Annotated in this window: 64 protein-coding genes, 1 riboswitch and 1 other annotated feature (1 of these 66 cut by a window edge); of the genes, 60 read left to right on the top strand and 4 right to left on the bottom strand. The window is 36.7% G+C overall.

Annotation, left to right across the window (positions count from 1 at the left end; translation table 11 throughout):
- The 3 genes in view from EPJ90_RS06325 to EPJ90_RS06315 are tightly spaced (each overlapping or abutting the next) and all read left to right on the top strand, a layout consistent with a single transcriptional unit that may run on beyond the window.
- On the top strand, positions 1-373 hold the end of the coding sequence (locus EPJ90_RS06325; protein WP_200542826.1) for an ABC transporter ATP-binding protein. It extends 1,163 nt beyond the left edge of the window; 373 of the gene's 1,536 nt are visible here — the last part of the coding sequence; its start codon lies off the left edge, out of view; its stop codon occupies positions 371-373.
- Positions 360-1,466 (top strand): ABC transporter permease, encoded by a 1,107-nt coding sequence (locus EPJ90_RS06320; RefSeq protein WP_125164393.1) that lies wholly within the window; start codon positions 360-362, stop codon positions 1,464-1,466. The genes EPJ90_RS06325 and EPJ90_RS06320 overlap by 14 nt, the downstream gene beginning before the upstream one ends.
- Positions 1,466-2,419 carry an ABC transporter permease gene (locus tag EPJ90_RS06315; RefSeq protein ID WP_125164394.1) on the top strand — a complete coding sequence of 318 codons (954 nt, stop codon included), beginning with the start codon at positions 1,466-1,468 and terminating at the stop codon, positions 2,417-2,419. Before EPJ90_RS06320 ends, EPJ90_RS06315 begins: the two co-directional genes overlap by 1 nt.
- Positions 2,420-2,521: 102 nt before the next feature.
- Here the strand turns inward: EPJ90_RS06315 and EPJ90_RS06310 are convergent, their stop codons facing one another.
- The gene (locus tag EPJ90_RS06310; RefSeq protein ID WP_161636356.1) at positions 2,522-3,970 is read right to left on the bottom strand and encodes a nicotinate phosphoribosyltransferase; all 1,449 of its coding nucleotides are present in this window, start codon (positions 3,968-3,970) and stop codon (positions 2,522-2,524) included.
- 77 nt (positions 3,971-4,047) lie between these two features.
- On the opposite strand from EPJ90_RS06310, the gene EPJ90_RS06305 reads away from it, so the two are divergent.
- The 13 genes from EPJ90_RS06305 to deoC all read left to right on the top strand — a co-directional run bounded on the left by EPJ90_RS06305 (position 4,048) and on the right by deoC (position 15,168).
- Entirely contained in the window at positions 4,048-5,274 is a 1,227-nt protein-coding gene (locus EPJ90_RS06305) for a M16 family metallopeptidase (protein ID WP_161636357.1), read from the top strand.
- Positions 5,261-6,517 carry an EF-P 5-aminopentanol modification-associated protein YfmH gene (yfmH, locus tag EPJ90_RS06300; protein ID WP_161636358.1) on the top strand — a complete coding sequence of 419 codons (1,257 nt, stop codon included), beginning with the start codon at positions 5,261-5,263 and terminating at the stop codon, positions 6,515-6,517. Before EPJ90_RS06305 ends, yfmH begins: the two co-directional genes overlap by 14 nt.
- 121 nt (positions 6,518-6,638) lie before the next feature.
- Positions 6,639-6,944 carry a single-stranded DNA-binding protein gene (locus EPJ90_RS06295; protein ID WP_125164397.1) on the top strand — a complete coding sequence of 102 codons (306 nt, stop codon included), beginning with the start codon at positions 6,639-6,641 and terminating at the stop codon, positions 6,942-6,944.
- Positions 6,945-6,975: 31 nt separating this feature from the next.
- Positions 6,976-7,845: a thymidylate synthase gene (gene thyA, locus EPJ90_RS06290; RefSeq protein ID WP_200542825.1), complete on the top strand. Its 870-nt coding sequence runs from the start codon at positions 6,976-6,978 to the stop codon at positions 7,843-7,845.
- Positions 7,845-8,297, top strand: a complete 453-nt coding sequence (locus tag EPJ90_RS06285) for a dihydrofolate reductase (RefSeq protein ID WP_125164399.1) — start codon at positions 7,845-7,847, stop codon at positions 8,295-8,297. Before thyA ends, EPJ90_RS06285 begins: the two co-directional genes overlap by 1 nt.
- 2 nt (positions 8,298-8,299) lie before the next feature.
- The gene (locus EPJ90_RS06280; RefSeq protein WP_161636360.1) at positions 8,300-9,598 is read left to right on the top strand and encodes a pyrimidine-nucleoside phosphorylase; all 1,299 of its coding nucleotides are present in this window, start codon (positions 8,300-8,302) and stop codon (positions 9,596-9,598) included.
- 22 nt (positions 9,599-9,620) lie between these two features.
- Positions 9,621-10,346, top strand: a complete 726-nt coding sequence (locus EPJ90_RS06275; RefSeq protein WP_161636361.1) for a segregation and condensation protein A — start codon at positions 9,621-9,623, stop codon at positions 10,344-10,346.
- The gene (scpB, locus tag EPJ90_RS06270; protein WP_125164401.1) at positions 10,346-10,882 is read left to right on the top strand and encodes an SMC-Scp complex subunit ScpB; all 537 of its coding nucleotides are present in this window, start codon (positions 10,346-10,348) and stop codon (positions 10,880-10,882) included. Before EPJ90_RS06275 ends, scpB begins: the two co-directional genes overlap by 1 nt.
- Positions 10,866-11,606, top strand: a complete 741-nt coding sequence (locus tag EPJ90_RS06265; RefSeq protein ID WP_161636362.1) for a pseudouridine synthase — start codon at positions 10,866-10,868, stop codon at positions 11,604-11,606. The genes scpB and EPJ90_RS06265 overlap by 17 nt, the downstream gene beginning before the upstream one ends.
- Positions 11,606-12,307, top strand: a complete 702-nt coding sequence (locus EPJ90_RS06260) for an RsmE family RNA methyltransferase (RefSeq protein ID WP_161636363.1) — start codon at positions 11,606-11,608, stop codon at positions 12,305-12,307. Before EPJ90_RS06265 ends, EPJ90_RS06260 begins: the two co-directional genes overlap by 1 nt.
- Entirely contained in the window at positions 12,304-13,050 is a 747-nt protein-coding gene (locus EPJ90_RS06255; protein ID WP_161636364.1) for a hypothetical protein, read from the top strand. Before EPJ90_RS06260 ends, EPJ90_RS06255 begins: the two co-directional genes overlap by 4 nt.
- A gap of 2 nt (positions 13,051-13,052) precedes the next feature.
- Positions 13,053-14,519, top strand: a complete 1,467-nt coding sequence (locus EPJ90_RS06250; protein WP_200542824.1) for a UDP-N-acetylmuramoyl-L-alanyl-D-glutamate--2,6-diaminopimelate ligase — start codon at positions 13,053-13,055, stop codon at positions 14,517-14,519.
- Positions 14,506-15,168: a deoxyribose-phosphate aldolase gene (deoC, locus tag EPJ90_RS06245; RefSeq protein ID WP_200542823.1), complete on the top strand. Its 663-nt coding sequence runs from the start codon at positions 14,506-14,508 to the stop codon at positions 15,166-15,168. Before EPJ90_RS06250 ends, deoC begins: the two co-directional genes overlap by 14 nt.
- A 61-nt stretch (positions 15,169-15,229) precedes the next feature.
- Here deoC and EPJ90_RS06240 read toward each other — a convergent pair whose 3' ends face one another.
- Positions 15,230-16,012, bottom strand: a complete 783-nt coding sequence (locus tag EPJ90_RS06240; protein WP_200542822.1) for an ABC transporter permease — start codon at positions 16,010-16,012, stop codon at positions 15,230-15,232.
- Positions 16,005-16,640, bottom strand: a complete 636-nt coding sequence (locus EPJ90_RS06235; RefSeq protein ID WP_200542821.1) for an ABC transporter ATP-binding protein — start codon at positions 16,638-16,640, stop codon at positions 16,005-16,007. Before EPJ90_RS06235 ends, EPJ90_RS06240 begins: the two co-directional genes overlap by 8 nt.
- 164 nt (positions 16,641-16,804) lie before the next feature.
- On the opposite strand from EPJ90_RS06235, the gene EPJ90_RS06230 reads away from it, so the two are divergent.
- The 38 genes from EPJ90_RS06230 to EPJ90_RS06045 all read left to right on the top strand — a co-directional run bounded on the left by EPJ90_RS06230 (position 16,805) and on the right by EPJ90_RS06045 (position 49,231).
- Positions 16,805-18,235 carry a DEAD/DEAH box helicase gene (locus EPJ90_RS06230; protein WP_200542820.1) on the top strand — a complete coding sequence of 477 codons (1,431 nt, stop codon included), beginning with the start codon at positions 16,805-16,807 and terminating at the stop codon, positions 18,233-18,235.
- Between the two features lie 185 nt (positions 18,236-18,420).
- Entirely contained in the window at positions 18,421-18,606 is a 186-nt protein-coding gene (gene rpsU, locus EPJ90_RS06225) for a 30S ribosomal protein S21 (RefSeq protein WP_003773874.1), read from the top strand.
- Between the two features lie 83 nt (positions 18,607-18,689).
- Positions 18,690-19,673, top strand: coding sequence for a PhoH family protein (locus tag EPJ90_RS06220; RefSeq protein ID WP_161636369.1), 984 nt, complete (start codon positions 18,690-18,692; stop codon positions 19,671-19,673).
- Positions 19,642-20,316 (top strand): response regulator transcription factor, encoded by a 675-nt coding sequence (locus EPJ90_RS06215; protein ID WP_161636370.1) that lies wholly within the window; start codon positions 19,642-19,644, stop codon positions 20,314-20,316. The genes EPJ90_RS06220 and EPJ90_RS06215 overlap by 32 nt, the downstream gene beginning before the upstream one ends.
- Positions 20,297-21,508 (top strand): sensor histidine kinase, encoded by a 1,212-nt coding sequence (locus tag EPJ90_RS06210; RefSeq protein ID WP_125164411.1) that lies wholly within the window; start codon positions 20,297-20,299, stop codon positions 21,506-21,508. Before EPJ90_RS06215 ends, EPJ90_RS06210 begins: the two co-directional genes overlap by 20 nt.
- Before the next feature lie 73 nt (positions 21,509-21,581).
- Positions 21,582-22,484, top strand: coding sequence for a substrate-binding domain-containing protein (locus EPJ90_RS06205; protein WP_200542819.1), 903 nt, complete (start codon positions 21,582-21,584; stop codon positions 22,482-22,484).
- Positions 22,481-23,434: a phosphate ABC transporter permease subunit PstC gene (pstC, locus tag EPJ90_RS06200; RefSeq protein ID WP_244660391.1), complete on the top strand. Its 954-nt coding sequence runs from the start codon at positions 22,481-22,483 to the stop codon at positions 23,432-23,434. Before EPJ90_RS06205 ends, pstC begins: the two co-directional genes overlap by 4 nt.
- Entirely contained in the window at positions 23,431-24,654 is a 1,224-nt protein-coding gene (gene pstA, locus EPJ90_RS06195; RefSeq protein ID WP_200542817.1) for a phosphate ABC transporter permease PstA, read from the top strand. The genes pstC and pstA overlap by 4 nt, the downstream gene beginning before the upstream one ends.
- Before the next feature lie 2 nt (positions 24,655-24,656).
- A complete protein-coding gene (pstB, locus tag EPJ90_RS06190; RefSeq protein ID WP_125164415.1) occupies positions 24,657-25,409 on the top strand; it encodes a phosphate ABC transporter ATP-binding protein PstB in 753 nt (250 codons plus the stop codon).
- 8 nt (positions 25,410-25,417) lie between these two features.
- Complete coding sequence (phoU, locus tag EPJ90_RS06185; protein ID WP_161636374.1) at positions 25,418-26,050, top strand: phosphate signaling complex protein PhoU; 633 nt, start codon at positions 25,418-25,420, stop codon at positions 26,048-26,050.
- 64 nt (positions 26,051-26,114) lie between these two features.
- Positions 26,115-26,558 (top strand): rRNA maturation RNase YbeY, encoded by a 444-nt coding sequence (ybeY, locus tag EPJ90_RS06180; protein ID WP_125164417.1) that lies wholly within the window; start codon positions 26,115-26,117, stop codon positions 26,556-26,558.
- Entirely contained in the window at positions 26,533-26,901 is a 369-nt protein-coding gene (locus EPJ90_RS06175) for a diacylglycerol kinase family protein (RefSeq protein ID WP_125164418.1), read from the top strand. The genes ybeY and EPJ90_RS06175 overlap by 26 nt, the downstream gene beginning before the upstream one ends.
- Positions 26,898-27,299: a cytidine deaminase gene (cdd, locus tag EPJ90_RS06170; RefSeq protein WP_125164419.1), complete on the top strand. Its 402-nt coding sequence runs from the start codon at positions 26,898-26,900 to the stop codon at positions 27,297-27,299. The genes EPJ90_RS06175 and cdd overlap by 4 nt, the downstream gene beginning before the upstream one ends.
- Positions 27,289-28,185 (top strand): GTPase Era, encoded by an 897-nt coding sequence (era, locus tag EPJ90_RS06165; RefSeq protein WP_161636375.1) that lies wholly within the window; start codon positions 27,289-27,291, stop codon positions 28,183-28,185. The genes cdd and era overlap by 11 nt, the downstream gene beginning before the upstream one ends.
- Entirely contained in the window at positions 28,175-28,873 is a 699-nt protein-coding gene (recO, locus tag EPJ90_RS06160) for a DNA repair protein RecO (protein WP_125164420.1), read from the top strand. The genes era and recO overlap by 11 nt, the downstream gene beginning before the upstream one ends.
- 29 nt (positions 28,874-28,902) lie before the next feature.
- Positions 28,903-30,276 (top strand): glycine--tRNA ligase, encoded by a 1,374-nt coding sequence (locus EPJ90_RS06155; RefSeq protein WP_161636376.1) that lies wholly within the window; start codon positions 28,903-28,905, stop codon positions 30,274-30,276.
- An 18-nt stretch (positions 30,277-30,294) separates the two neighbouring features.
- On the top strand, positions 30,295-32,058 hold the full coding sequence (gene dnaG, locus EPJ90_RS06150; protein ID WP_161636377.1) for a DNA primase: 1,764 nt from the start codon (positions 30,295-30,297) through the stop codon (positions 32,056-32,058).
- Positions 32,058-33,440: an RNA polymerase sigma factor RpoD gene (gene rpoD / locus EPJ90_RS06145; protein WP_125164423.1), complete on the top strand. Its 1,383-nt coding sequence runs from the start codon at positions 32,058-32,060 to the stop codon at positions 33,438-33,440. Before dnaG ends, rpoD begins: the two co-directional genes overlap by 1 nt.
- A 1-nt stretch (position 33,441) precedes the next feature.
- Positions 33,442-34,095, top strand: coding sequence for a tRNA (adenine(22)-N(1))-methyltransferase (locus EPJ90_RS06140; RefSeq protein ID WP_161636379.1), 654 nt, complete (start codon positions 33,442-33,444; stop codon positions 34,093-34,095).
- Position 34,096: 1 nt separating this feature from the next.
- Positions 34,097-35,437: a DEAD/DEAH box helicase gene (locus tag EPJ90_RS06135; RefSeq protein WP_200542816.1), complete on the top strand. Its 1,341-nt coding sequence runs from the start codon at positions 34,097-34,099 to the stop codon at positions 35,435-35,437.
- 20 nt (positions 35,438-35,457) lie between these two features.
- A complete protein-coding gene (locus EPJ90_RS06130; RefSeq protein WP_161636381.1) occupies positions 35,458-37,494 on the top strand; it encodes a peptidoglycan D,D-transpeptidase FtsI family protein in 2,037 nt (678 codons plus the stop codon).
- Between the two features lie 60 nt (positions 37,495-37,554).
- Positions 37,555-37,704 (top strand): 50S ribosomal protein L33, encoded by a 150-nt coding sequence (gene rpmG / locus EPJ90_RS06125; RefSeq protein WP_125164426.1) that lies wholly within the window; start codon positions 37,555-37,557, stop codon positions 37,702-37,704.
- Between the two features lie 33 nt (positions 37,705-37,737).
- Entirely contained in the window at positions 37,738-38,367 is a 630-nt protein-coding gene (locus EPJ90_RS06120) for an MBL fold metallo-hydrolase (RefSeq protein ID WP_161636382.1), read from the top strand.
- A 36-nt stretch (positions 38,368-38,403) separates the two neighbouring features.
- Entirely contained in the window at positions 38,404-39,309 is a 906-nt protein-coding gene (locus EPJ90_RS06115; RefSeq protein ID WP_161636383.1) for an ATPase, T2SS/T4P/T4SS family, read from the top strand.
- Positions 39,233-40,213: a hypothetical protein gene (locus EPJ90_RS06110; protein ID WP_161636384.1), complete on the top strand. Its 981-nt coding sequence runs from the start codon at positions 39,233-39,235 to the stop codon at positions 40,211-40,213. Before EPJ90_RS06115 ends, EPJ90_RS06110 begins: the two co-directional genes overlap by 77 nt.
- Complete coding sequence (gene comGC / locus EPJ90_RS06105; RefSeq protein WP_125164428.1) at positions 40,210-40,497, top strand: competence type IV pilus major pilin ComGC; 288 nt, start codon at positions 40,210-40,212, stop codon at positions 40,495-40,497. The genes EPJ90_RS06110 and comGC overlap by 4 nt, the downstream gene beginning before the upstream one ends.
- Before the next feature lie 31 nt (positions 40,498-40,528).
- A complete protein-coding gene (locus EPJ90_RS06100) occupies positions 40,529-40,765 on the top strand; it encodes a competence protein ComGD (RefSeq protein WP_125164429.1) in 237 nt (78 codons plus the stop codon).
- Between the two features lie 74 nt (positions 40,766-40,839).
- Positions 40,840-41,211 carry a ComGF family competence protein gene (locus tag EPJ90_RS06095; protein ID WP_161636385.1) on the top strand — a complete coding sequence of 124 codons (372 nt, stop codon included), beginning with the start codon at positions 40,840-40,842 and terminating at the stop codon, positions 41,209-41,211.
- Positions 41,201-41,527 carry a hypothetical protein gene (locus tag EPJ90_RS06090; protein ID WP_161636715.1) on the top strand — a complete coding sequence of 109 codons (327 nt, stop codon included), beginning with the start codon at positions 41,201-41,203 and terminating at the stop codon, positions 41,525-41,527. Before EPJ90_RS06095 ends, EPJ90_RS06090 begins: the two co-directional genes overlap by 11 nt.
- A gap of 2 nt (positions 41,528-41,529) precedes the next feature.
- Positions 41,530-42,087, top strand: coding sequence for an elongation factor P (gene efp / locus EPJ90_RS06085; RefSeq protein ID WP_161636386.1), 558 nt, complete (start codon positions 41,530-41,532; stop codon positions 42,085-42,087).
- 108 nt (positions 42,088-42,195) lie between these two features.
- Positions 42,196-42,310: riboswitch (FMN riboswitch) on the top strand.
- 45 nt (positions 42,311-42,355) lie between these two features.
- Entirely contained in the window at positions 42,356-42,883 is a 528-nt protein-coding gene (locus tag EPJ90_RS06080) for an ECF transporter S component (RefSeq protein ID WP_161636387.1), read from the top strand.
- Positions 42,884-42,918: 35 nt separating this feature from the next.
- Positions 42,919-43,896, top strand: coding sequence for a hypothetical protein (locus tag EPJ90_RS06075; protein WP_161636388.1), 978 nt, complete (start codon positions 42,919-42,921; stop codon positions 43,894-43,896).
- A gap of 10 nt (positions 43,897-43,906) precedes the next feature.
- Complete coding sequence (gene cmk, locus EPJ90_RS06070) at positions 43,907-44,569, top strand: (d)CMP kinase (protein WP_200542815.1); 663 nt, start codon at positions 43,907-43,909, stop codon at positions 44,567-44,569.
- Positions 44,562-45,872: a ribosome biogenesis GTPase Der gene (der, locus tag EPJ90_RS06065; RefSeq protein ID WP_200542814.1), complete on the top strand. Its 1,311-nt coding sequence runs from the start codon at positions 44,562-44,564 to the stop codon at positions 45,870-45,872. The genes cmk and der overlap by 8 nt, the downstream gene beginning before the upstream one ends.
- Positions 45,872-46,870: an NAD(P)H-dependent glycerol-3-phosphate dehydrogenase gene (locus EPJ90_RS06060; protein WP_161636391.1), complete on the top strand. Its 999-nt coding sequence runs from the start codon at positions 45,872-45,874 to the stop codon at positions 46,868-46,870. Before der ends, EPJ90_RS06060 begins: the two co-directional genes overlap by 1 nt.
- Positions 46,871-46,925: 55 nt before the next feature.
- A complete protein-coding gene (locus tag EPJ90_RS06055) occupies positions 46,926-47,210 on the top strand; it encodes an HU family DNA-binding protein (protein ID WP_003773810.1) in 285 nt (94 codons plus the stop codon).
- Between the two features lie 52 nt (positions 47,211-47,262).
- Entirely contained in the window at positions 47,263-47,946 is a 684-nt protein-coding gene (locus tag EPJ90_RS06050) for a zinc metallopeptidase (RefSeq protein ID WP_200542813.1), read from the top strand.
- 67 nt (positions 47,947-48,013) lie between these two features.
- Entirely contained in the window at positions 48,014-49,231 is a 1,218-nt protein-coding gene (locus tag EPJ90_RS06045; protein WP_237558255.1) for a DUF5011 domain-containing protein, read from the top strand.
- A 36-nt stretch (positions 49,232-49,267) separates the two neighbouring features.
- Here EPJ90_RS06045 and EPJ90_RS06040 read toward each other — a convergent pair whose 3' ends face one another.
- Positions 49,268-50,617, bottom strand: coding sequence for an FAD-dependent oxidoreductase (locus EPJ90_RS06040; protein ID WP_161636393.1), 1,350 nt, complete (start codon positions 50,615-50,617; stop codon positions 49,268-49,270).
- A gap of 198 nt (positions 50,618-50,815) precedes the next feature.
- Here EPJ90_RS06040 and EPJ90_RS06035 point away from each other — a divergent pair, with 198 nt between their 5' ends.
- The 6 genes from EPJ90_RS06035 (at position 50,816) to EPJ90_RS06010 (ending at position 57,166) form a co-directional block, all read left to right on the top strand.
- Positions 50,816-51,493, top strand: coding sequence for a metal ABC transporter ATP-binding protein (locus EPJ90_RS06035; protein ID WP_161636394.1), 678 nt, complete (start codon positions 50,816-50,818; stop codon positions 51,491-51,493).
- Positions 51,486-52,283 carry a metal ABC transporter permease gene (locus EPJ90_RS06030; RefSeq protein ID WP_161636395.1) on the top strand — a complete coding sequence of 266 codons (798 nt, stop codon included), beginning with the start codon at positions 51,486-51,488 and terminating at the stop codon, positions 52,281-52,283. The genes EPJ90_RS06035 and EPJ90_RS06030 overlap by 8 nt, the downstream gene beginning before the upstream one ends.
- A gap of 39 nt (positions 52,284-52,322) precedes the next feature.
- Positions 52,323-52,518: a binding site (T-box leader), on the top strand.
- Positions 52,519-52,552: 34 nt separating this feature from the next.
- Positions 52,553-53,584, top strand: a complete 1,032-nt coding sequence (gene pheS / locus EPJ90_RS06025) for a phenylalanine--tRNA ligase subunit alpha (RefSeq protein ID WP_125164443.1) — start codon at positions 52,553-52,555, stop codon at positions 53,582-53,584.
- 9 nt (positions 53,585-53,593) lie between these two features.
- Positions 53,594-55,969, top strand: coding sequence for a phenylalanine--tRNA ligase subunit beta (gene pheT / locus EPJ90_RS06020; protein ID WP_200542812.1), 2,376 nt, complete (start codon positions 53,594-53,596; stop codon positions 55,967-55,969).
- 18 nt (positions 55,970-55,987) lie between these two features.
- A complete protein-coding gene (locus EPJ90_RS06015) occupies positions 55,988-56,710 on the top strand; it encodes a YebC/PmpR family DNA-binding transcriptional regulator (RefSeq protein ID WP_161636397.1) in 723 nt (240 codons plus the stop codon).
- 138 nt (positions 56,711-56,848) lie between these two features.
- Complete coding sequence (locus tag EPJ90_RS06010; protein ID WP_200542811.1) at positions 56,849-57,166, top strand: YtxH domain-containing protein; 318 nt, start codon at positions 56,849-56,851, stop codon at positions 57,164-57,166.
- The last annotated feature ends 177 nt before the right edge of the window (positions 57,167-57,343 follow it).

The following is a 57,343-nucleotide window of genomic DNA, read 5'->3' as shown; positions in this document are numbered from 1 at the left end:
ATTTGATATTCGTAGCTCAAAAGGACCAAGTTCTGTTGTGCGCAGTATGTCGGGTGGAAATCAACAGAAAGCAATTCTTGCCCGTGAAATTGATATGGGTTCTGAGGTTCTGATGGCAGTTCAACCAACGCGAGGTTTGGATGTAGGAGCAATTGAATATATTCATAATCAGCTTGTGGCTCAACGTGATGCTGGAAAGTCAGTGCTTTTAGTATCTTATGAGTTATCTGAAATTATGAACATTAGTGACCGGATCCTCGTAATGTATAACGGAGAGTTTGTAGGTGAATTTAAGCCGGAAGATATTACGCAACAAGAACTGGGCTTATATATGGCTGGAGCAAAGCGGGGTACTCTAAATGGCAAAAACTAGTTTAATTGGAAAAAAAATTAAAGATTTTTTCGCAAATGAAGGCAATCATGCAGTAATTGCATCTTTTCTTGCAATCATCATTGGTTTGTTTGTTGGATTTTTAGTGATCCTTTTGACAACGCCACAATATTCACTCAGTGCATTTTGGATTATTCTTAAAGGTGGTTTCCATCATAATTTACGCGGTATGGGTAACGTTCTATTCCGTGCTGCGCCGATTATTCTAACGGGATTATCCGTCGGATTTGCATTTAAAACGGGTCTCTTTAATATCGGAGCCTCCGGACAATTCACGGTTGGTGCCTTTACTGCCGTATATATTGGTGTGAACTGGACATGGATGCCTGCTGGAACTGGTTGGATTGTCGGATTAATTGGTGGAGCACTTGCAGGAGCGCTATGGGGTGCGATTGTTGGTGTTTTAAAGGCTTATCGAAATGTGAATGAAGTTATTGCTTCGATTATGCTGAACTATATAGGAATGTACGCAGTAAATTATCTAATTACTAATACGGCATTTGATTCCGTTCATTCAAGAACCTTACCGCCTGTCAATGCATATTTACCGGTACTTGGTTTGAATAAAATTTTTCCAAGATCATCAGTAAATATTGGTATTGTTATTGCGATTGTTATGGCAATTCTAATCTACATTGTTTTAGAAAAAACGAAATTCGGATTTGAACTCAAGGCAGTAGGGTATAATCGCCATGCAAGTCGTTACGCAGGAATTAATGAAAAAAAATCAATTATTCTCTCGATGACAATTGCTGGAGCGCTTGCTGGCCTTGGAGGTGCAGTAATGTATCTTGCAAATGTTGGAAAATACATGGATGTCCTCAATGTTCTTTTAACAGAAGGTTTTGATGGTATTTCCGTCGCATTACTTGCACAAAGCAATCCGATTGGTATTATTCTTTCGGGTCTATTCATCGCACATATTACGTATGGTGGTAATAATCTTCAATTATTCGGTCTTGAACCTGAAATTATTTCTGTTATCACCGCAACAATTATTTATGTGAGCGCACTAACAATACTTCTTAAGGGATTTATTGCGAAAGTGACTAAAAATTCCGGAGGTGATAACTGATGAACACACTCGCATTTATTGTTCAACAGATGTTGTATGTTGCGATTCCATTATTGGTTGTTTCACTTGGAGGACTTTTCTCTGAACGTGGTGGAATTGTCAATATCGCTTTAGAAGGGATTATGGTTTTTGGTACCTTCTTTGGAGTTATCACTCTCTTTTTCCTTCAAAATCATATGTCAGGTCAATTGCTGTATATTGTTGCAATGTTAGCATCCATCCTTGCAGGACTTGCGATGGGAGCAGTTCATGCCTTCGCGGCAATTAATATGAATGCAGACCAAACCATTAGTGGGACTGCGATTAATATGTTTGCTCCGGCATTCACGGTATATATTGCGCGACTTTTATATTCTGTAAAAGAAATTCCTTTTAGAAATGAGTTCCTCATTCGAAAAGTACCATTCTTATCAGAAATCCCAATCGTTGGAAAACTGTTTTTTACAAACGCGTATATTTCTACCTATATTGGTATTGCAATACTTTTTATCGCAACTTTTGTTATCTATAAAACACGCTTTGGATTACGTTTACGATCTGCTGGAGAAAATCCTCATGCACTTGATGCTGCAGGTGGAAATGTAAAACGAATTCGCTGGGCGGGTGTTCTTATTTCTGGAGCATTGGCTGGTCTTGGTGGACTTATTATCACAGTTCCAATCAGTACTTCATTTACGGGAACAGCCAATGGATATGGGTTCCTTGCATTAGCAATTCTTATTTTCGGACAATGGAGACCGAAGACGATCTTCTTCTCATCGCTATTTTTCGCACTTGCGCTAACGCTTTCAAATGTTTATTCGGGAATACCGTTCTTGAATGGGCTTGGAATTCCTGATCAAGTATTTAAAATGTTGCCATATATTGCGACTTTAGTCGTACTTGTATTCACATCTAAGAAATCTGCCGCACCTAAAGCTGCGGGTCAACCTTATGATGCAGGGAAACGTTAAATTAGAATATTAAAAGAAAAAAGGTATGATTTTCTAGGAGAGAATCATACCTTTTTATGTGGAAATGTATTTTAAAACAGAAAACATTGAATTCCATAGAGTCTATTTATTTTCGCTAATATTGTGAAGAAGTTCTAATTTTAGGTCATAGAGTTTTTGCGACAAATCAACGTAGTAGCGGTGAGGGTAGTGAAGACGTTTAACCTCATCCCAAATTGTTTCCAATTCTTTTTGCGAATATAGAGCGATTTCTTCAAGATTGGGTAGTTCATAAACACATTTACCATTTTGATAAATGGGAACTTGTAATTCTCTGACTTGATAATCGGTAAGTGTTTTTTTCTTCCAAGGCGCTGATGGATCAAAGATTGTAATCGTATCTGTTGGAATAATCTCATCTGCAAGTGCAATGTAATCTGCAAGTGCCTTGTTTGTATGATTATCATAAAAACGATAGAGACGTTTATAACTTGGGTTTGTAATTTTTTCGATGTTTTCGCTGACTTTAATTTTAGGTGTCAGGGTTCCATCTGAATGTTCTTGGGCAACTAACTTGTAGACGCCTCCCAAGACTGGCTCAGATTTAGAAGTTATCAAATTTTCGCCAACACCAAATGAATCAATTTGTGCACCTTGGTAAATGAGGTCGTCGATGAGATATTCATCAAGAGAGTTTGAAGCCATAATCTTACAATCTTCAAGTCCTGCCTCATCAAGCATTTTGCGCGCTTCCTTGGATAGGTAGGCGAGGTCACCGGAGTCGAGTCGAATGGCTTTAAGGCGGTATCCATTTGGAATTAGATATTCATGTGCAACACGTATTGCGTTAGGGATACCGGATCCTAATGTATCATAGGTATCAACTAGAAAAATTGCATTATCTGGATTAATTTCCGCAAAAGACATAAACGCTTCAAATTCAGAATCATGAAGTTGAATATACGAGTGTGCCATAGTTCCAGAAACATTGGCTCCGTATTGATAACCAGCAAGCGTGTGCGATGTCCCGATACATCCAGCGATGATTGCAGCACGTGCTCCATCGACCGAAGAATCATAACCATGTGCACGACGTGCGCCAAATTCAAGGACAGCACGTCCTCGGGCTGCATTTACAATGCGACTCGCTTTAGTTGTCACTAAAGTAGAATAGTTGATGGATAACAAGAGCAGTGTTTCGATAAGCTGTGCTTCGATCACGGTACCCCGCACCGTTACAAGGGGTTCATTTTGGAAGACTACAGTTCCATCTTCCACTGCCCAAATATCGAGATTTAATTCTAAGTTTAATAAATAATCAAGAAATTTCGGATCTGTAAAGCCTTGTTCATAAAGATAATCAATATGATCCTGTGTAAATTTAAAATTATTAATTGTTTCGATAAGTTTGCTTAAGCCATTGAAAATGAGATAGCCCCCTTGGTTTGGTATTTTACGGGTAAACATATCAAAATAAACAATTTCTTCATGTCGGTTTTGTTTGAAATATGTATAAGCCATCGTAAATTCATATAAGTCAGTCAAAAAGACTGCATCATTAGGTTTTATCATTCTGTCACCGTTCTTTCTATTTACATCATATTGATGTACAATGCTATTATATTGTATCATTTTTTGGAGGATGTATCATGAATGAAGAATTAATATTAAAAAATGGCATAAAGGTTTATCAAATTAATGAAGAAAAGTTTCATGAAGTGTATCTTTCGTTAAAAATTGTATTTAAGCTTGAATCACGAACAAATACGATTGCTAATTTATTAACACGTATGATGGGAGACCGATTGATAGAAAACCCTACAAAAACATCACTGGCACAGCGACACGATATGTTGTACGGGGCGAAGACCAGTGCTCTAACGTATACCCTTGGCACGTATCAAGTTATTGACCTTGGAATTAAAATGATTCATGAGCGATTCACAAATGAATCGTTGCTTGATCAACAAATTAAGTTGCTTAAGGATATGTATCTGTATCCACTTCTTTCTGAACAAACCCTTGAAGAGGCTAAGAAAAATTTACGTATTAGTCACATGCACATCAAAGAAAATGCATCCCAAAATGCTTTGGTTAAGAGTTTTAAGTATGCGGGCGAGGGGCAATTATTTGGATTAAGTGCTTTTGGTGATTTAGAAGATTTGGACACCATTACCTTAGCAGAAATTCAAAATTTCCATACACGTTGCATTCAAGAATTTAATAAACAAATCTATCTAGTTGGAGGTATTGATCGTGAGTGTAATTTCGATGCATTTACAGTAGGTCATTCAATGCCCATAAATGAAGCGTTATTAAAAACCAAAATTACAAACGCGTATCTTGAGGAACGTTATAAAGGAAGTCAAAGTGAGCTGGTATGTGTTTATGAAACAAGCATCACACCTTATGACGATTTATATTATGCATATTTGGTATTTATCGCATATTTAGGTCAACTTCCAACATCACTTTTATTTCAAAATATTCGCGAGAAACATAGCTTATGTTATTCAATCTATGCATCGCGTCAAGTCTATGATGGAATTTTCTATATTGCGACAGGCGTAAGTGATAAAAATGTTGAGAAAGCAATATCATTGATTGACGAGCAATTTGACTTGATTCGTGAGGAGCCTTTAGATCTTAAAGCAGCGATTAATTACTTAGATCTTTCATTGGAAGGCAATACAGAACGAATTAAGAGTATTGCAGATCATACCTTTAGAAACAATATGTTAGAGGTGAATGAATCCATTGAATCAATGCAAGAAAAAATTCGTGCTGTAACAGAAGCGGATGTGAAAGCCGTACTAGAAAAAATTACAAAACCGTTTATCTTTGCGTATCGAGGTGAAACTAATGAAAACAATTAAGAACGATTTTAACGAAAAAGTGTATACATTTACGACACCTAGTGGCTTGAGCGTTACTGTAGTGCATCGACCCGGATTTAAGCGGTCCAGCGCAGTTTACGGAACGCCATTTGGTGCATTAAATCTCAAACAGAGTTTGAACGGAACTGTTGTTGAGCACAAGTCAGGGGTTGCACACTTCTTAGAACATAAACTTTTTGAAGATGAGAGCAAAGACATTTTGAGTCAGTTTGCGGAACTTGGTGCAAGCGGTAATGCTTTTACTTCTTATGAACAAACGATGTATTATTTTGGGCATAACGGTGATTTAGAAGCGCCATTACGCTTGTTGATTCAATTTGTGAGTAAGTTTAGTGTAAGTGAAGCCAGTGTTGAAAAAGAGAAGGGTATTATCATCGAAGAGATTAAAATGTATGAACAGATGCCGGATATGCGTTTATTAAACGAAACGTATGTAAATCTATTTCACCACTATCCCTTTATCTATGACATTGCGGGAACAGAACAAAGTGTGACAGAAACGACACGTGCTGATTTACTTAGAGCATTTGAAATGAATTATTCAGATCATCGTATGGCATTGACGATTGTAACGCCTATGGATCCACAAAAGGTGGCGGACATTGTACTTGAAGAAACTGAATGTCATCTTGCATCCGAGGAAGAAGTGGTTGATTTTTTTGATGAAGAACCGTATAGTGTAGCGATTAAAGAGCGCGAAATTCAGGGAGATGTTGAAGTTCCTAAGATGACTTATTCCTTTAAGTTTCCATATAACCGGAATCATAAGCTTAAAGATGAATTTTTAATTCGTATGTTATTGGAAATGAACTTTTCGGAAATGATTCCAGACTATCAGGTTTGGCTTGATGAAGGTATTGTTTCGAACTCATATGGTTATGATGTTGATATTCGTGAGTCCTTTGGAGTCATCTATTTTGTGAATGAAGGCCATAAACACGAAGCGTTTAAAGCGATTATCAAAGAACGCATGGCTCATATTAAACATGATGAAGCGTTATTTAATCAGTTAAAGAAGCGTTATTATGGTGAAATGATTATGTCATTAAGTAAAACTGATGAGCTCGCCATTACGTTGGGCCGAGCACACTTCGATGGGATTTCGTATTTTGAATATTTAGAAATGATTCGAGACTTATCCTATGATGCACTCGTAGAAATTGTGGGTGTGATTTTAGACAGTGACGATACGTTTTTACGAATGATTCATACAAATAACTAAGTTAGATTCTCAAGAATCTAACTTTTTTGTTGTATTTACAAAAAAATATTTAGGATATTTATAATTTGAAGTAAATTTATATTTGTGGGCAATTCCACACAAAAAATAAAAGGAGGATACTATGAATTTTGTCCAATTGGTTGGTCACATAGAAACTATGCCTGTGCCAATAGAAGATCACTCAAATGAGAGTTATGCATTGATGCACGTTAGTGTTACTTCAAATTTTAGAACTCCGACAGGGATTTTTAGAAAGGATACCTTCCCAATTCTACTTTGGCGGGGTGCAAGTGAGACGACGACAAACTCTTGTAAACCGGGGAGTTTAATCTCTGTAAAAGGTCGATTGGAAATTAATGATGATCAATTCATCTTAATTGCAGAACATCTTGAGTTCTTGTACCCGAAAGAGTACCCAAGAGAGTGATTTTTTTGTATAATAGAAAGTAGGTGATAAAATGAAAAATTATTTGGAAATGTGTCAATTTGTATTAGACCACGGTTCACTACGAGAAGATCGTACGGGAACGGGTACAAAGGGTGTTTTTGGCTATCAGATGCGTTTTGATTTAAGCAAGGGATTTCCCTTGCTTACTACTAAAAAAGTTCATTTTCCATCGTTAGCGAAAGAGCTACTGTGGTTTGTGAGTGGCGACACCAATATTAAATGGCTTGTCGAGAATAAAGTCCGAATTTGGAATGAATGGCCTTACGAACTTTATAAAAAATCTGAAGATTACAAGGGTGAATCGATGGATGAATTTATTCAACACATTCTTGAAGATGATGTATTTGCGCAAAAACATGGGGAATTAGGACCCGTTTACGGCAAGCAATGGCGTGATTTTGGGGGCGTTGACCAATTAAATAATGTCATTGAAACAATAAAAACAAATCCATACTCACGTCGTATTATTATGAGTGCTTGGAATCCTACGGAGGTTGATCAAATGGCATTGCCACCGTGTCACGCATTTATGCAGTTTTATGTAAGCAATGACCAAAAATTATCATTGCAACTTTATCAGCGCAGTGCGGATGTGTTTTTAGGTGTTCCATTTAATATTGCTTCATATGCGTTGTTGTTACATATGATTGCTAAAGTGTGTGATTTGGAGGTAGGAGAGTTCGTTCATACCTTTGGAGATTTACATATCTATAACGATCACTATGATGCAGTTCAATTGCAACTAGCACGTGAACCAAAATCTTTACCACAACTGGTTATCCATGGAAACCAAGAGAAAATTACGGATTTCAAGTTTGAAGATTTTGAAGTGGTTGGCTATGATCCACATCCACTAATTAAAGCTAAGGTGAGTGTGTGATGATAAAAATCATTGTTGCAATGAACCAACATCGTACGATTGGCTTGAATGGCTCAATGCCGTGGCATAATAAAGAGGATCTCCAACATTTTCGCAAAACAACTTTAAATCAAAAAGTGATTATGGGGCGAAAAACGTTTGAAGGTCTTCCAAAGAAACTCGATAATCGAGAAATATATGTTGTAACACGTAACACTTTGATTGAAAATGCAATTCCAGATCTTAGGGCATTTTTAATTCAACATCAAAATTCCAAAGAAACTATTTTTATCGCAGGTGGCGGCGAAATTTATGCTCAAAGTTTACCTTTTGCTCACGAATTAATCATTTCGTATATACCAAATGATGTGATTGGTGATACATTTTTTCCAGATTTTTCTGATTTAGAATTCAAGATCAAGAATCAGGTTGAATATAGTACTTTTAAACAAGTTACTTACGAGAGGATATAATTATGACTATAGTAGAAATTATTGAAAAAAAACGTGATGGTTTTGAGTTAAGCCAAGAAGAAATTAGTTTTTGGATTAACGGAGTTACTAAAGGTACGGTTAAAGATTATCAAACCAGTGCTTTACTCATGGCAATTGTGCTCAAAGGGATGAGTTTGGATGAAACAACTGCGCTAACGGATGCGATGATGCGTAGTGGTGATATCATTGATTTATCATCCATTGTAGGGAAAAAAGTTGATAAACATTCCACGGGTGGAGTTGGCGATAAAACAACAATTATCTTAAGCCCAATTGTAGCGGCAGCCGGTGCCAAAGTTGCGAAAATGAGTGGTAGAGGATTAGGACATACAGGTGGAACACTCGACAAATTAGAATCAATCCCTGGGTTTAATATTGAAGTGTCCAGTCAAGATTTTATTGATCAAGTAAATGCAATCAATCTAGCGGTTATTGGTCAAACTGGAAATTTAGTTTATGCAGATAAGGTCCTCTATGCGCTTCGCGATGTTACTGGAACGGTAAATGCAATTCCTTTAATTGCATCGTCAATTATGTCAAAAAAACTAGCAGGTGGTGCTGACTGTATTTTGCTAGATGTGAAATACGGTGAAGGTGCTTTTATGAAGACTGTAGAAGATGCTCGCGAATTAGCGGACACCATGATTACAATTGGTCGTAATCTTGGCCGAGAAGTCAATGCGATGCTCTCAAATATGAATCAACCATTGGGTCATTCAATTGGAAATGCTCTTGAAGTAAAAGAAGCAATTATGACTTTAAAAAATGAAGGTCCAAAGGACCTTGAAGAATTGTGTCTTGTTGCTTCTGGATACATGCTATTCCAAGCAGACCTTTCGGATTCGCCAGAAGCGGGCTACGAATTGGCTAAAGAAACATTGCAAAGCGGTGCTGCTTATGAAACCTTCTTAAAGTGGATTCAAGCACAAGGTGGCGATGTATCGGTTTTTGATAATTTAGATCATTTCACAAATGCAAAATATGAAGTTGAAGTGTTTGCAGAGCAGGATGGTTATCTCCATGATTTAAAAGCAATGGAACTGGGTATTGTGTCAATGCATTTAGGCGCAGGAAGACAAACGAAGGAAGATGTCATCGATTACAAAGCGGGTATTGTGCTTCGTAAAGAGATTGGAGATATCATTCATAAAGGTGATTTGTTAGCGACTTTATATAGTGATACACCCATTACAGATGATCACAAAAATAATACAGTATCGTGTTTTATCATGGGTCAAGAAGCAGTTGAAAAACCAAATTTAATTGCTGCCGTGCTATAATAGTTTAGATTGGAGAATAACCATGAATTTTGAAGTATCTATTGATCAATTTAATGGTCCATTGGATTTAATGCTTTATCTTATAAAAGATAAAAAGTTGGATCTTTTTGATTTGAATATTGATGACTTAGCGGACCAGTATATTGCGTTTATAGATAGCGTTCGAGATCAAAAACTTGAAGTAGCATCTGAATATCTAAGTGAACTTGCTGGTTTAATTGAGTATAAAAGCAAGCGTCTTTTGCCTAGAGATAAGAGTGAACTTGACGCTAAAGACGTTGAAGATGATGAGAATGATCTTGTGAGACGACTCATCGAATATCAACGGTATAAAGAGGTCAGTATTGAATTAGCGGAGCGGTATGAGGAACGATCAAAACAATTCGCGAAACCAATCTCGTCGCGCTTATTTAAGGAAATTAAAACGAGTTTGCAAGATTCGGTTACCTACGAGCAAACACCTTATGACCTTATGAATGCAATGATGAAAGTGATGAGTCGTTTTAAGTTAGCCCATCCTCAGGATGTTTCAATTGAACGCGCTGAGCTTTCTGTAGATGATGTTGTAGAGGACTTAAGAAAAGTATTTCAAGGAGGGGTTGTTTTATCGCTTGATCATGTATTGTCACAAGCACCTAACTTGCAATACCTGCTTGTATCCTTCTTAGCCGTTTTAGATATGTTAAGAATGGGAGATTTAAAAATGAGCTATCAAGATGAAGCGGTCTATTTGAAAGGGGCGATTTAATGACTGATTTTGCAATCATAGAAGGCATTTTATTTGCCTTTGGCGAAGAAGGCGTTGATAAAGAACAATTAATGCTCGCTCTTGGGATCGAAAATGAAGCATTTGATAACAAAATAAATGATTATAAACAAAGTTTATTGGACTTAAATCGAGGTTTGGAATTGGTTGAATTCGGATCTGTTTATAAGTTGATAACAAAAAAAGAGCTACACGAAACAATTTCGGATATGCTTGAATTTAATAAAAATCGGCAATTATCTCAAGCCGCTTTGGAGACTCTCGCAATAATTGCCTATAAACAACCAATTACACGGTTAGAAATTGAAGAAATACGCGGTGTAAATAGTGATATGATGTGTCGAAGATTAGAGGCATTGGATTTAATTCAAGAATGTGGTCGTGCGGATTCTGTAGGGCGTCCAATTCTGTATGAAGTGACGAATTCGTTTATGGATGTCTTTAAGCTGACAAGTTTAAAAGAATTACCAGAAATTAAGATAGAAATGTTGGAAGAAAATAATGAACTCTTTAAATAATATTAGATTACAAAAATTTATTGCGATGAGCGGCTATTGTTCGCGTCGTAAGGCCGAAGTTTTAATAAACGAGGGTAAAGTAAAGGTTAATGGGATTAAAGTGACCGAACAAGGGATGAAGGTATCAACGGAAGACCGCGTCATGGTTAACGGCATCATTATTACCGTAGAAGAAAAAAAAGTGTATTACATTCTTAATAAACCTCGTGGCGTTGTTTCAAGTGCAAACGATGACAAAGAACGAGAAAGTGTTGTTGATTTAGTGCCTAATGATATTCGGGTATTTCCTGTAGGCCGTTTAGATCGTGAAACAACAGGTGCGCTCATCTTAACCAATGATGGCGATTTTGCATACTACATGACGCATCCAAAATTCGATTTATCGAAAATATATCGTGTGAGTGTGCAGGGGAGACTTTCTTATGAAGTAACCAATTCTCTTAAGGAAGGCGTCTCAATTGAAGGAGTTGATTATAAAGGTGTTGAAATTAGTCGTGTTAAATATGATGTGACGAAAGATAAGACACAATTCTCGATTACACTCCATGAAGGTAAGAATAGACAAATCCGTAAAATATTTGCCCACTTTGGTCTGCCGGTATTAAAACTTCATCGTTATCAAATTGGATATCTCGATATTAACGATCTCAAAATTGGACAATATCGTGAATTAAAACCATTTGAGGTAAAAAAATTACTTCTAACCGCTAAAGGTGAAATCTAATGCAACAATTCTTCATTGAATCAATTGAAGACTTGCAACTCAGTGCAGATCAATTACATCAATGCCGAAAAGTACTTCGAATGCAGGAGGGTGATTCGATTCGACTGGTAGATCACATGGGAAACGGTGTCATCGCAACATTTTTGGACGATACCCTCACACAACTCAAAGTTCAAGAATCAATTGTTTGGGCAAAAAAGAAATATAAATTAAGAATTGTTGCTTCATTAATACGATCTGAGCGATTGGAGTGGATGATTCAAAAAGCGTGTGAATGTGGTGTTGATGAGATTGTGCTTTACCAAAGCCAACATGGTGTTGTTCGTGATTTTGGTAAACGATCTGAACGTAAAATGGAACGCTTAAATCTTATTGCGAAAGAGGCATCTGAACAATCTTATCGACAATATGAGGTGCCAGTCTTAGGGATTGCGACACTTGATGAATTACCACAGTATCAATCGGATTTAAATCTTTATGCGGATATCGGAAATCAACCGCATCTTATTCACGTTGTAGACGAAGCGACACCATCCATTACGGTTCTTGTTGGACCAGAAGGTGGCTTTAGTAACGATGAACGTGTTAAGTTTGAGGCCATGGGGTATCGTCAGGTCAGCCTTGGTGATAATGTGCTTAGAGCTGAAACTGCAAGTATCTATATTTGTAATATCGTTTCGGCGTGTGAGGTGATTAAGTGAATATATTGAATAAATATCATGACCAAAAACGACCGAAAAAAGAATTGAAACTGTTGATGGAAATGAATAAATATTATAATTTGGGAATGAGCCTTAAATCAGATTCTGATCTCTTTAAATTGGATATATTTAAACATAGTTTAGAAACTAAAAAAGCTTTTGAAAATGAATTTGAGCGTATTCGTAATGAACATTTTGATATGTGGGATAATCTGCTTTTTAATGAACGAAATTTCATTGTTCAATGCGACATCGCACCGATGAAGTCAAAATTAAAAGTATTCCAGATTGAAAATGAAAATAGAGTATACATTCCGTTTTTCGATCCTTTGTTAAATACACTTTATGATCGTGAAACCGCAATATTGGAATTACCTCAATACTTTAAACTCTATAGTGATTTTCAAGATCGATTAATTTCAAGTGATATCTATGGATTGAATCCGTATATCGCTAACATGAGTTCCGCACGTTTTATCGCGCGAAATGAGGAAGAAATCGTGTTATTTCGCAAAGATATCAATGTCTTTTATCGATTTAATTTAAAGGGGTGTGAATCATTTCCACTATGGATTGAAAAGCAACTCGACGCGAAACAAATTAAACAGGTCGCTGATTTGATTTTAACTTTGGATGAAACTAAATTATTAGATTATTGTATTGAAAATGAACTTATCAAACCGCGCTGCATTAAGAAAATTAATAAACAACGCGTTAAAGCAGAAAAAAAGAGTAGGAGATAAGTATGAAATTGAATAAACTTGTGAACACAGAATTTGATTGTGATATTGATCATTTAGTACTCGATTCTCGTGATCGTGTTAAGAATGGTATGTTCTTTTGTCTAAAGGGGTTGACTGTAGATGGTCATCAATTTGCCCAACAAGCGGTCGAAAATGGTGCTGTTGCCGTTGTGCACTCCGATGACATTGAACCGATTGAAGGTGTTATTTATATACGTGTCGTGGATGTCATGACTGAATTACATCGGATAACGGATCGATTCTATGACAGTCCATCAAAAAATATGTATGTGTATGGTATTACCGGTACGAATGGAAAAAGCACGACAATGCTCACGGTTCGCAATATTTTAAAACGATTTGGCGTGAATGCAGGGTATATCGGCACAATTTCTGTGGAATATAATGATCATAAATTTGCACCATCATTAACTACACCGGATATTGTTGAATTGCAGTCTTACCTTCATGATATGCGTTCGGAAGGTGTTGAAGAAGTATGTCTTGAGGTGTCAAGTCAAGGGTTAGCATTAAGAAGAGTCGAGTCTATAGATTTTGATAATGCTTCATTTACCAATCTTACCCATGATCATCTTGATTATCATAAAACGATGGAAAATTATTTTGAAGCTAAGAAAATGCTTTTTGATAATTTAAAACCATCAGGATTTATGGTCATCAATATTGATAATGAGTATGGAGAGACCCTACTAAAACAAGATTATTCTCATGTTGTGACCTATGGAATTGAAAATAAAAATGCAAATTATCGTGCTCAAAATATTGTTTTATATGATGACTTTACGGAATTTACACTTGTTCATGAAGGGAAATCCTACGATGTTGTTACCAATTTCGTTGCGATATTTAATGTATACAATATGCTTAATGTCATCGCCATCCTTCATCAACGTGGATACGAAATCGAAAAGATTATTCCAGAACTTAAAGATATTGAACATGTTGATGGTCGTCAAACAATGATTTCAAAGGGACAACCGTATCGAGTTATTGTCGACTTTGGACATGCGCCGGATAGTATGAAAAATGTTTATGAATTTGTTCGTGAAACACAACCTCAATCCGCTCGAATCATCACGGTTTTTGGGGCAGCGGGAGGCCGAGATACGGCTAAAAGACCGATTATGGGTCGCGTTGCTTCAACTTATTGCGACCATGTTATTATTACAGAACACGATAACCGTGATGAACGTGTCGTGGATATTACTGAAGATATCATTACTGGCATTGATGGCGATAATTATGAATTTGTACCCAATCGAATTGATGCAATTGAAAAAGCATTAAAAATGGCTCAACCAGGCGATACTGTTGTGTTAATTGGAAAAGGTGAAGAGAAATTTATTTACCGTGAGCATGGAACGAAAGAAAAGTGGATGGGTGATGAGGTTTGCGCATCACGTATCATTGAAAAACTATATGGAGGAAAAGAAAATGAAATTAAGTAAATACATTGATCATACATTACTAAAACAAAATGCTACTGAGGCTCAAATTCGTGTTTTATGCGATGAGGCAAAAACGTATGATTTTATGAGTGTGTGCATTAATCCAGGATTTGTTTCCCTTTGTAATGAACTATTAGAGGGTACTGACGTTAAAGTATGTACCGTTATCGGTTTTCCATTAGGTGCAAATACAACTGAAGTTAAAGTTTATGAAACACAAAACGCTTTAAATAACGGCGCGGATGAAATTGATATGGTTATTAATGTAAGTGCATTAAAAGATAAAAAATATGACTTAATTGAAAATGAAATTCGATCCATTAAATCCGTTTGTGGAGATAACATTCTTAAAGTTATTATTGAAACATGTCTTTTAGAAGATGATGAGATTGTGAAGGCTTGCGAACTTGCTGTTGCTGCGGGGGCGGATTTCGTAAAAACTTCAACAGGATTTAGTACAGGCGGAGCAACAACTAAAGATGTGAAGTTAATGAAAGATACAGTCAAAGACCAAGCTTCCGTAAAAGCTTCTGGTGGCGTTCGAAGCCAAGAAGACATGGATGCAATGATTCAAGCGGGTGCAACCCGTATTGGTACTTCTTCGGGTGTTGCATTAGTTAAAAACGAAGTGAGTCAATCCGATTATTAAAAAAAGGTATTTTAAGCCTTCAGATACACAAGATGTATTTGAAGGCGAAAATACCTTTTTTTTATTCATACCAATTAATTTGTTCGTTTTCATTGATTAAGGTTCGGTAACCAATTGAAAGAGATGTGAATGTTGTGAGTGCAACACCTGTGGTAATTGCTATCATAATTGCGGTTTGATACATGATGGCGGTGAGGGGCTCTGTACCCGAGATTATTTGTCCAGTCATCATGCCAGGTAATGAAATAATACCCATATTGAGCATATTGTTCAGCGTTGGTAAAAGTGCCATTTCGAGAGATTGATTCACAAACGGAATCATAATTTTTCTGGGTGTGACACCTAAATTTAAGAGTGTTTCGACTTTATTGCGCTCAAGATCCAATGTATCAGTAAGCGTCTTGATGCCTAAGCTTAAGCCATTCATGGCATTTCCAATAATCATACCACCAACGGGAATAGCATATTGAGGGTTAAAGACACTGGTTTTAACGATAACACCTACAAAAAATGCGACCACAAACAGTCCGGAGGCCATTAAACAAATAAAGATAACCCGCTTAAATTGTGGATTCAAACGTGGATTTTTCTTTAAAATTCTAAAAGTAGAAAAAAGGACCATCGACATTAAATATAAAATAACAAAAATAGGATGTGGATTGCCGAAAATATACGTTAGAATCAGTCCGGACAAATACAATTGCACCGACATTTTGATGCTTGCGGTAAATAAGAGTCGGGTCTGACTTATTTGTGCTCGTTTCATAATAAACAATACGACGAGTAATAGAAGATAGATTAAACTAAATTGAAGAATACTCAACTGTATAATGCCGCTATTCATGGCTTATGCCCTCCTTTAAATTTGAAATATGGACAATATCATCGGCATATTTTTCGGTCAACTGAGAATTATGACTCACAATAATTAAGGTTAATTGATTTTCATTGCAGTAAGATTTGATGTTATTTAATAGAATATCAGCAGTTGTATCATCAAGGGCAGAGGTGGGCTCATCAAACATAATCGCATGACGTGCCAAAGAAAGACAAATCGCAATATAGATTCGTTGACGTTCTCCACCGGACATTGAAGTTACTTGATCATCGAGATGTGCTGATGAGCATGCATAACTCAGAAATGTTTCCATCTGAGTATCCGATAATAGTGCATTGTCTCTTAAACGATAAAACGCATGAAAATTCTCACGCACACTTAGATCGAATAAAAAAACAGATTGGTCACATAAAATGTAGTCCCTGCGTCGTTGTATTCGATTATAGTCTTCTATCGCACCATCTTTCAATAAGATGGTACCATCAAGTGGATCAACCATGCCATTGATTAGTTTAAGAAGTGTCGATTTTCCTGAACCGGAAGGGCCAGTGATAAATGTTGTCTTGCCTTCAATAATCTGAATTGAAGGGTAATACAATATATTCATAAAATTAAGATTTGTTAGTTCAATCATAAAATGCCTCCATAGAATTATCATAGCTTAAACATCAGGAATTGAAAGCAAAACTACACAATAATTTATTTTTGTTTACTTTGGGCTCATAAAACTATAAGATTAAACGGTTGATGTTCTGTCAAAGAACACAAAATGTATAAAAGAATTTAAGGAGCAATTATATGGAATTTAAAGACTTAGGAATAAATGAAAAAATACTACAAGCATTAACGGAGCAGGGATATCAAAAGCCAACTCCAATTCAAGAACAAGCAATCCCTGCATTGCTTAAACATCAAGACCTCATTGGACTTGCGCAAACCGGAACCGGTAAAACGGCTGCTTTTGCGGTTCCTACCTTACAAAATTTAAAACAAAAGGCATTTGACCGTAATGGGAAGCGTAAAATAAGAACGCTCGTGTTAACACCAACACGCGAACTTGCCATCCAAATTCAGGAAAATTTTGAAATGTATGGCAAATATATGGATTTACGATCAACTGTGATTTTTGGTGGCGTTGCTCAACATTATCAAGTAAAAGCACTTCGTAATGGAGTCGATATTCTGATTGCAACACCGGGTCGTTTAGAAGATTTAATGAGTCAAGGTTATATAGACTTATCTCATATTGAGATTTTTATTCTTGATGAAGCGGATCGTATGTTGGATATGGGATTTATTAATGACGTGAAACGCATCATTAAAAAACTTCCTAAAAAGAAACAAACACTTCTTTTCTCAGCTACAATGCCATCAGAAATTTCAAGTATTGCGGAGATGCTTTTAAATCATCCCACAACGGTTGCGGTTACACCCGTATCCTCAACTGTTGAAACGGTAGATCAAAGTGTTTATTATGTCGATCAGCGCAATAAGACACAACTTCTGATTGATGTTTTGGAGAATAAGTCTTTTGATTCTGTTCTTGTGTTTACGCGTACAAAACGTGGTGCAGACCGTGTGGCACGTGATTTATGCCGTAGCAACATCAATGCAGTCGCAATTCACGGAGATAAATCACAAGGGGCACGTCAACGTGCTTTGAGTGGTTTTAAAGATGGAACCATTAATGTTATGGTAGCCACAGATATTGCGGCGCGTGGTATTGATATCAATGAATTGAAATATGTCGTAAACTATGAACTTCCAGAAGTTCCTGAAACTTATGTACATCGAATTGGACGTACGGGTCGTGCGGGGTTTAGTGGATCTGCGATTTCGTTTTGTAATTTTGAAGAAATCCCATTACTTAAAGATATTGAACGTGTGATTCGAATGCGTGTTCCTGTAGTCAAGTCACATAACTACCCATTGCTTGATAAAACAATTAAAGATGGGAAGATTAGTAAAAAGAAAAAAGCGAAGTTAGAACGAATAAAAGCTGAAGAATCCAAAACTAAGAAAAAACCAACTAAGCAAAAAGACTCTAAATCAAAAGGAAAACCTAAGAAAAAAGAAAAAGAACTCAATGGACCCTACGATTGGAGTAATCATGCTTCAAAAAAGGCAAAGAAACAATCACAAAAAGCAAAGAAGTCGAACAGTTCTCGTTTGCACGATAAAAACCAAGAGCAGAAGTCAACACAGCGTCGTAAAAAGTCAGTTCGATAACCACATCATTTGGAGATCATTTTGAGAAAAACACACCAAAACGTGAGTGTGAGGGTGCTTAATGACGCGCTTTTTACGGTTTTAGCAATATATTAGCAATATATCGAAAAAATCCTAATTATATACTTGATTTTGATAGATGAAGTGTTATAATTAATTTGCTTGCATCAGAAGGGAGGTTAGTCATGTCGAGAATTGTAGTAAAAGAGAACGAAGGTTTGGATGACGCATTACGCAGATTCAAACGTCAAGTATCTCGTAATGGTACCCTTGCTGAGGCTCGCAAAAGAGAGTTTTATGTAAAACCTGGCGTACGACGCAAATTGAAGTCGGAAGCTGCTCAAAAAGCACGCCGTAAAAAACGTAGATAACAAAAACCAGAAGCGCTTAGCGCTTCTTTTTTATTGCATGTTTTTTATTTTGCGATATGATTAATACATAAGGAGGACTACTCTTGGTAACTCAAACAGTCAATTTAAACGAACTTGATATCTCACTCCAGCAACTTGTTGGTATTGAGAATAAAAATATTAATCTTATTGAAAAAAATTATGAAGTAAATATTCAAGCACGGGACGCTCATCTTTCAATTGAGGGTGCTGAATCCAACGTTGAGGACACGGTTTCATTTATTCGACTTGCATCTTCTGTCATTAACCACTATGAACGACTCGATGTTCAAGAATTTGAGTATTTGTTTGACGTTGTCGCTCATCATCAAACCGACCGTTTTATCGAAATGTTGGACGAAGTCTTAACTCGATCCTATACAGGTAAACCCATTCGTCCAAAGACGTTAGGTCAGAAAGTATTTATTGATGCGTTCAAGCATCATGATTTAACATTTGCGGTTGGACCTGCGGGGACCGGTAAAACGTTTTTAGCGGTGTGTTATGCAGTTGAACTTTTAAAAAAAGGGGAAATACAAAAGATTATCCTTACGCGTCCTGCTGTTGAAGCAGGCGAGAATTTAGGGTTTCTTCCAGGAGACCTTAAAGAAAAAGTTGATCCCTATTTAAGACCTTTGTATGATGCATTGGATGACATGCTTTCTCCAGAACGTGTTCAACGCTATATGGATAAAGGTGTCATTGAAATTGCACCGTTAGCGTATATGCGCGGTCGTACCTTGGATGATGCAATGATTATTCTTGATGAGGCGCAAAATACGACAAAATCTCAAATGATGATGTTTTTGTCACGACTTGGTCGTAATTCAAAAATGATTGTGACCGGAGATATCGATCAAATCGATTTACCGCGTCATCAAGCTTCTGGGCTTCGTGTTGCGCAAGATTATTTATCCGATATTTCTGAAATTCAATTTGTGAATTTGTCGCACAGTGATGTGGTTCGTCACCCATTGGTGATTAAAATTCTTAAGAAGTTTGCGGAAGGAGATCGACGTGAGCAAGAAAATTCTAATAATCGAAGATGAGGAAGGAATACGTCGTCTGTTACGTTATGATTTAAAACAGATGGGTTTTGATGTTCATTCTGCTAAAGATGGCCGTGAAGGGCTTGAAATGGCTCTTGATGGCCAATTTGATGTCATTATTATTGATTGGATGTTACCATATTACGACGGCATTGAACTTGTTTCAAAGTTTAGAGGTCGTGGTTTAAATGCTGTTTTAATTATGCTGACGGCTAAAGATGAAGAAGCGGATATTCTCGAAGCGTTTGAAGCGGGGGTTGATGATTATCTCTCAAAGCCTTTTTCACCTCGAGAGCTCTCGGCGCGTATTACTGCACATCTACGCCGGGTAGATATGAACCACGAATTAAGAAGGATTGAAGTCGGGGATATTGTGATTAATTTGGATCAACATACCGTGATGGTTGCTGGTGAGAATGTTGAACTTACGAAAAAAGAATTCGACTTATTAATCTACCTTCTCCAAAATGAAAATATTGTCTTAACACGTGATCAAATTTTATCAGAGATTTGGCATTTTGATTATGATGGGGATACGCGAATTGTTGATGTCCATATTTTTAAATTAAGAACAAAACTTGAAGATTCAAATGTTAAAATTAATTCGCTGAGAGGAGTTGGATATGTTGCGAAAAGAGAATAAAATACAATTACTCGTTCTTGTACTTCTTTCGGTGATTGCGCTTTGGAGTCGAACCGTTGTTTCAATACTGTTTTTAAGTTTGGGGATGGCACTTTTATTTATCCTTGATACATTAAATACAAAAAATAAAGTTGAAACAATTAAAGAAGATGTTGAAATGGTAAAAAAAGAAGCAACGGTGCAAGCCGATTATGCGTTTGATCGTACTGTGCAGTTGATTAATGCAATACCGTCACCTTTGGTCTATATTGATCAACGTGGAGATTTTGAGGTGAGTAATCAATATTTTGATCAACTCATTCATGTTGATGCAAAGAGTGTATACGATGTAAAAATTGATTCGCCAATACGACAAACATTATTGGATGCGTTCCTAAATGAAAAACAATTTGTTCGTCAAGTCAGCTACCAAGATGTCGAATTTCAAGTGTTATCGATACCGTTCTTAACTGAAAAGCGTCGATACAATGGCTGCATGCTTATTTTTCAAGATGTTACCCGTATATTAGAGGGCGAAAAAATGCAAAAGCGCTTTATTGCTGATGCATCGCATGAGTTGCGTACACCCATAGCATCCATTAAAGGAATGGTTGAAATCTTAAATCGACCTGGATTCAATGATGTTGAAACGCTGCAAGAATTTTTAAAACAAATCGAAAAAGAAAATAACCGTCTTGATCACATTGTTGAGGATTTATTGCTTCAATCACGTCTAAAATCAAATACGGTCTATTTAGAGAAAACAGTCTTTAATCTCAAACAATTTTTTGATGGGTTAATCTATGAACGAAGACAAGAATTGCATCAAGCCAATATTAAGGTAGTTTTAAACTGTCCATCCAATATTACAGTTTACGCAGACCAGTTTCGCTTGTCACAAGTATTTCTTAACCTTTTCAATAACGCAATTAATTATGCGGAAAATGGCCGAATCAAAATTCAATGTGATACGGATGATGAGCATGTTCATATCAACTTCTCAGATAACGGAAAAGGCATGGAACCTGATTTAATTCCCCATATTTTCGAACGATTCTATCGAGGGGAAAAAGATCGCAGTCGTGAAAATGGAGGAAGTGGCCTGGGTCTTGCGATTTCGAAGTCGATTGTTGAGGCGCACGGGGGGACGATTAATGTCTCCAGTACCATTGATAAAGGAACAACCTTTACCATAAAGTTAACACAGAATTAACAGTTAATTGATTTTCTTTTAATGATGCATCGCTATACTTTCCGTAATGGTAGGAAAGGGAGCGTGTATTATTATGAGGAAATCTTTTATTTTGCTTTTTCTATTTTCATTCATTCTAAGTGGGTGTCATACTTCAAGTAATGAAAATGAAATTAAGGTTTATACACGAGACGGTTCATCGGGGACACGGGAAGCGTTCGAATCGATTGCTGGAATCAAATCGATTACACACAACAGTGCTGAAACAACAGGGAATGGCGATATGGCTACCCAAGTGGGGCAAGCACACAATGCAATTGGGTATGTATCGTTAGCAACGGATTTTCAAAGTAATGGCATTAAACCACTACGTTATTTAGGTATTATGCCATCCATTGAATCAGTGAATGCAGGTACTTATCAACTTGCGCGTCCATTTAGTTTTGTAACGCGCGGTGAAGGGGATTTTGATTCAAATGAGAAACAAGCGTTGGTACTCGCGTTTCTGGATTACTTGAATAATTCGATTGAAGGTAAGGAAATTGTTTTGGCCTCAGGTGGAATTGTGGATATTTCGAAAGGCGTTTTATGGGAAGATTTGAAGGAACGTCATCCCATTGTGTCTAGAGATAATTCAGATCTAGTGCTTAAAACAGGTGGTTCGACTTCTGTTGAGCCGACCATTAAAGCTGCGGTTGAATCGTTTATTCCAATGGCTGGGAATTTTAAATATGAACCCAATCATACTGGATCGGGTGATGGCTACAAGCGCACATTGGGCAGCGAAAAGGATGGTGCCAATCATATTGACATTGGATTTGCGTCACGAAAATTCAAAAAAGAAGAACCTGTGGATAAGGGAATGATATCAGGAGTGTATTGTATGGATGCTGTAGTCGTGGTTGTTAATGAGGCGAATCCACTCGAAGATATTACTCCGGAACGCCTTCAAAAAATATTTAGCGGAGAACTCTCGCAATGGAAGGAACTTGTATGAGTTACAAACAGAATCGTTTCGGGGTTCACACTCCGGAAGGCTATCAACATCGAAAAAGAACAATTGATATTTGGGTTCAAAGCATTTTAAAACTGATGGGAATTCTTGCGGCATCGATGGTCGTTGTAATCTTTGTATTTATCTTTAAACGTGGTATTGCTGTTTTTCTTCCTTCATATGGTCCAAATCAAATTTCATTACTGGATTTTCTTACTGGATTTGTTTGGGAAGCGGACAAGAAGATATATGGTGTGCTTTTTATTGTGATTAATACGGTAATTACCGCATTTTTAGCAATGTTAATTGCGTTTCCAATTTCAGTGCTCACTGCATTGTTTATTTCTAAAATTGCTCCCAAGAAATTATCCAAGCTACTCACAACGGTGATTGAGATGCTTGCGGCAGTTCCTTCTGTTGTTTATGGTGTTTTTGCTTCGGGTGTCATAGTGCCATTTGTCGATGAATTTGCAACCGTTCTTGGTTTTTCAACATTTGGTGGAAGATCAATGTTAGCGGTTGTAATCCTACTGGCGATAATGGTGTTACCAACCATGACTTCGCTTTCAATCGTTTCAATGAATGCGGTTGATAAAAATTTAGAACTTGGTTCGCTCGCGTTGGGCGCTTCATCGACTCAAACGAATTTTAAAGTGGTTTTAATGTCAGCGAAATCTGGAATAACTACGGGGCTCATCCTTGGGTTGGCACGGGCGTTTGGTGAGGCTACGGCCGTTTCGATGGTTGCAGGAAATAAACCGACCGGACCAACATGGAATCCATTTGATATCACGCGAACACTGACATCTACGATGCTCTCAGGAATGAAAGAAACATCGGGCGTTGATTATGATGTGCGATTTAGTGTCGGGATTGTGCTTATGGTTATTATTTTGATCTCAAACTTAGTGATTCATGCATTCAAAAAGAAAGTGGGGAATGACGGAAAATGACACGTAAACGTAAAATTCACGATCTGTTCCTAAATGGTATCACGTATCTCGCTTCTTTGCTTTCAGTTCTTGTTCTTATCGGCATTTTTAGTTTTGTGGTAATTCGGGGTAAGGATACACTCAGTTGGGATATGTTACGTTCAAATTATTGGTCGGAAAATTATTTGCTGGGTTTCCCAGATACAAAATCAGGAATGTTTGTTAAGCCTGAGAATTTAGATACTGCAGATGTTTTTAATGAAAACTATGGTATTGCCATTCGAGATCATCAAAATCATGAAGGGAAAAAGACGGTTATCGTATCGTATGTGGATGAAAAAAGTCCATTTAATGAAACGATTAACTTAACTGCTGGGCCACAATTTGAAAAGCATCACGTCATTCATAAAGGTGATGCAATTGAACGACTTACAATGCGTGACTCCAATGGAGAACGAATGATTTCTGGCCATGTCGCTGGGGATGATGCCCAGCAATTAAACATAAAGCTAAATGAAGCTCAAAGTTTGCAATCCATTTATTATAAAACACAAAGTGGGGGAATTTGGGGTTCTATTCTTGCAACCTTGCTTCTGATTGGGACATCGTTGCTCTTTGCATTACCCCTAGGAATCGGCGCAGCCCTTTACCTTACAGAGATTGCACCAGATACTGCGTTGACACGCATGTTAGAAAGCAGTATTGAAATGTTAGCAGGTGTTCCAAGTATTATCTTCGGGCTTTTAGGGATCGCTGTTCTCTTTCCCATCACCGCTTTCTTTAATGTATCGGGGTTAAGTATTCTTCTTGGCGGGATGACGATGGCCGTAATTTTATTACCAGTTATAATTCGATCGGTGAAAGAATCGTTGTTGGTTGTACCTGACGGTTTACGATCGGCATCGCTTTCACTTGGTGGAACCCAAACACAGACTATCTTTAAAGTGGTGCTCCCAAGTGCATTACCTGGAATCTTATCAGCTGTGCTCTTATCAGTTAGTCGGATAATTGGGGAGTCGGCAGCTCTTATCTATACAATGGGAACGTTTGTGAACGATGCACCGGGTATCACTCAAGGTGGAACCTCACTTGCGGTACATATTTGGTCTGTTATGAGTCAAGAACAACCTAATTTTGAGTTAGCCAGTGCTATTTCAATTGTTATTTTAGGGCTTGTATTAATCTTAAATTTATCCGTCAAATATATTTCTAAGCAACTTCAAAAAAGGATGGGATATTAATCATGAATAGTTTCCAAGTTAAAAATTTAAATCTTTTCTATGGGGATCATCAGGCACTCAAAGATATATCTATTGACATAAAAAAACAAAAAGTTACTGCTTTTATTGGTCCTTCAGGATGTGGTAAATCGACGTTTCTACGATGCTTTAATCGAATGAATGATTTAGTAGAAAGTTGTCGAATTGAGGGAAGTGTACTTTTTGAAAATGAGAACATCTATGGAAGGGATGTGGATGTGGTGGATTTAAGAACACGGGTAGGGATGGTGTTTCAACACCCAAATCCCTTTCCAATGAGCATCTATGATAATGTTGCGTATGGATTGCGATGCCAAGGTATCAAAGACAAACATGTTCTCGATGAAGCTGTTAAGACCGCACTGATTAAAGCGGCACTCTATGATGAGGTTTCGGATCGATTGGGTTCATCAGCACTCCGTCTATCAGGAGGTCAACAACAACGTTTATGCATCGCGCGTGCAATTGCTTTAAAACCTGAAGTGATTTTGATGGATGAACCAACTTCAGCACTCGACCCAATTGCTACCGCAAAGATTGAAGAATTAATTCTTGATTTAAAAAAAGATTATACAATTATTATCGTAACGCACTCAATGCAACAAGCGGGGCGTATCAGTGATATGACTGCCTTTTTCTTAATGGGTGATATTGTTGAATATGAAACGACACGTAAACTCTTTCATACCCCTAAAGATAAGCGTACTGAAGACTATATTACAGGCCGATTTGGCTAGGAGGGACTATGCGATTAGAAGACAAAATGTTGGTGTTTGAAGCGGATTTATTAGCGATGGCAGATCGCGTTCGTAAGCAGATGGCAATGGCGATTCAAGCAATAGTTACGGAGGATAAAACACTTGCTTTAAATGTCATAGAGAAAGATGACTATATTAATGATTCTGATGAAAGCATAAATGATCAAGCGATTGAAATTCTTTCGTTAATGCAGCCGGTCGCGAAAGATTTGAGAATGGTCGTTGGCGGGATTAAGGTGTCCGCGGATTTGGAACGGATTGGTGACTATGCCAAAAATATGGGGCGATACGTTATTAAAAGTAAAGAATCTCAACCTGAGTATCAAAGTGATGTTGAGTTGTTGGGGGCTAAGTTCCTCGAAAATTTCGATGCAGTTGTATCGCTTTTGAAGAAACCGAATGTTAAAGATGCCTATGTTGTTGCGGAGATGGATGAAGCTTTAGATGAACTTTTTCAAGGGATTATGGCGCGATATGCTTCAGAGCCTATAGAAACAGATCGTATTCCAACTCAAACAATTGGAATCTTGCGTAATATTGAACGTGCAGGTGATCACGCGACGAATATTTGTGAGCATGTAATCTACATTGTGAAAGGACGTCATATCGATTTTGGGTAATATGTGATAAAAGGCTTAGATTTAAGCCTTTTTTTTGTGATATAATTAATGCGGAAGTGATAAAATGGAAATAAATTATATTAATCAATCAAATGATGACTTTTGGGACGCTTATGAGACGTATCTCAAGCCAATTTTGGAAGAGACTTTAAGCAAGACTGCTTTTGAGAAGGCAGTAGAAGTTAATGTTGTTTTAGTAGATGACCAAAGCATCCATAACTTTAATAAAGAATTCCGTAATATTGATCGACCTACAGATGTTTTAAGCTTTGAGGATGGTTCAATGGATGAGGAAGTTTTTATGATGGGGGATATTATTATCAGTGTTGATGCGATTCGCCGACAAGCAGAAGAATACGGGCACTCCCTTAAACGTGAGTTCTGTTTTCTCGTAGCACATGGGTACCTCCACTTATTAGGCTATGATCATCATACGCCGGAGGAGGAAGTCGTTATGTTTGGACTACAGAAAGAAATCTTGCATGATATCGCTCGCAAAGATTCTTAAACGTACCCGGAAAAAATTTAAGTCGGCATTTCAGGGTGTTAAGACCGGAGTGTTATACGATCATAGTATTCTGATACAACTGATTCTTGGATTCATTGCCATCATCGTTTTTGCGTTGATCGGGATTACTCCCGTTGAATGGATGTTTGTGGTGAGTGCAGTTTTTATGGTTCTGGTTACAGAATTTTTAAATTCAGCCGTAGAGGATATTTGTGATTTGCTTATTAAAAATTATAACTTGCATGTAAAAGAAATTAAGGACATTGCAGCAGGTGCAGTGTTGTTAGCAGCAATATATGCAATTATTATAGGAGTTATCGTGCTCACAAGGAGATTTATATGAAAGACGAACTCATTTCAAAAGCTTTTGAAGCAATGCGTAATGCCTATGCACCGTACTCGAATTACCATGTTGGCGCGTGTCTTTTGACTCGCGATGGTAAGACGTTTGTAGGTGCAAATGTCGAAAATGCATCATATGGTGCAACAAATTGTGGTGAGCGAAGTGCTGTGTTTTCCGCTTATTCCCATGGATATCGACAAGCGGATATTGTTGGAATTGCAATCGTAACGGATGGCAGTCTTTTAGCAGGACCGTGTGGAATATGCAGACAAGTACTTTCAGAGTTGCTTGAACCGACAACACCGATCTATTTATCAAATGGCAACGAATCAATGACCACAAACATTGAAGAATTGATGCCATTAATGTTTGGAAAGAAGGACTTAAATGACATTTAAATCAGGATTTATTTCAATTGTTGGTCGTCCCAATGCTGGGAAATCAACATTAATTAATCAAATCGTTAAACAAAAAATAGCGATTGTTACAGAAAAAGCACAAACAACACGAGATGCGATTATCGGGGTTAAAACCGAAGAGGATTATCAACTTATTTTTATTGATACGCCTGGCATTCATAAACCAAAACATCAGTTGGGTGAACGAATGAATCGAACAGCCTATGCGCATTTTAAAGGCGTTGATTTGGTTTACTATATTATTGATGGTGCAGAACCATTTGGAACTGGTGATGAATTTGTCATTGAGCGATTAAGCAAACTGAAAATTCCCGTATTCCTAATTATTAATAAAGTTGATAAGATGAGCGAACAGGCTCTTTTAGAACGAATTGCTGCTTCGACTGATTTTAAATTTACGGAGATCATTCCAATTTCAGCTTTAGAAAACAATAATGTTGATCGATTATTGGATGTGACTCTAAGTTATATGGAAGAGGGTGTGATGTATTACCCTAAAGATCAAGTGAGTGCATACCCCGAACAATTTATTATGGCTGAAATTGTTCGTGAAAAAATTCTTGAGTTAACAGAAGAAGAAATACCTCACAGTGTAGCAGTTGCGATTGAGCGAATAGTTAAGAAGAAGAATGCGACAATTATTAGTGCTGTTATCCTCGTTGATCGACCTTCACAAAAAGGGATCATTATTGGTAAACAAGGGAGTATGATTAAGCAAATAGGGGAACGTGCTCGTGGAGAGTTGGAAACAGTTCTTGGAGAAAAAGTGTTTTTGGAAACCTATGTTCGGGTTGAAAAAAACTGGCGTAATCGTGCTCGAATGTTAAATCAGCTTGGATATATTGAAACTGAATATGAACAATAAAGATATTGGATTCATTGTGTCAATTGTTCCTTTTCGTGAACATGATGCAATGGTCCATTTTCTTGGTTATGAATATGGATTGATCCGGATGATTTTGCCGGGTTATTACCGTGCAAAATCAAAACAAGGTCGATTGGGTTTAGAATTTTCAAAAGTTCAATATCGATTTAATTATCAAAATCAAAAATTAAATCGAATTATAGGTGGGGAATCAATCAATGCGTATTTACAAGTGCGACAAGATCTTGATTGGTTGATGTATATGTCGTTGGTATCGGAATTAACCGTCCGTTGTTATGATGCCAATACGCATGCTTCATTCTATAATTGGTTTGAAAATTGTATTGAATCCACAGATTTAAAAGTGCTTTGTATCAAGTATTTGGCATTTCTAATTCAATTACAGGGATTTACTCCAGATGTTGAAGGGTGTGTGGTGTGTGGAAATACTCACGTAAATGCATTCTCAATTGAACAGGGCGGTTATGTCTGTGCAACCCATGCGTACCATCAATTTAAAACGACGAAGTCATTAATGATTGCACTACTTGGAATTTTTTCAGATCGTGATGTCGATGCATATTTAGAGACAATCAATCAATATGAGTTGTTAAAAATATTGGTTGAATATTTAGAATTTCATGGGGATTATAAATTTAATAGTTGGAAACTCATTTCTGATGTATAATAGAGGGAAAGCAATTGGAAGGTGAAAGAATGAAAAAATATGAATTTGAAACGATAGTAAACCATGTTAGAACAAGTGGTTTCGTTTTTCAAGGTAGTGAGATTTATGGTGGTTTAGCAAATACTTGGGATTTTGGTCCTTTAGGAATTGAATTAAAGCAAAATGTTAAGAAATTATGGTGGGAGTCTTTTGTTTCTCGAAATCCATATAACGTTGGGATTCAATCTGCTATTTTAATGAATCCATCAGTATGGCAAGCAAGTGGTCACTTAGACACTTTTAATGACCCTTTGATGGATTGTCGAAAATGTAATACGCGTCATCGCGCTGATAAACTTATTGAAGCGTTTTCGGAAACTGAAATTAATGCGGGTGTTATGAGTAATGACGAAATGGAATTGTATATTCAAGAACATCAAATTCCATGCCCTAATTGTGGTGGTCATGACTTTACAAACATTCGTCAATTTAATTTAATGTTTAAAACATTCCAAGGTGTTACGGAGGATAGTTCAAACGCAATCTATTTACGTCCTGAAACGGCACAGGGGATGTTTGTTAATTACCGTAATGTCCAACGTTCAATGCGTAAAAAACTACCATTTGGGATTGCGCAGATTGGTAAGTCATTTAGAAATGAAATTACACCAGGACAATTTATTTTTAGAACACGTGAGTTTGAACAAATGGAATTAGAATTCTTTGTGAAACCAGGTGAAGACCTTGAGTGGTATGAATATTGGAAGAAATTCGCAATGGATTGGTTAATTGGGCTTGGTATAAAACCTGAAAATCTACGTTTAAGAGAGCACGATGAAGATGAGTTATCACATTATTCTAAAGGAACAAGTGATATCGAATATCGTTTCCCATGGGGGTTTGATGAGTTGTGGGGCATTGCTGACCGTACTGATTATGACCTTAAACAACATCAAGAACACTCAAAAGTGAGTATGGAGTATTTAGATCCTGAGACAAATGAAAAATTTATCCCTTACTGTGTGGAACCATCTTTAGGGGTTGAACGATTAATGCTTGCGTTAATTTGTGAAGCCTATGATGAAGAAGAACTTGAAAATGATACACGTGTTGTAATGCATTTTTCACCAAAACTTGCGCCAACACAAGTGTGTGTGTTGCCGCTTTCCAAAAAATTAAGTGAACCGGCTCGTGAGGTTATGCATAAGCTAATGGGATCTTTTGCTTGTGATTTTGATGAGACGGCAAGTATTGGAAAACGATACCGTCGACAAGATGCAATCGGAACACCATTCTGTATTACATTTGATTTTGATTCTTTAGAAGATGAAAAGGTAACGTTACGCTATCGTGATTCAATGGAACAGGTTCGTGTAAGTGTGGACGAAGCGATTGCATTGATGCATGAAGAAATTAACAAATAAGAATAACGGGTGAGTGATATGAAGCGAATGCCAGAAGAATTGATCAATGACATTCGTGCTAAAACGGATATCGTTGATACCATTTCTCGATACATGACACTATCAAAAAAGGGCAAAAATTACTGGGGGGTTTGCCCTTTTCATGATGATAATAATCCATCTATGTCAGTCTCTCCAGATCGACAAATTTATAAATGCTTTGTTTGTGGAGCAGGCGGAAATGTTTTTTCTTTTGTAAAAGATTTTGAGAAAATTGGTTTCATTGATGCTGTCGTTAAAACTGCATCATTTATTGATGTTGATGTTTCAGAGTACGAACAGCAAAATATAGCACCGATAGACAATGAAAAATTAAAGTTATTTCAAGCACTTGATGAGACTCAAAAATTTACTGAATTTCAACTTTATACAAAGGCGGGTAAGGATGCATTAAGTAAACTTGAAGCACGTGGTTACAGTATGGAGTTGATAAAGAAATTTGGTATTGGCGTTGCATTTGGCGATAATCAATTATCAAAATATTTGTTAGCAAAAGGTTTTAACGAAAAAGAACTTGTGGATGCGGATTTAGTTCGGGTCTCCGAGCGTGGGGTTGAAGATGTGTTTTATCAGCGTATCATGTTTCCAATCTATGATCGACATGGGCGCGTAATTGCTTTTAGTGCACGGGCTCTAAATGATGATAATAAAGTTAAATATATCAATACTTCCGAAACGCGTTTATATACCAAAGGATTGACAGTTTATAATATCCACAATGCAAAAGATGCAGCACGTAAACAAGATTTTATTCTGGTAGCTGAAGGTGTTACCGACACAATTGCTTTTACCAAATCAGGCTTTGATAATACCGTTTCTTTACTGGGGGTCGCTTGTACCAATGAACAAATTCAAATGTTGAAACAGTGCAGTTCAAATATTGTTTTGGCTTTCGATGGTGATCGTGCCGGACTTGAAGCGACATATCAAGTTGGTTTGAAGTTACGTAAAGCACATTGTACAGTTACAGTATGGTATAATGATACGGGATTAGATCCAGATGAATGTATTCGTGAATTTGGAATTGAACGTGTTCAAAAAGGTGTTGCTGACCGTATTAATTGGCTAGATTTTTTAATGAGTTATGGAATTGGAAACTATGGTTTGGATTCATTTGATAATCGTAAACGAGTTGTTCAATTTATGATTGATCATTTAAAAGATGAAGACGAGTTGGAACAGAGCTATTACCTCAAGAAACTTTCTGACAAAACAAATTTTGAATATAGTGTGTTATCACAACAACTCAATGCGCGTAGTGTTTCGCTTGAACGTGATACCCACCGAATTCCGAATAATGTTGATCATGCGATGGAGTTTAATGTAAAAATTCCTGAAAGAGCAATTTTGAGACAAATGCTGATTTCTAAAGAAGCAGCATACCTATATCGAGATCAATTAGGATTCTTAGTGTCCGATTTGGCAACTGATTTTGCACTAATAATTCTCGATTGTTATCGTAATCAAGAAGTTATTGAAATTGCAGATATTTTATCTTTAAACATATCTGATAAAATGAAAAAATTTGCTATCGATATCGAATCAAGCGACTTATTGCATGGCTATAATCGAGCAAGTATGGAACAAAATATTAATTTGATTCGGGATCATCTTGTCGTCATGGGAGTCCATGATATGAAGGGTCGGGTGCTTCAACAAGATAAGATTGATGATCAAGCAGCACTACTCGAAGAAGCAATAAAACAATTAAGAAATAAAAATAAGAGAGAAGGAGAACATTGATGGCAGCTAAAAAATTAAAAACATTAGAAGAAGTTAAAGAGAGTTTTCTAAAACAATATGAGAAAAAGCGTGTTCTATTAAATGATGATGTAGAAAAGGCGATTGATCACCTTAATTTGAGTGATGATGATTCTGAAGAGCTTTTTGAGTGGTTTACAGAAAAAGGCATTATTCTCAGTGATGATGAAGATGATATTGATGAGGAGGTAATGCTTGAAGCTGGTGAGCCGGATGTCGATGATGATTTTATTAGCGATGAGTCAGAAGAGGAAGATGAAATCTTTGACGATTCACTGAATAAAGTTGACCTTAGCTCATACGAAAATGAATTAACCAGTGCCAACATGGTTCGCATTAATGACCCTGTTAAGATGTATCTCAAGGAAATTGGTCGAGTTAATCTTTTAGATGCTAAAGATGAACCTGAAATTGCGCGCCGACTTCAAGAAGGGGAGCAAGCTAAAGAATTTATCATTAATAAGTATAAAGAAATTGTGGATCCAGCAATTACGGATGAGGAACTTGCGGAGCGTCTAACGGAAAACCAAATTGGGTACTTTTTTGATGATTTCGAAGCGTACCTTACGGATAACGGTGATGAGGAAAATCTTGCCTTTTTAACTAACTGGGTTGCAACTTATTACGATGGGTTGGAGGCGCGACGCATCCTAATCTCTGCAAACCTTCGTTTGGTTGTTTCAATCGCTAAAAAATATGTAGGTCGTGGAATGTTATTCTTAGACTTAATTCAAGAAGGAAACATGGGTCTTGTTAAAGCAGTTGAAAAGTTTGACTATACAAAAGGCTTTAAATTTTCAACATATGCAACATGGTGGATTCGCCAGGCCATTACTCGAGCAATTGCAGACCAAGCACGTACGATTCGAATCCCAGTACACATGGTCGAAACAATTAATAAATTAACCCGAATTCAAAGATCACTAGTTCAAACGCTTGGTCGTGAACCAACAGCTGAAGAAATTGCAGCTGAAATGGAAAACATTACCCCTGAAAAAGTGCGTGAAATTCAGAAAATTGCTTTAGATCCAGTTTCATTAGAGACACCGATTGGTGAAGAAGATGATTCGCATCTTGGTGATTTTATTGAAGATAAAGATGCATTATCACCAGATGAGTATGCGAACAATCAACTTCTTAAAGAAGAGATTAAAATGGTTCTTGAAGGGTTAACGGAACGGGAAGAAAAAGTCTTACGACTCAGATTTGGTTTAGAAGATGGACGTACTCGTACGTTAGAAGAGGTGGGGAAAGAGTTTAACGTTACACGTGAACGTATTCGTCAGATTGAAGCCAAAGCACTTCGTAAGTTGAAACATCCTACACGATCAAAACGCTTAAGAGACTTTGTAGACAAACGATAATATGAAGCTTTCGAATCGACTTACAGAGATTTTTAATTTAATTCCTGATCAAGCACGTGTTGCTGATGTGGGAACAGACCACGGATTACTTCTTATCAAAGCGATCCAAGAGCATAAAGCGTCTTTTGGTTATGGTCTTGATATTGCAGAAAAGCCATTACAACAGGCACGTGAAAATGTCGAGCGTTTTGGATTAAAAGATAAAATTGAACTCCAGTTAGGTAATGGTCTTGAAGGGTTTCAGGGTGACGCTAATTGCTATGTTATTGCGGGAATGGGCGCTGAAACAATATGGTCTATAATTTCTAATTATAAATTTAATGAGAATGATACAATTATCATTCAATCAAATACAAAAAATGCTTGGCTGCGTCAAACCGTTAGTGAGCATGGATTTGCACTTATTGATGAACGATTTATTTTAGAGCGAGAAATTCCAGTATTTATTATGGTAATCAAGGTCTCGACGTCAAACCAGAGTGCATTAACACAGGAAGATGTGTTGATTGGTCCTGTGTTAAAAAAACAACTTAATGAAGATTATCGAATCTATTTAACCAATCGCGCAAATCATCTATATTCTATTAAGAAGCATAATGTTGCTTTCGAAGAAGAATATAACACCATAAAGAATATTTTAGAAAAGGAGTGTTAATATGATGAATAATATTAATAAAAGATTTTTTGAACTGAATAAATTTAAAGATCTTACATCAGTTCAAGAAAAAGTTCTTAAAGAAATTAAGACTAAGCGTGATTTGATTGTTAAATCGGATACCGGTACAGGGAAAACGCATGCGTTCTTATTCGCTATTTTGGAACTTATTGATCCAACGGTAGAACAAACACAGGCTTTAATTCTTGCACCTACGCGTGAATTAGCGATGCAAATCCAGAGCTTTGCACGTGAAATTACTACTTTAGATGAACGCATTACGACCGAACTTGCAATTGGTGGTATGGACAATAGCCGTCTTAAAAAGAAAATTGAAAAACAACCGATGATTTTAATCACGACACCTGGGAAATTTATTGATATTTTAGGTTGGAGTGTTCTAAGACTTGATTTCATCAAGACTTTTGTTATAGACGAAACAGATATGATGTTAGACTATGGATTTATCAATGAAGTTGATACGATTGCATCAAGATTATCGAATGATACAATTTTTATGCTTTACAGTGCGACAATTCCAAGTGGGCTTCGTGCATTCATTAAAAAGTATCTAAAACACCCTATTGAAATCGTTTCAACAGAAGAAAAATTGAAACCAAAAATTGATCATATTCTCATTAATCAACGTCATCGTGATATGAATGAAGCAGTCCTTGACGTTTTATCAGCAATCAATCCATTACTTGCTGTTGTTTTCGCCAACACTAAAGTACAAGCAGGGGAAATTGCTCGATATCTTCGTGATTATGGAATTGAGTGTGTAGAGTTACATGGTGACGTTAGTGACCGTGGCCGTAAACAGGTATTGAATCAAATTAACAGCAAACGTGTTCAGTACATTGTTGCGACTGATTTGGCTGCTCGAGGTATTGATTTACCTGAAATCAGTCATGTCATTAATGCAGGGTTACCAAACCATGATTTAGATTTCTATACGCACCGATCAGGCCGAACTGGTCGAAGTGGTCGACAAGGATACAGTATTAGTATTGTTACCCAAAAAGATCAGGGTGCGGTAACGAGATTGATGAAAAAAGGTTTACGTTTTGAGTATAAACGCGTTAAAGATGGAGGTCTTGAAGATGTCCGTCCTTGGTTTAACCTCGAAAAACGTACCAAACAACTCGATCCAGAAATTGTCCAGGTGCTTCATCGTAAAAACGTGAAGGTTAAGCCTGGTTATAAAGTTAAGCGTAAACGAGAAATTGAACGTTTAACAAATAAGAAAAAACGTAATATGATTCAACAAGAAATTCGAGAACAGAAAAAAGAACGTGCAAAAGCAAAACAACGCGAACGTGCACTCGACACTGAGAAGTAGTGACTTAACGGGAGGTTTTGATGGGTATTTTTAAGCGACGTAAAAAAACTGACAATTATACAGGAAGCAGTGAACATTTAAAACAAGGATTAGATCTTGATAAGATGATTAATAATCGTCTGAAAATCTTTGTTGTTATTTTAATCGCCATCGCTGGGGGTCTTGTTTTTAGATTGTATAAGATTCAAATTGTAGGTCAGAATCATTATGAAGATTTACTAGCTAAATACTCATCGCCACCGGTTCGAATGCCAACAATGCGTGGTGAGTTTTTGGATTCAAAGGGACGTATTATCGTTTCAAATAAAGCTGTAAATTCAATAACCTATTATCCGTCAAAAATGCCTGAAGGCATGAAAGAGGAAGAAGTAGCGCTTAAGTTTGCAAAGCAGTTTGAAGTTAAAGATGAGTTGAATGAAGATGATTTAAAAGTATTATGGCTGAGAAAAAACAATCTTGGTGAAAGTCTTTTAACAGAAGAAGATCGCAAAACTATTAAAGAAACGGACATGGATCAGAGTGCCGTCGAGTCGTTAAAGAAAAGTAAAATTACGAAAGAGATGACTGATTCCCTTTCAGAAGATGATCGCCTTGCTTTTCAAGTGCAAGTTAAAATGGGAAACATTCAAATGGGGCAACCCTCAATTATTCTAGAGGAAGCCACGAATGAACAAATTTCGTATTTAGCGGAACATGCTGCTGAATTTCCCGGTTTCTCACGTACGACATCTTGGAAACGTGAACCCAATAAAGAAGTGGATTTAATGTCACTTATTGGTGATTTAGGGGATGTTCCATATGAAAAACGGGATTATTATGTTGCTGAGGGATATGAACTCAGCGAGCAGGTAGGAGCCTATGGATTAGAATACCAATATGAACAATTCCTTTCGGGTTATAATAGTGAATATGAACGAACCTCAGGAAGTAAGTTTAAACTTCAAAAAGATGGACGCAAAGGTAATGATATACGTTTGACTATCGACATGGATTTACAAAAAGAAATGGAAAAGATTGTTAAAGAGCGTCTTGATTATCAAAAAAGCATTGGTGAGCGTACAAAGATTAACAATCAAATTCATGTTGTAGCAACCGATCCTCAGACCGGCGACATTTTAGGTATTGTAGCAATGGTCCGTGGTAAAGACGGTAAATACTATAATGATCCTCAGTTAACGATGCTTCAAGGGTATCCTGTTGGGTCAACGATTAAAGGGGCGACAGTATACATGGGGTTGGATCAAGGGGTTATGAAACCCGGTGAGACCGTCAATGATACGCCTATGTATATTGAAGGGACACCACCAAGACATTCATGGCGTAATCTTGGAATTGTTGATGATCAGACGGCATTACAACATTCTTCAAATATTTACATGTTTAATGTTGCAATACGTCTTGGTGGATCTTCATATGTACCCAATGGACCACTTGTATTTTCGGATGCTGAAAAAACCTTTGCACTAATGCGAAATTACTACAGTCAATTTGGTTTAGGGGTTCGTACTCAAGTAGATTATCCGCGAGAAGAAATTGGTTATAAAGGCGGAACAAGTAATTCAGGTTCACTACTAGAATTTGCGATCGGTCAATTTGATAACTACAATGCAATGCAACTCAGTCAATACATCACGACAGTTGCTAATGGCGGATATCGATTACAACCTCATTTTGTAAAAGAAGCGTTAAATCATGATACGCACCGTCCTGTCTATCAAAACAATGTTAATATTCTTAATTCCATTGAAAATAAAGAAATGTTAGAGCGAGTTCGCTCCGGTATGCGTTTGTGTGCTTCCTCAAATATGTGTGGGGATCTTATTGCAACCGTACCATATAGTGCTGCAGCAAAAACTGGGACAGCGCAAGCGTATGATCCAGAGATTGGTTCCTATATCAATAATACATATGTTGCATTTGCTCCATATGAGCAGCCCAAAATAGCTGTAGCATGTATTGCACCGCTTGCTTATACTGAAGATTTATCGAATCCTGTTACAAATATTTGTACTTCAACAGGAGATCGAATTGTTGATGCTTATATGAATTTAAAATAATATATGCAATTAAAATAATATATGATATAATGAGTTGGCTAATAAATATTGGAGGTAACTATGAGAACTCAAGCGATTTTAGTTTGCACAGAATGTGGCGATGAAAACTATCACACAAGTAGAAACAAAAAAGTTCAATTAGAACGTATGGAAGTTACAAAATACTGCCCACGTGAGCGCAAACATACATTACATAAGGAAAAAAAATAAGCCTCTTTTGGCTTTTTTTTCTAGGTGAAAACGATGAAAGTAACATACAAGACATTAGGCTATGCAGCCACAAATACATATTACTTAAGTGATGGGAACCAAATGCTTATCATTGATCCATGTTTAGATCCACATCAAAATACTACCAATCTTTTAAAACCAACAGAGGGTTTTGAGGTTCTTGGCGTGCTCTTGACACACGGCCATTTTGATCATATTTCGGGTGTTGACGTTATCGTGGATACATTTAAGTGTCCGGTATACATGTATCATGAAGAAATTCACTATCTAAAAGATATGTCGTATAATTTATCAAATCAAACACCGGAGCCTTTTACGATCAATGCGAATCCGATTGCAATTGATTTGGAACCGTTAACAATCGGTCCTTTTGAATGTGATGTTGTTAAGACAGCAGGTCATACCAGTGGCTCTATTTCTTTTGTTTTTGATGATTTTATATTCGATGGTGATTTTATATTTGAACAAAGTATTGGAAGAACAGATTTACCTACTGGCAATATGAACGTCATGAATGCATCACTAAGAAGTTTTATAGCGGATTTTGGTGATATTGATTATATACTTTATCCTGGGCATGGGTCACCAACATCACTTTATAAAGAAATTGAAACCAATCCATATTTAAAACCTAATCTATAGATTAGGTTTTTTTTATCTATTCTCGTAATTTAAGGTATGGAATATATTGATAAGAAATTACATGATTTATTAAAGATGGCACTTTCACAATCAATTACAGATATCCATTTCGACATTACGGAAATCTTTCAAGTGATTCGCATGAGACGCCATAAAAAAACGATTAGAGTAATCCATGATCCAGGATCGAGCAAACTCTATGAACACTTAAAATATATATCGCGTTTTGATTTAAGTTTAACAGACATTCCACAAACGGGGACGTTTAGTATGATTTTTGATCGAAAGTATTATTTTAGATTTGCTGCAATTGAAACGTTTGAAAGAAAAAATGGTGTTGTTCGGATTTTGAATATTGTATTGATTCATTCTGCCTACGAATGTATTTCGAATAAGCGAATTGTAAAATCACTTTTAAAATCTTTTGAAGTAAACTCCGGTTTAATTCTATTTTCGGGTGTAACCGGGTCAGGTAAGTCTACAACCATGTTCAATGTTCTTAAGGAAATTACGACAGCATCCATTTACAGTGTTGAGAGTCCAATTGAGCATTTCTATAGCCATATTATCCAACTCGAGCCCATTAAATCACGACTTACTCAAGAAGATATTTTGAACCAACTTTTAAGGATGGATGCTGACATCATTGTGTTTGGTGAAATACGTACACGACAGGATTTAAGTCTATGTATTCGAGCTGTGAATATGGGGCATCGTGTATGTGCTACGATTCATGCGAGAAGTTCTTTTCATACAATCGATCGTCTCTTTGATCTTGGCGCAACGCGCTATGAAATTGAAACAGGATTAAACGGTATTTTATACCATTATCTGAAAAATACAAAAGGAGGGGCTATTTTTAAACATGAATTTTCAGATAAACTTCAAATTTATGACTACCTTAATCAAACATGTAAAAACGAACCTGTTGTCGATCTCTGAAACGGATAAATCAGTTTTAAGGCTTCTTGTCGTTGGTCTTTCTTTTCAAGAAATTAAATTTTACCTAAACATAAAAGATCAATCTTTCGATGCATACCTTCATCGAATCCTTCCAATCAATCTCTATGCACTTTATCCTCAAGTATCTGGAATTACACTTCTAAAGTTATACGATGAACTTAAAACACGAAAAGCTTATCGTTTCAAATTATTATGTCAATCGCTCGGATATTGGATTTTTCTTCACGCAGTCGTTTTATTTATGTTTGTATTTTACCGGAATCTATTGTATCCCGCTGTCGCCAAAGAACTTGAAGTATTTTCAAATAATCAGATTTATTCAAATGTTTCTCAAATATTGAGTCGAATTCTTTTGTATTTACAAATGTTGTTTCTAATACTTTTTATTTTAGCACTAAGTGTTTGTAGTCATAAAAAAATACGAATGATGATTGGTGCGGTGATCAATGGAATTTGGAAAGATAATTTGCTTGTTTTGTATCTATCGGAACAATTTTGTTTATTCTTCTCGATGATTTATCCTGAAACTAAAACAACACGTTTAACGCTTAAGTGTCTTCGAACTTCACTTTCTAAAACACTATCTGGTTCAATTGCATTTGAAATTGAACGTCTTTTGGAACAGGGTCAAGACATTTCAGATGCGTTATCACATGCTTCGCTCCATAGTTTAATTAAAAGCAATATGCGTGAGGGATTTCTATTTAATAATTTAGAATCGGTTTTCGGCACATGTTTAAATCTTACAGATATTCTTATATTGCACAATCTTACAAAAGTCATTCGAACATATAGGATGTTCGTCTCAATAAACATAATTATGATTGTGGTTATCTACTATGAACTAGTTATGATTCCACTTAAACTTATGGAGGGATTATGAAGCAAGGGTTTACGCTAATTGAAATGGTACTTGTGATGACGATTGTCGCAATTATCTTTATGTTGACACTACCAAACATTCAAAAGACGATCACGATGGTAAATCGGAAAGGGTGTGATGCTCAGAAGAAAATTGTAGATGCAGCAATTATGCAATATAAAATAAATTATGATGAATTACCAACAACAATAGATCAACTGATTAATGCAGGTTATTTAAGAGCAAATCAATCTAAATGTTTCAACGGTGAGGGCATCCACATTGAAAATGGTCAAGCTGTATAATATACGTTTTAGCCTGTGTGAATTTCTTCTTATGGTATTTGTTGTGAGTGCATCGATTCCAGTATTTCTTTCATTTCAAATTGAGATGAAGCACGAACCCAATTTGCTTGAGTATCAATTAAGTGCAATGGAAGATCTCGAAGTGGTTCCAATTCATGATAATCATTGGTTTAATGCGAACGGAAACATCAATAAAGGAGGGACAATTCAAATTGACGAGTACCGTTGTGTCATTCAACTTGGTTTTGGACGGTATCGCTGTGATTAGCTGCTTTACTTATATAGAGGTGATGTATTGTTTATTTATTTTAAGTTTGATGACCTATTTATTGTGTCTGTTTTATGCATAGAGCTTATTCGTTAATTGAGTATCTCTTGTGTTTAGCAATTACACCTTTGTTAATACTTGTTTTAAATCAGACTCTTGAACGGAGTTACATGCTTTTGGCTGAGGCACCGAGAATTAAACAGAATACTGTTTTTGAACTTCAGCTGCAACAGCTTTTAATTCGGAGTCGACGCGTAAAATGTGAAGCCAATCGGATATACTTTGAAAGAAACAATTTAGTTAATGAAATCAGTTTTAATGGGAAATATATTATTAAAAAACCAGGTTATGAGATTCTCTTGCATAATGTTACAGACTTTTCATGTGAAGGAAGTAGGGTGACTTATACGTTTGAAGCGAAAGAATACGAGTTTTATGGATGGTAACCTTGTCGGTTGCGCCAATGTCGTTTTTGTTATTTTATGTTTTTCAATTATTAAAGCATCAACACTCTATGTAAAGCATTATCGAATGAAGCAGACCATTAATAATATACAACAACGGATCGAATTGGAACGACTGGTGATTGACCATTTTTGTTTTGAGGATGAGGATTTCATGTACGAAGATGCTAACTTTGAAGTTTTTGCACAAAAAAAAGATCAAAAAGTTTATGTTTCTATAAATGGTATTAGGTCATATCGGTTTTCTTATGATATAATTGATGATGGAAGTTTTAACTTAACTAAAATGGAGGATTAATTATGATTCAATCAAATGATTTAAGAGCTGGGATGTCAATTATCTATGAAGACAACTTATACCAAGTGTTGGATACATCGCATAATAAAACAGCGCAACGACAAATGATTATCAAAGCTAAAGTTCGTAACATGCGTTCAGGTTCTGTTACGGAACTAACAATGATCGGTGGCGATAAAGTTGAGCAAGCACATATTGATAAACGTGTAATGCAATATCTATATGATGCTGGCGAAGAACTTGTTTTCATGGATGGTGAAACATACGAGCAACTCGAAATTTCAAAATCCCGTCTTGAATGGGAAATGAACTTTATGAAAGAAAATCAAGATATTACTGTTGTTTTCTATGAGTCTGAAGTACTTGGTGTTAATTTACCAGAAAAAATTGCTTTAAAAGTTACTCAAGCTGAGCCAGCTGTTAAAGGTGATACAGCAACAAATGCTCAAAAAAACGCTGTTGTTGAAACAGGATTAGAAATCCGCGTTCCGTTATTTATCAGCGAAGGTGAGATTGTACTTGTAAATACTACAGATGGTAAATATTCAGGTCGTGCATAAATCTATTATCAAATAACCACAAGCAAATTCATTGTTAAATCGTGAATTTGCTTTTTATTTATCAGTACAATTATTGGACATTAGGTACAACTTTACTTATAATAAACGTGTATACTTCAGGGCAGGGTGAAATTCCCGATCGGCGGTAAACCCCGCGAACCAATTGGTTGAACTTGTGAAATTCAAGTGGCGACAGTTAAAGTCTGGATGGAAGAAGTTTTTTTCATGTTCGCCTTGAGTATTAATATTTTTTTACAAGGAGGCTAATATGAAAAAATATAATACTCGCACAATGGTTAATATAGCAATGCTGACAACAGTATCCGTGATTCTCTACATGTTTGAATTTTATGTACTTCCGGGATCACCGTTACAAGCAGATTTAAGTGATTTACCGGTTATTATCGGTGGTTACCTTCTCGGCACAGGTCCAGGACTTATGATTGCTTTTTTAAAGAATATATTGCATATGTTCTTTTTATCAAAAAATGCAGGACCGGTTGGAGAGATTGCGAATTTTAGTTATGCAGTCTTAATCATGTTACCCATTGCATGCTATAAACCTACTACAAAAACCAAACGTAGTGGATTATATGTTTTTACAGTATGTGCGAGTGCACTTTTAATGAATCTTATTAATTATTTTATAACATTCCCATTATATGGAATGAGCCAAGAAGGCGCGTGGAACTTGCTCTTTGCGGTGTTTTTACCATTTAATTTAGCAAAAGGGACGCTCTTAATCGTTTTCTTTAGCGTTTTACGTCCCCATTTACATAGAATCACAGGACATTAATGTGATATAATTACCTCAAGGAGTGATTGGATATTATGAAATCTCGAGTGAATAAATATCAAGACTTACATGAGCAAATTGCATTGGACTCTGAAAGTAATATTGAAAATTCAGATCTCTCACATTTTGCGAATCGATTGAATCAAATTGATAATCAATTTGATAAAATGGATGTCGTTGCAAGGGAAGATCGTGAGCCAACACATGCACGCCAAATTGAAGAGGTTCAAGAAGAACATTCGATTGATGAAGAACCGAAAGTAGAACCTCAATTTGATACGTTTGAGAGTGCATATCTCAAAGATTTTTTGGATGAAGTAAAAGAGTATAATGTTCGCAAAGGTTATCGTGATCTTGAGAATACCGATGCAAATATTTTAAGCGAGTTAAATAAATCGTCAGAAATTGCGAAGCCATTTAATGACGATGAAATGACAACGGTCTTACATGCGATTGATCCTGAACTGTCAACGATGGATGCAGATGTTTTTATTGAGGATGAAACGGAAGAAGATGTGAATCTTGATGAATTACCCAATCTTGATGAGACAATAGTATTCAAATCTGTAGAACATAATTCAGTTGATGCGTATGAAGCAGAGGATGAGCTTGAAAAGACAATTGCGATGGCAGTTCAAGAAATGGTTGATGATGAAGAAACTGTAGTAGATATTAACAACCAAGAAGCATTATCTGATGTCGAGTTTGAATTAGATTCTGATGAATTTGACAATATTTTGTCTGAGGAAGACGATTCAATATTTGAAATGCAAGCGCAATTAGAGGCGATGGAAGATTATTCAGACAGTGATTTTGACTCGGATAAATTCCGCAGTGAATTACTCGCTCAAACACAAACATTACAACATAAGATTATTGATCAAGAACAAAATATTGATCAAATGAATGAAACGATGGTACGAACGAATAGAATGTTAAACGTTGTGTTATCATTACTCATTCTTGCGATTATTGTTGTATTGTTATTGATTGTAGCGCAATTTAGGAAGTAGGAATGTTTTTGTGTTTAATATAGCAATTGATGGACCGAGTGCATCGGGTAAAAGTACCATCGCTAAGCAATTAGCAAAAAAATTAGGATTTGTCCATATTGATACGGGAGCAATGTATCGTGCAGTAGCACTAATTTGTTTAAATCAAGATATTGATTTAAATGATGAAAAAGCTTGCTTTAATATCGTTAAAGATTTAGTTATTGAATTACCAGAAGAAAATATGATTTTGGTTAATGGAGAAGATGTGTCACTTCTTATTCGAAATGACCGTGTATCCAAAGCAGCTTCACAGGTTTCTAAGCATAAATTGGTTCGAGATGTATTGGTATCCATTCAACGCGACATAGCTTCGAAAAAAGGATTTGTATTGGATGGACGTGATATTACATCGGTTGTTCTTCCAGATGCAGAAGTGAAGATTTTTCAAACAGCGGATGCAGGGGTTCGTGCGCGTAGACGTTTTAATGAGTTGGTTAAAAATGGAATTGAAACGACCTATGAAGCAGTTCATGCAGATTTGCTTGAACGTGATGCGCGCGATATGAATCGTCAAGAATCACCACTCATTAAGGTTGAAGATGCCATTGAGATAAATACAACATCAATGTCAATTGAAGATGTTGTATCACAAATAATAAATATTATAGAGAGTAGGAATTTGAATGATTGATGGAGTAGTAGCAATCGTTGGCCGTCCTAATGTAGGGAAATCATCTCTGTTTAATCGAATTATGGGCGAGAGAATTTCTATTGTTCATGATGAAGCAGGGGTTACGCGTGATCGTCTTTATGGAAAGACCACATGGTTAACAAAAGATTTAAGATTTATTGATACGGGTGGAATTCAGATGGAAGGTCAACCGTTTCAAGAAGAAATAAAGATGCAAGTTGATATTGCAATTGATGAAGCAGATATGATTATTTTTGTAGTGAGTGCCAAAGATGGTTTGACTACGGATGATGAGTTTATTGCACGTCTTTTAAGACAAACCAATAAACCAGTTATTATTGCTGCAAATAAGGTTGATGATGTTCAATTTGTTTCAGATATATATGAATTTTATGCACTTGGTTATGATGAACCGTTTGCGGTTTCCTGTGAACATGGTATTGGTTTAGGGGATCTCCTTGATGAAGTCATCAAAAAATTACCACAAGATGGTATCACAATGTATGAAGATGAACTTAGTTTCTGTGCAATTGGTCGTCCTAATGTAGGGAAAAGTTCATTGGTCAATGCAATATTAAACCAAGATCGTGTTATTGTTTCCAATATTGAAGGTACCACACGTGATGCAATCGATACGCCTTTTAGAATGAATGACCGTGATTACGTAATCATTGATACTGCTGGGATTCGAAAGCGTGGAAAAATATATGAAGACGTTGAAAAATATTCCGTTCTTCGTGCAATGAGCGCGATTGATCGAAGCGACGTTGTTCTATTTTTAATTGACGGTGAAGCCGGTATTCGTGCTCAAGATAAACACGTAGTTGGTTTTGCGCATGAAGCAGGAAAACCAATTATTATCGTTTACAATAAATGGGATGTCGTAGATAAAGAAGAAACGGCAATGGAAGATGTTAAAAAAATCATTCGTAGTGAGTTTATGTACTTATCCTATGCTCCAATTGTATTTGTATCCGCATTAACGCGTAAACGTGTTCATACATTGATTCCCTTAATCGAAGATGTTCACGCAAATAGCATCAAACGTATTAGCACCAGTGTTATTAATGAAGTTATTCATGATGCTGTAATGCTTACGCCACCGCCATCACACAATGGAAAGCGTTTAAAAGTATTTTATGCATCACAAGTAAGTACGGTGCCACCAACTTTTGTAATTTTTGTGAATGATCCTGAGTTGTGTCACTTCTCTTATAAGCGATACTTGGAAAATGCTCTGAGAAATGCTTTTGATTTCACAGGGACACCGATTCGAATACTTATTAGAAAGAGGGGAGCTTAATGAAAATCGGAATTGTAGGTTCTGGTAGTTGGGGAACTGCTTTGGGGCAAGTCTTAGCGGATAATGGCCATGAAGTTATGATGTGGGGACGTAAGTTGGACCAGGTTGTTGATGTTCATTTATATCATTTAAATGAGGAATTCTTCCCAGGGGTAAAGCTTAACGAACGATTAGATGCTACACAAAATTTCGAGGATATTTTAGACTCTCAAATCATACTGCTTGCGGTGCCAACTGGAGCCGTCGAAGAAGTATGCATCGAGCTTAATGCTCATTTAGATCATCCTGTCATCATTATTAATGTCGCGAAAGGACTCCATCCTACAACGCATGAGTTGCTCGATCACGTTATTAAGCGTGTTATCGATTCCGATAAACTCACAGGTGTTGTTAGTCTCATTGGTCCTTCTCATGCGGAAGAAGTTGTTTTACGTAAAATTACAACAATTAATGCCGTGTCGGATGATATGGAACTCGCGGAACAAATTCAATTACTTTTCTCTAATGAATATTTTAGAGTTTACACTAATGATGATGTGATTGGATCTCAATATGGAGTTGCTATCAAAAATGTAATTGCACTTGCAAGTGGAATTGCTGCGGGGTTAGACGCAGGTGATAATGCACGTGCAGCATTAATTACACGTGGTTTGACAGAAATGCAACGATTTGGTGTTCACATGGGTGGACAGCCGGAAACCTATCTTGGACTTTGTGGTGTCGGTGATCTCGTCGTAACTGCGACATCGGTACATTCGCGCAATTACCAAGCGGGTATGGAAATTGGTCAAAAGAATTCAGCTGATGGATTTTTAGATCATAACACAAAAACTGTTGAAGGCGTTTTTGCTGCAAAGGTAGTTTATGAAATTGCAGTGGAAGAAGGCATTGAGATGCCAATAACTGAACAAATTTATAAAATTATTTACGAAGAAAAACGCCCTTCTGAAGCCATAAGTGAATTAATGGTGAGAGATTTGAAACCTGAGCGTATTTAACTTGTCAGACAGCAGTTATAATGCTATTATTTGATTATGAAATGGAGGTTTCAATATGAGTGAAACATACAACAAGAAATTATTAAGCGAGTCAATCGCTGGCAAATTAGACATTAGTAAAAAACAAGCAAATGAATTTATCGAAACATTCCTAGACGAGGTAAAAGAAATTCTCGAAAACAAGGGAACAGTCGATTTAGCTGGTTTTGGAAAATTTGAGGTTCGTCATCGTGCAGAGCGTGATGGTTTTAATCCTCAAACAAAAGAAAAAATCCGCATTGCCGCATCACACAGTGTTGGATTCAAACCTGCGAAAGCTCTTAAAGACGCAGTTAAATAATTAATGATTTTAAAAAAGGAGCTCGTCTCCTTTTTCTATAGTGGAGGTTAGTATGGGTTTAATGGGTGTCGGCTATGGATTTGTAATCCTTGCCGCTATAATATCTTTTGCTGCACAGATTTATGTCCAGTCTGCCTACAGCAAATACAGCCAAGTTGATACATTTGAGCATCTGACGGGTGCACAAGTTGCACGTCGTATTTTGGAGTTAAAAAATATTGATGATGTTCAAGTAGTTGAATCAAATGGTGGTGAATTGAGTGATCATTACGATCCAACCAACAAAGTTGTTGCACTTTCACCTAAAGTTTATCACGAGACAAGCATTGCTTCGGTTTCAGTTGCTGCTCATGAATGTGGTCATGCAATTCAACACGCTGAAAATTATGGTTTTATTGCTTTACGTAATAAAGTTTTACCGTTTGCAATCGTCGCAAGTAAATTTAGTATGATTCCAATTATGATTGGTTTATTTGGAAGTCCACAATTTTTAAAAATTGGAATTATCTTATTATGTGTTATTGCAGTTTTCCAACTCGTAACACTTCCTGTTGAGTTTGATGCGTCCTTACGAGCTGTCAAAATATTAGAACAAGAGTCTATACTTGACTCAGGGGAACTTCAAGGTTCTAAGAAGATGTTAACGGCTGCAGCGTTGACCTATGTTGCAGCATTGGTTGGAACACTATTGAGTATTCTACGTTATATTGCGATTTATAATCGAAGAAACGATTAAGACACCAAGTGTGTCTTTTTTTTATGCACCTAATTCCCTATAGCTTATTTAAAGAGGGGGGATTTAGATGCATATCAATTTTATATTTTTTTGCTTATTCATGATGTTCTTTACGACAGCGGTATCATGTGAATACATCGATGATCGCCAACGGGTTCCAAGTGAACTTCTCGAAGTTACCTTTGATAAAGGCGAACTCTCTTTAAGGGGATGGGCTTTCATGCGAAGCTACATTAATTATTACGGTTCTACGACACATTCGTACAGTTTAAATATAAAAGGTCGTACCCATAAGGTTTTACCTCTTGAGTTGGATTCAGTGGATTTAACGAGGATCATGTCTTATCGAGGCAATAAGCAATGTCGTGATAATCAAAAGCGAACCCAATCGTGTAATCATATTTATCAAAATGTTGGATTTAAGGGGTCGATACCGCTTCAAGAGCTCCAAGAAGGCGATTACGATCTTACACTTGTAATTCATCATAAAGATACGGAACATCGAGTGGAAGTGCCTTTATATTTGACGAGTATGCGTTCATTGTCGCATTACCATGAAGGACTAGAATATGTCGTGGATTCTGTTTTCAAGCAAGGCGGCCTTACGGTGTATTATCACACACTTATAGCAACCGCAACACCATCTCCATCCTATGAGGGAAGGGTTGTGGAGTATGGTCAAACGTGTTCCAGTGCACATGGAAATACTGCATTTTACCGGAAAGGGGCAACATTTCATAACATAATGGACGTGTCTCGATACAAAGATCTCGTTTCATATTTCAAGGTTCGTGCGAAACAATCTGGGTGTTTTGACGGACGCCAACGATTGGTAGAGGGCAATGAAGTCACAGTTCATATTCCAAGTACGTATGTAAATTATACTGGAGGGAGGATGAAGCTGAAAATTCGTCAAAAACTGCCTAAACTTGATGCACAACCATTAAAAATCAAACAGTATCAAACTTATGATGCATTTGAAAAGGTAACTGCATTTGATCATAGACAAATGAATATTTCCAATCGTATTAACATTTCATCTAATAATGTTAATGAGAGGATTCCTGGAGTTTATCAAACATGTTATGTAATTACAGACTCGTGGAAACGGAGTGCTCGTTCATGCCGTAAAGTTATCGTGGAGAAGATTCCGACTTATTCTAGGTATATGAGTGAAAATAGTTTTTCTAGAGCTCGATTAAAACTTTGGAATCAAATTGAACTGAAACGTGTGATTCAAGATGCATTCTTGCGTAGAAAGCGGTACATAAAAAAATCGTATTGATGAAATATATGGAGTTCATCAATACGATATATTTAATTATTTTTTTGCTTCTTTTTCTACAGCAGCTTGTGCAAGGATATTTAAGTAATTCCAAGGACGGTCAAAATGAGGTTGGAAGAAGAAATCAACATATGCTAAATCTTCAATCGTCATTTTATTTTGAACTGCAAGTGAAAGTGTGTTTGCGGATTGAGTAATATCATATTTTGATATGACTTGACCACCAACAATGCGATGTGTGTCTTTTTCATAGACAAGTTTCATCATTACTTCTTCTGTTGTTGGCATAAACTCAGGGCGGTAGTTATCTTTAACAAGTACAGAGTCTACATCTAACCCAAAGAATGGCGCTGAATTCACCGTAACACCGGTGGATCCAATATTATAGCCAAAGAGATAAAGACCTGATGTACCTTGTGTTCCACGATACTTAACTTTGTTTTCAACAATATTTTTTCCTACAAGAGTTCCCATTCTTACAGCGTTGGTTGCAAGTGGAATATAAGCGTGATCGCCCGTTGGATTGTAGTGAACTGCGACATTATCACCCGCAGCATAAATTTCTGGACGGCTTGTTTGCATATACTCGTTAACTTTGATCGCGCCATTTGGTAGTGTTTCAACCTTATCTTTAATTAATTCTGTACTTGGTCTAAATCCAACACACATAATTACAAGGTCTGCATCGAAACTACCTGCGGATGTGACAACTTGACTTACATTTCCATTATCATCGGCTTTAAATTCTTGAACAGTTTGGTTCAATGCAAGCTTGATGCCACGGTTTGTTAAGTCAGCTTCGAGAACATCCGTAAACTCAGGATCTAAATACTTATTAAGGATTCGATCGAGGCCATCAACTAATGTTACATCCTTTCCTGATTCACCAAATGCTTCAACGAGCTCGATTCCAATATAACCACCACCAACAATAACAACTTTTTCAGCTTTATCTTTACGTGCAATGATTTCTTGAGCTTGATTATAGTTTTTACACAACATAATATTTTCAGATTCAATACCTGGAATTGGCGGAACAATTGGCCAAGAACCTGTTGTTAAGACTAATTTATCATAAGTTTCTTCAAAAGTTTCATTTGTAAGTAAATTTGTAACAGAAACGCGTTTTGCATCAACATCGATATCTGTAACATTATGTTCCATATGAACGTCTGCACCTAATGATGCGAGTTCCTTAGGACTTGAATAAAATAGGCTTTGTGCGTCTTTCACAACACCACCGATATATAAAGCAATACCGCATGATAAAAATGAAACATTATCATTACGTTCGAAAACCTTAACCTCAGCAGTTGGGTCTTCATTAATTATTGCTTTAACTGCGGATGTACCTGCATGTGTACAACCAATAACTACAACTTTCATACATAATCCTCCTTAATGCATACGCTTATTATACCAATGTTTAAAATGAAATTTGAGTGATATGACCGTAAACGAATAACTGTTGTTGACACAGAATCGAATCAAACATATAATAATTGTTGCGAACCATTTGCAAATGGTTTAAACGTACACATTAACATTGAATAATTATAAAAATATAAAATAAAAGGAGAGGACATGCAAGCTATACTTACGGTAGAGAATATGAGTTTTTCTTATTCCAAAAATAATATTTTAGAGTCTGTGTCCTTTGCGATTCATGAAGGAGATTTCGTAGCGCTCATTGGCGCTAATGGTTCTGGAAAATCGACACTTCTAAAGGTTGTATTGGGATTTGAGCGGGCAAAAGAAGGTGCGGTAACACTTCTTGGAGAGCCAATTGATCGATTTAGTCAATTTGATTCCATTGGATATGTCCCACAAGGTGGGTTATTGGGAGTTGCGGATTTTCCGGCAACTGCGTTGGAAATTGTAATGCTTAGAATTTCCAAGGGTAGTTTTTTTAATTTTTATTCCAAATCCCGTAAAAAACGTGCACTTGAAGCTTTAAAACGTGTGGGTATGGAAGCATATGCTGATGAAATGATAAATAATCTTTCGGGTGGGCAATTGCAACGCGTTTTAATCGCACGTGAATTAATTGTAGAACCGAAAGTACTGTTTTTAGATGAACCGACCAATGGTTTAGACCAAGATGCGATACAAAATCTTTATCAGTTACTTGAAATTCTTAACCAAGAACATAAAATGACAGTAATTATGGTAACACATAACCTCGATCATGATGTTCAGAAGATTAATCGTATTTTTGAAGTGAAAGATCGTACAGTTCAAGAGGTGACTGCACATGTTTAAATATGAATTTATGCGAACCGCTTTTCTTGTCGGTGGTTTATTAGCCATTATTATTCCTTTGATTGGCGTCGTTGTTGTTTTTAAACGCATGTCAATGATTGGAGACGCACTTTCGCATGTTTCTTTAAGTGGCATTACAATTGGTCTGATTCTAGGATTTAATCCAATTGTTGGTGCGATTGCTCTAAGTTTGGTGGCTGCATTAAGCATTGAATTTATACAAAAACGATTTGGAAAATATCAAGAATTAGCCATCGCAATTATTATGTCGTTTGGAATCGGTTTATCGGGCGTTTTATTGGGGTTTGTTAAAAACCCAGCGAATTTTAACAGTTTTCTATTTGGCAGTATCGTAGCGATTGGTGGGAGCGACAATTGGTTGGCAATTTTATTGAGTCTTATCGTTATTATTGTATCGATTCGATATTATCGAGAGTTTTTCTACCTTGCATTCGATGAGAAATCAGCGATGTTATCGGGTATTGATACAAATCGCATCTCGTTAATCTTTACCATCTTGACTGCAATCACCGTATCGGTTGCATCACGCATTGTCGGTGCGCTCATTGTTTCATCGCTCATGGTAATTCCCACAGCATGTGCAATGCAAGTATCAAAAAGTTATCGATCAACAATGCTTTATGCAATTGGATTTTCATTATCATTCGTTTGGGCAGGATTAGCACTCTCGTACAGTCTTAATCTTGCACCCGGTGGCACCATTGTGCTTTTGGGTGTCGCAATATTAGTTTTACTCATTCTAATAAAAACTGTATTAAAGCGAGGGTAATCTTGAATTTACCTTCGCTTTTAGTTATAATATAGAAGATAAAAATCATTGAAGAGAATAAGTAACAGGACATATCTTTTATAGAAACAATAGGGTTGATGGAACTATTGATTGATATCCTGCGAATTCATCTTGGAGAGAAGCTAATCACTTACGTGTCGTTTGCGTTAAAAACGAAGAGATGTATACATTATTTTGTATAAATCAGGATGGTACCGCGCTTGACGTTCCTGGACGTGCGGTTTTTTTTATGTTTAAGGAGGATTTAGATGGACTTAAAAGAAATTATGAATCAAGGGCTTGAAGCAATCAAATCTGCTCAATCACTTGAGCATTTAAATGATGTTCGTATTGAATATCTAAGTAAGAAAGGTCTTCTAACAAAAGTTATGGGCCAAATGAAAGATTTATCCAATGAAGAGAAACCTTTATTTGGTAAACGTGTTAATGAAGCAAAACAGAGCATTGAGTCAGCACTTAAAGAAAAACAAGCAGACTTAGAAGCAATAAAATTAGAGCAAGATATGGCTCGTGATGCGATTGATGTGACGTTACCTGGAACGCAGTTTAAACAAGGAAGTCAAAATCCATTAATTCTAATGCGTCGCGAAATGGAAGATTTCTTTAGAGAAATGGGATATAAAGTCGTGGAAGGGGATGAAGTTGAACTTGATTTATACAACTTTGAACGTGCCAATATTCCGCAAGATCATCCTGCTCGTGAGATGCAAGATACATTCTTTATTGATGAACATACTTTACTTAGAACCCATACAACTGCAATCCAAATGCGTGCATTAGAAGAATATGCGCCTTCGGTTCCAGTTAAAGTTATTTGTCCTGGAAAAGTTTACCGTCGTGATGATGATGATGCGACACACTCCCATCAATTTGTACAGATGGAAGGTTTAGTACTGGGTCATGGCATTACGTTATCGGATTTAAAAGGGACTTTAAACCTTTTTGCGAAGAGGATGTTTGGAGAGAGTCGAGAAATTCGATTTAGACCAAGCTATTTCCAATTTACCGAGCCTAGTGTTGAGATTGATGTAACATGTCATCTTTGTGGTGGCAAGGGCTGCAACATTTGTAAGGATACTGGCTGGATTGAAATTCTGGGTGGTGGTATGGTTCACCCAAACGTCTTGCGTGCAGCGGGTTATGATGACCCAACGCTTTCAGGATTTGCCTTTGGAATTGGTGTCGAACGCATTGCAATGCTTAAATACGGAATTGATGATATTCGATCATTTTATACAAATGATAAACGATTCATTGATCAATTTAAGCGGTTTGAGTAGGAGGTTAGAATGTTAGTTAGTAGAAAATTATTAAATAGATATGTGGATATTGCTGATATCGACACATTAACACTTGCGGATACCCTCACAAACGCAGGTTTAGAAGTAGAAGGTATTGAACCGCTCATTCATGGTACCAATTTAACCGTTGGTCATGTATTAGAATGTGTTCCACATGAAGACAGTGACCACTTAAATGTATGTCAGGTAGACTTAGGTGATCACGTAGAACAAATTGTTTGTGGCGCATCAAATATTAAAACCGGCTTATATGTCTGTGTTGCCCAAGTCGGTGCAGTGTTACCGGGAGATTTTAATATTAAAGCATCAAAAGTACGTGGTGTAGAATCAAATGGAATGATTTGCTCTCTCAATGAACTTGGTGTAGCTGAAAAATTCCAAACTGAAGAACAAAAAACGGGGATTGTCGTTTTACCAAAAGCAGAGCCGGGAAGTAATCCTGCCGTTGCATTAGGATTAGATGATGAAATTCTTGATATTTCACAAACGCCGAATCGTTCTGATTTTATGTCAATAATCTCAATTGCGCATGAAGTGAGTGCGCTGTTTGGTCGTAAACTGACATTACCGCAATTTGAAGGTGTAGCGAACATCGGTAGTGAGACCAAGCTTCAAATTCAATCATATACTGAAAAGTCACCACTTTTTTTAGGTAAAGTAATTGGTAATGTGACAATTGGGACCTCACCAAGTTGGATTCGTGAAGCCTTGATTGGTTCTGGAATTAAACCAATTAATAATGTTGTCGATATATCAAATCTTGTCATGCTTGAAACCGGTCATCCAATGCATTTTTACGATATTGACTTCCTAAGTCATCAAAACTTGTCAGTTCATGATGATTTTGAAGGTATAGTAGAAGCGCTTGATGGTCAAATGTATAAACTCGAAAAAAATGATCTTGTTATTATGAATGGTGAGGTTCCAGTGGGGATTGCAGGGATTATGGGTCTTGGTAATTCGATGATTCAACCGAATTCTAAGGGACTCGTAATTGAGGTCGCACGTTTTAATCATGTGTCTGTTCGTAAAACAGCAACACGTTTAGGGTTAAGCAGCGAGTCATCTACACGTTACACAAAGCCAATGGATAATAATGCATCCAAACAGGCGATGGATCGTGCAGTTCAACTTTTAATCGAGTATGCAGATGCAACAAATATTGAAGAAACTGTTCAGTGGGGCGCGCTTGATAGCACTCCTGTCGAGGTTTCAATCACGGTTGATCGTATCAATCAATATCTTGGAACTTCTTTAGAAGAAGCTGTCATTATGGATGTATTTGAACGTCTCAATTTTAAACCGCGTCACGTTGAGGGAATGATTACATGTACAATCCCTTCATATCGTAAAGATATTTCGATTGAAGAGGATCTCATTGAAGAAGTCATCCGAATCGTTGGTTATGATGTCATGGATGAGACATTACCGCTTATGGATTTAACACTGGGTAATTTAAATAATCAACAACTTAAGACACGCATGATTGAAGATGTATTATTAGGCTTTGGTGCAGACCAAATTCTATCTTATACACTTGTAGATGAAGCGAAAACAGTTGGCTCAGAGTCATTGGGTACTCCAATTCGTCTAGCTAATCCTATCAGCGATAAACGAGCTTTCTTAAGAACGCATTTATTACCATCGATGGTGGAAGTCTTGGCGTATAATAATGCTCACAAAATTTCCGATGTTCTCTTTTTTGAACAGTCTTCAGTTTATGCCGAAGGTGTTAAATCAAATCGTTTAGGAATTATTGGTCAAGGTTCGCTCTTTAATAAGAATTGGACTAAAACAGAAATTCCTTTAGACTTCTTCACACTTAAGGGAATGGCGATGGAATTATTTGATAAATTAGGATTTAGTGAAAAACGCTTCCAATTCAAACAAAGCGGTTTTGATGATACAAAATTCCATCCATTCAAGAGTGCAGAAATTCTATTTGACCGTAAGCACCTAGGGGTCATTGGACAGCTTCATCCGACCTATGCGAAAGAACATGATTTGAAAGATCCTATTTATTTAGAAATTGATTTGGATTCTCTTTTAGGTCAAAAAGCAGGGGCCATCAAAGCAACTTCGGTCGCAAAATATCCAATCATGACTCGAGATCTCGCAATTCTTTGCGATACCAATCTATCGGTAAGTGATTTAATCCAATCGATTGAAAAAGTATCACGAAAATATTTGGTAGACTTAAACGTCTTTGATGTGTTTACATCTGAAAAACTAGGGGATAAAAAATCTATTGCATTCCAGTTGTCTTTTGGGCAAGACCGTACCTTAGAGGTCGAGGAAATTAATGATATAATGGAAGCAGTAGTTGAAGAATTGAAAAAACGTTTCAACGTTGAAGTGCGATAACATTAGGAGGTAAAAAATATGGGTAGAGCATTTGAAGTTCGTAAGGCGTCGATGCAAAAGACAGCGGCAGCTAAAACGAAGGTATATTCACGATATGGAAAAGAGATTTATATGGCGGCTAAGGCTGGTATTCCTGATCCTGAGATGAATGTGGGTTTAAAGCGTATTATCGATGAAGCAAGAACAAAACAAGTTCCTGCGGATGTCATTAAACGTGCGATTGAAAAAGCTAAGGGGGGTTCTGAAGAGAACTACCATGCGGTACGTTATGAAGGATTTGGACCCGGTGCATCGTCATTTATTGTTGAATGTTTGACAGACAACGATAACCGAACATACAGTGAAGTTCGAAATTGCTTTACAAAATCTAAAGGGAAAATTGGTGTGAATGGTTCGGTTGTTCATGGTTATGAACACGTTGGTTTATTATCATTTGAATCCAATGATGAAGAAGCAATCATGGAAATTCTTCTTGAAAACGATGTTGAATTGATCGATATTGAACAAGAAGAGGGTCATATGACAGTTACTGTTGATACGACAAGCTTACATAAAGCGAAAGAAGCACTTGAAAGCAAATTGGGCGAAATTCAATTTGATGTCCTTGAGATTACTTATTTACCGAATGAATATGTAACCGTCGAAGGTGAAGATGCCGATAACTTTAAAAAAATTCAAGCGATGTTTGATGAAGTTGAAGATATTCAAGAAGTCTATCACAACGTTAAGTTTGAAGATTAAGATTGTAAACCTCTAGAATTATTACTAGAGGTTTTTTTGTGAACCTTTGATGAAGAATGTATGGATTAAGTCAAAAGCTTTGATTGGTCTGTACTATGTACGATATAATCAACATATACAAAAGGGAGGCTTTAAAATATGGGAAATTTATTAGACAAAGCAAAAGAACTTGCAGCAAAAGCAAAGAGCTCTGCTGATGATTTGGGTGTCAAAGCCAAAGAAACCGCCGAAGATCTTGGTGAAAAAACTGAGTCGGTCACAAAAGAAGCATCTGAAAAGATGAATGAATTTGGAGAAAAAGCGAAAGAAACTGCCGAAGATGTATTGGAGAAGGGTCGTGATATGACCGCCGATGCTGTAACAAAAGGTAAGCAAGTCGCTGAAGATTTATCGGGAAAGGCTAAAGAAACCGCTGAAGACTTAACCGATAAAGCGAAAGACATTTTTAATAAATAATTTAACGTGTTAAATGGATAAAAAAACCTTAAGATATCGAAAGAAGATTTGGAACTGACCTAGTTCAGTGGGACTAAAGAAAAAAAACCTCTTGTATGAGAATTATTGTAAAATAGTTCAATATAGGAGGTTTTTATATGGGAACACGAACTATGCATAGCTATGAGACAAAGATGA

Origin of the sequence: Erysipelothrix sp. strain 2 (EsS2-7-Brazil) (genome assembly GCF_016617655.1) — a bacterium.
In the GTDB taxonomy this organism is placed as follows: Bacteria; Bacillota_I; Bacilli_A; order Erysipelotrichales; family Erysipelotrichaceae; genus Erysipelothrix; species Erysipelothrix piscisicarius.
Note: the sequence above shows the minus strand (reverse complement) of the source record. Positions and strands in the feature narration are given on the sequence as shown.

What these genes read in the sequence shown, in the direction of transcription:
- EPJ90_RS06055 (WP_003773810.1), top strand. Translation starts at nt 46,926, where the DNA reads ATGAGTGAAACATACAACAAGAAATTATTAAGCGAGTCAATCGCTGGC.
- EPJ90_RS06130 (WP_161636381.1), top strand. Translation starts at nt 35,458, where the DNA reads ATGGGTATTTTTAAGCGACGTAAAAAAACTGACAATTATACAGGAAGC.
- recO (WP_125164420.1), top strand. Translation starts at nt 28,175, where the DNA reads ATGAACAATAAAGATATTGGATTCATTGTGTCAATTGTTCCTTTTCGT.
- EPJ90_RS06205 (WP_200542819.1), top strand. Translation starts at nt 21,582, where the DNA reads ATGAGGAAATCTTTTATTTTGCTTTTTCTATTTTCATTCATTCTAAGT.
- pheS (WP_125164443.1), top strand. Translation starts at nt 52,553, where the DNA reads ATGGACTTAAAAGAAATTATGAATCAAGGGCTTGAAGCAATCAAATCT.
- phoU (WP_161636374.1), top strand. Translation starts at nt 25,418, where the DNA reads ATGCGATTAGAAGACAAAATGTTGGTGTTTGAAGCGGATTTATTAGCG.
- EPJ90_RS06240 (WP_200542822.1), bottom strand. Translation starts at nt 16,012, where the DNA reads ATGAATAGCGGCATTATACAGTTGAGTATTCTTCAATTTAGTTTAATC.
- EPJ90_RS06095 (WP_161636385.1), top strand. Translation starts at nt 40,840, where the DNA reads ATGCATAGAGCTTATTCGTTAATTGAGTATCTCTTGTGTTTAGCAATT.
- efp (WP_161636386.1), top strand. Translation starts at nt 41,530, where the DNA reads ATGATTCAATCAAATGATTTAAGAGCTGGGATGTCAATTATCTATGAA.
- EPJ90_RS06315 (WP_125164394.1), top strand. Translation starts at nt 1,466, where the DNA reads ATGAACACACTCGCATTTATTGTTCAACAGATGTTGTATGTTGCGATT.
- EPJ90_RS06050 (WP_200542813.1), top strand. Translation starts at nt 47,263, where the DNA reads ATGGGTTTAATGGGTGTCGGCTATGGATTTGTAATCCTTGCCGCTATA.
- EPJ90_RS06090 (WP_161636715.1), top strand. Translation starts at nt 41,201, where the DNA reads ATGGATGGTAACCTTGTCGGTTGCGCCAATGTCGTTTTTGTTATTTTA.
- pstB (WP_125164415.1), top strand. Translation starts at nt 24,657, where the DNA reads ATGAATAGTTTCCAAGTTAAAAATTTAAATCTTTTCTATGGGGATCAT.
- EPJ90_RS06045 (WP_237558255.1), top strand. Translation starts at nt 48,014, where the DNA reads ATGCATATCAATTTTATATTTTTTTGCTTATTCATGATGTTCTTTACG.
- scpB (WP_125164401.1), top strand. Translation starts at nt 10,346, where the DNA reads ATGACTGATTTTGCAATCATAGAAGGCATTTTATTTGCCTTTGGCGAA.
- EPJ90_RS06285 (WP_125164399.1), top strand. Translation starts at nt 7,845, where the DNA reads ATGATAAAAATCATTGTTGCAATGAACCAACATCGTACGATTGGCTTG.
- era (WP_161636375.1), top strand. Translation starts at nt 27,289, where the DNA reads ATGACATTTAAATCAGGATTTATTTCAATTGTTGGTCGTCCCAATGCT.
- EPJ90_RS06175 (WP_125164418.1), top strand. Translation starts at nt 26,533, where the DNA reads ATGATATCGCTCGCAAAGATTCTTAAACGTACCCGGAAAAAATTTAAG.
- EPJ90_RS06295 (WP_125164397.1), top strand. Translation starts at nt 6,639, where the DNA reads ATGAATTTTGTCCAATTGGTTGGTCACATAGAAACTATGCCTGTGCCA.
- dnaG (WP_161636377.1), top strand. Translation starts at nt 30,295, where the DNA reads ATGAAGCGAATGCCAGAAGAATTGATCAATGACATTCGTGCTAAAACG.
- EPJ90_RS06135 (WP_200542816.1), top strand. Translation starts at nt 34,097, where the DNA reads ATGATGAATAATATTAATAAAAGATTTTTTGAACTGAATAAATTTAAA.
- EPJ90_RS06155 (WP_161636376.1), top strand. Translation starts at nt 28,903, where the DNA reads ATGAAAAAATATGAATTTGAAACGATAGTAAACCATGTTAGAACAAGT.
- EPJ90_RS06260 (WP_161636363.1), top strand. Translation starts at nt 11,606, where the DNA reads ATGCAACAATTCTTCATTGAATCAATTGAAGACTTGCAACTCAGTGCA.
- EPJ90_RS06110 (WP_161636384.1), top strand. Translation starts at nt 39,233, where the DNA reads ATGAATTTTCAGATAAACTTCAAATTTATGACTACCTTAATCAAACAT.
- pheT (WP_200542812.1), top strand. Translation starts at nt 53,594, where the DNA reads ATGTTAGTTAGTAGAAAATTATTAAATAGATATGTGGATATTGCTGAT.
- cdd (WP_125164419.1), top strand. Translation starts at nt 26,898, where the DNA reads ATGAAAGACGAACTCATTTCAAAAGCTTTTGAAGCAATGCGTAATGCC.
- pstC (WP_244660391.1), top strand. Translation starts at nt 22,481, where the DNA reads ATGAGTTACAAACAGAATCGTTTCGGGGTTCACACTCCGGAAGGCTAT.
- EPJ90_RS06310 (WP_161636356.1), bottom strand. Translation starts at nt 3,970, where the DNA reads ATGATAAAACCTAATGATGCAGTCTTTTTGACTGACTTATATGAATTT.
- EPJ90_RS06015 (WP_161636397.1), top strand. Translation starts at nt 55,988, where the DNA reads ATGGGTAGAGCATTTGAAGTTCGTAAGGCGTCGATGCAAAAGACAGCG.
- EPJ90_RS06320 (WP_125164393.1), top strand. Translation starts at nt 360, where the DNA reads ATGGCAAAAACTAGTTTAATTGGAAAAAAAATTAAAGATTTTTTCGCA.
- EPJ90_RS06210 (WP_125164411.1), top strand. Translation starts at nt 20,297, where the DNA reads ATGTTGCGAAAAGAGAATAAAATACAATTACTCGTTCTTGTACTTCTT.
- EPJ90_RS06080 (WP_161636387.1), top strand. Translation starts at nt 42,356, where the DNA reads ATGAAAAAATATAATACTCGCACAATGGTTAATATAGCAATGCTGACA.
- EPJ90_RS06230 (WP_200542820.1), top strand. Translation starts at nt 16,805, where the DNA reads ATGGAATTTAAAGACTTAGGAATAAATGAAAAAATACTACAAGCATTA.
- EPJ90_RS06035 (WP_161636394.1), top strand. Translation starts at nt 50,816, where the DNA reads ATGCAAGCTATACTTACGGTAGAGAATATGAGTTTTTCTTATTCCAAA.
- EPJ90_RS06040 (WP_161636393.1), bottom strand. Translation starts at nt 50,617, where the DNA reads ATGAAAGTTGTAGTTATTGGTTGTACACATGCAGGTACATCCGCAGTT.
- EPJ90_RS06140 (WP_161636379.1), top strand. Translation starts at nt 33,442, where the DNA reads ATGAAGCTTTCGAATCGACTTACAGAGATTTTTAATTTAATTCCTGAT.
- yfmH (WP_161636358.1), top strand. Translation starts at nt 5,261, where the DNA reads ATGAAAACAATTAAGAACGATTTTAACGAAAAAGTGTATACATTTACG.
- EPJ90_RS06275 (WP_161636361.1), top strand. Translation starts at nt 9,621, where the DNA reads ATGAATTTTGAAGTATCTATTGATCAATTTAATGGTCCATTGGATTTA.
- rpsU (WP_003773874.1), top strand. Translation starts at nt 18,421, where the DNA reads ATGTCGAGAATTGTAGTAAAAGAGAACGAAGGTTTGGATGACGCATTA.
- comGC (WP_125164428.1), top strand. Translation starts at nt 40,210, where the DNA reads ATGAAGCAAGGGTTTACGCTAATTGAAATGGTACTTGTGATGACGATT.
- EPJ90_RS06305 (WP_161636357.1), top strand. Translation starts at nt 4,048, where the DNA reads ATGAATGAAGAATTAATATTAAAAAATGGCATAAAGGTTTATCAAATT.
- deoC (WP_200542823.1), top strand. Translation starts at nt 14,506, where the DNA reads ATGAAATTAAGTAAATACATTGATCATACATTACTAAAACAAAATGCT.
- pstA (WP_200542817.1), top strand. Translation starts at nt 23,431, where the DNA reads ATGACACGTAAACGTAAAATTCACGATCTGTTCCTAAATGGTATCACG.
- EPJ90_RS06115 (WP_161636383.1), top strand. Translation starts at nt 38,404, where the DNA reads ATGGAATATATTGATAAGAAATTACATGATTTATTAAAGATGGCACTT.
- EPJ90_RS06060 (WP_161636391.1), top strand. Translation starts at nt 45,872, where the DNA reads ATGAAAATCGGAATTGTAGGTTCTGGTAGTTGGGGAACTGCTTTGGGG.
- ybeY (WP_125164417.1), top strand. Translation starts at nt 26,115, where the DNA reads ATGGAAATAAATTATATTAATCAATCAAATGATGACTTTTGGGACGCT.
- rpoD (WP_125164423.1), top strand. Translation starts at nt 32,058, where the DNA reads ATGGCAGCTAAAAAATTAAAAACATTAGAAGAAGTTAAAGAGAGTTTT.
- EPJ90_RS06265 (WP_161636362.1), top strand. Translation starts at nt 10,866, where the DNA reads ATGAACTCTTTAAATAATATTAGATTACAAAAATTTATTGCGATGAGC.
- rpmG (WP_125164426.1), top strand. Translation starts at nt 37,555, where the DNA reads ATGAGAACTCAAGCGATTTTAGTTTGCACAGAATGTGGCGATGAAAAC.
- EPJ90_RS06120 (WP_161636382.1), top strand. Translation starts at nt 37,738, where the DNA reads ATGAAAGTAACATACAAGACATTAGGCTATGCAGCCACAAATACATAT.
- EPJ90_RS06250 (WP_200542824.1), top strand. Translation starts at nt 13,053, where the DNA reads ATGAAATTGAATAAACTTGTGAACACAGAATTTGATTGTGATATTGAT.
- der (WP_200542814.1), top strand. Translation starts at nt 44,562, where the DNA reads ATGATTGATGGAGTAGTAGCAATCGTTGGCCGTCCTAATGTAGGGAAA.
- EPJ90_RS06280 (WP_161636360.1), top strand. Translation starts at nt 8,300, where the DNA reads ATGACTATAGTAGAAATTATTGAAAAAAAACGTGATGGTTTTGAGTTA.
- EPJ90_RS06010 (WP_200542811.1), top strand. Translation starts at nt 56,849, where the DNA reads ATGGGAAATTTATTAGACAAAGCAAAAGAACTTGCAGCAAAAGCAAAG.
- EPJ90_RS06235 (WP_200542821.1), bottom strand. Translation starts at nt 16,640, where the DNA reads ATGATTGAACTAACAAATCTTAATTTTATGAATATATTGTATTACCCT.
- EPJ90_RS06030 (WP_161636395.1), top strand. Translation starts at nt 51,486, where the DNA reads ATGTTTAAATATGAATTTATGCGAACCGCTTTTCTTGTCGGTGGTTTA.
- EPJ90_RS06100 (WP_125164429.1), top strand. Translation starts at nt 40,529, where the DNA reads ATGGTATTTGTTGTGAGTGCATCGATTCCAGTATTTCTTTCATTTCAA.
- thyA (WP_200542825.1), top strand. Translation starts at nt 6,976, where the DNA reads ATGAAAAATTATTTGGAAATGTGTCAATTTGTATTAGACCACGGTTCA.
- EPJ90_RS06075 (WP_161636388.1), top strand. Translation starts at nt 42,919, where the DNA reads ATGAAATCTCGAGTGAATAAATATCAAGACTTACATGAGCAAATTGCA.